We start from the raw sequence: 41310 nt of genomic DNA, 5'->3' as shown, positions 1-41310 counted from the left end.
GATGCTGTTGCATCGCGCCACTCGCACCTCAGGATGACGGGGTGATGCCCCGGAATGACGGGAAAAGCTTGCCCCCCGCCCGGTTCCACGCTTCCATATCCCCATGTTCAGGACCTTTCGGGGTGGCCAGAGCGGGGGCTGGCGCGTGACCTCGATATCGCCTGTGACGGGCGAGCCCCTGCCCTTCATGCCGGCGCTGTCGGTGACCGACGGCGACGCCGTCGCGCTGCCGCTGGTGCCCTCGCGCAATGCCTGGCGCCTGGTCGGCGTTCCCAGCAATTTGCGCTACACCGAGCGCCCCGAGAAGCAGCAGCTCGAGAGCGTGCAGGCGGGTCTCGGCCGGCTGGAGGCAACCAGCGCGGCGCTGATCCCTATCCGCAAATCGCAGGCCTGGTGGGACCTGACACAGGAAGAGCGGCGCAAGATCTTTGAAGACAAGTCGCATCACATCGCGAGCAGCATGCGTTTCCTGCCCGCCATCGCGCGCCAGCTCTATCACAGCCGCGACCTCGGCGAGCCCTTCGATTTCCTGACCTGGTTCGAGTTCGCCCCCGCGCACACCTCGCTGTTCGACGAGCTGGTCGGGATGCTCAGGCGCACGGAAGAATGGACCTATGTCGAGCGCGAGGTCGATGTGCGCGTGGTGAAGGAAGTGCTGTCGGCTTAGTGGTCGAGAAAGCGGCCGGAGGCGATGTGCGGCAGGCCCGTCACCGGCCAGTTGTAGATATAAGTCCAGGCCGGCGCCGGCACGCCATCCGCGCCTGATACGTCGACGAGCTGTCGCAGATATTCCGTCGGCTCCGGAAAGCCCTCGCCGCAGGCCTCGTACATGTCGAGCTCGCGCAGCAGCTCGTCGCCGGCGCGCAAGGAGAAGAGTTCGCCGTGCACGACGTCCGATGAGGCCTCGGACAGCAGCAATCCCGGATAATGCTTCACCAGCACGAGCCGGCCGCGGCAGCTCGCCTCACCCAGGAAATCCGCATGCTGCGCGAGCAGCCGCGCCATCGGATGGTCGAAGCCGCGCATCAGGGTGCCGTAGACGAAGAGACGATCGGAGGTCATGGGGCTCTATAGCTGGCAATTGGTTCGCGCAACAGAGCCGCACATACGCTGTCGTCCCGGCGAAGGCCGGGATCCATAACCACAGGGAGCGGTTGTCGGACGAGCTGGTAACTCCGAGTCTTCGCAAAACTATTGCTGCGGCGTATGGGTCCCGGCTTTCGCCGGGACGACGGCGAGAGACTTTACAAAACCTCCGCTTCCAGCTCCCCGCTGCGCTGCTCGGCCGCAACCACCCTGACGCTCACATTCATCACGTCGAACGCGTCCTGGGCGCCGATATAGATGCCGTGCAGCGGGATCGCCTGGCGCGGGTCGCGCGCGACCGCGACGCGAATGAGATCGCGGGTGCCGACGATGCCGTTGGTCGGATCGAACTCGATCCAGCCCGCGCTCGGCAAGTACACCTGCACCCATGCATGGGTCGAGCCGCCGCCGACATGGTGCCGCGCGATGTCATCGGGCACGAAGATGTAGCCCGAGACGAAGCGCGCGGCGATGCCGAGCCGGCGCAGCGCCTCGATCATGAACAGCGCATAGTCGCGGCAGGTGCCGGTGCCCCACCGCAACGTATCCCCAGGGCTCTGCGTGCCCGGCTCGTGACGCCTGCGGTATCTGAACTGCTTGCGGATCGCGTGCGTGATGCGGCTCAGGATTGCGAACGTCGGCAGCGGCGCGTCTTCGTCGACAAATTCGCGGACCCATGCCGCGACCTTGCCCTCGGGATCAGGATATTGCGGCGTGATGTACTGCACGAGGTCGGGCAATTCCGCGTCGTCATAGACGAAGGGATAGAAGTAGGCGGCATCGTCAGGCGTCAGCGCGAAGTCGTCGACCGGATTGTGCTCGACGGTGACGCGCCAGTCGAACACGAGCCTGTCGGCACGCGCGTCGAAATCGGCGATCGCGACCGAATTGCCTGATACGTCGTGGATCCAGCGCAGCGACATCGGCTCGGGCGAGATCTTCAGCTCGCTCGCGAGGACACGCAGATCATGGCCGTCGCTGGGACGCAGCATGAATCTGTGTTCGCCAAAGGCCACGGGCCTGATGTAGCAATATTCGGTCTTGTGGTGAATCGTCAGCAGCGGCATCGTACGATCGTCATAGTGATGTTGGGCAGACCCATTGTTTTCGATTCTTTGCCCAATTTCCGGGAGCGACTGCTTTTTCCATAGGCAAACACGATGGCTTTCAACACAGCCGAGGCGACGGATCAACTCCTTGGCGATCACGATATTCCGCCAGTGCATGAGGTGAATGTCGAGGGAGCATCACCCTTTCTGCTCACATCGGACCATTACGGCCGGATTCTGCCGCGTGCGCTCGGCGATCTCGGTGTATCGGAAGACGAGCTTGTCAGGCACATCGCCTGGGACATCGGCATTGCCGGCGTCGCGGAGCGGCTCGCAAACATGCTTAACGCGCATCTGATCGCGCAGCGCTATTCGCGGCTCGTGATCGACTGCAACCGCTCGCCCGGCGTGGCGAGCTCGATCCCCGTGATATCAGAGGCGACCGCGATTCCGCGCAACGAAGGTATCTCGGACAGCGAGCGCGCCGCCCGGCGGCGCGAGATCTTCGAGCCCTATCATCAGCGCATCGATGCGGTGATCGATCGCCGTGCCCACGACAAGCGGCCGACGGTGCTGGTGTCGCTGCACAGCTTCACGCCCGTCTATGCCGGCGTCGCACGCCCCTGGCACATCGGTGCGCTCTACAATCGCGACAAGGTATTGCCGCAGCTGCTGCTGAAACATCTGCGCGCCGAGGGCGATCTCGTCGTGGGCGACAACGAGCCCTATGCCGTGAGCGATCTCAGCGACTACACCATTCCTGTGCATGGCGAGGCGCGAGGTCTCGTCAACACCGGCATCGAGATCCGCCAGGACCTGATCGCCGATCAATCCGGCCAGCAGCAATGGGCGGAGCGGCTGGCGCGGATTTTTCGAGAGATCGAGACGGAGTTGAGACCGGCGCTCCTGCCCGGCTAGCCGCCGCGCATCGCCACGAACAGCGCGAGTGCGGCGAAGATCGCGGCGATGCCCCACAGCACAAAGGCGATACGGCCCCCGCCGCGGGCATCGAGCGTGGCCTCGGCAGGATTGTCAGGGTTGACGTGGACCTCGACGGACGCGCCGTCCTGATAGCGCGACATCAGCTTCTCCAGCATCTTGTTGGAGGCTGATGGCGTGCCGGCCGCAACCCGCGCGCATTCATTGGTGTAGCGGACGTTCTGGTAGCTGTAGGTATAGGTCACGCGCTTGCCGAACATCTCGGCGCCGCGCGCCTCGCCCGGCTCGCTCGCCTCGTGATATTCCTCCATTTCAGACAGTTTGATGGTGCCTGAGACGACCGGCCAGCGCGTCGCCATCGAGGCCTGCCGCCGCGCCGCCCACCCCATCAGCGCAATGACCAGGCCGAACGCGCCGAAGGCGACGACGAGCCCCGCCAGATCAGGCCGGCCGATGTGATGCGCGAGCCAGAAATAGCTCTGGTTGAGACCGAATGCCGAGCCGAAGATGATCGCGACCACGATCGCCGAGCCGATGCCGAGGCAACCCCACAAGCCCTTCGGCAGGTCGCGTTCCAGCACGGCCTGATCGGGATGGCGCGGATTGTAATAGACGGTGACGATGCTGCCGGCCGGGTATTTCGCGAGCTTCTCGGCCACCTGGAAATTGCCGAGGTCCTCGCCGATCGAGATGCGGTTGCAGCGCAGCTTGCGGCCGCCGACAGAATACTCGTAGGTGACGTTCGCAAAATTGCGGCTTTCCGTACGAAAACCGTCCTCGCGCTCATCGTCGGGGACCCTGGTCTCGCGCAGCTCGGCAACCGAGGTGACGACCTTGCCTGATACAAGTGGCCAGCTCCGCGCCTCGCGGGCCTGCCAGGTCTTCACGATGGCCGCGATCAGGACCAGCGCCAGCGGCGCAAGCAGCATCGCGTAAACCAGCGGGGGCAAATTCGGCACGGCAAAAATCCTTCGTCAGCGGCAATGCTCCCTTGGACGCATTGCCGCCGGCAAAGGTTCAACCGGTGTGAACGCTCGCTTTGGTGCTCACTTGGCCCGGATCAGTGCCAGCCAGATGCCGCCGCCGATCATGAAGCCGCCCGACACGCGCGACACCAGGCGGGTGCGGCGCGCCGAGAAAAAGCCGCGGACCCGACCGGCAAGCAGCGCGTAGATTCCATCGGTCAAGCCGGCCAGCACCATGAAGGTCACTCCGAGCACCAGGACCTGCGACAAATGATCCTTGCTCATGTCCATGAACTGCGGAATGAACGCGCCGAAGAACACCAGCAGTTTCGGGTTCGACAACGCCACGACAAAGCCCTGCAAGAGAAAGCCACCGCGCGGGGGCGGCGGCGGCGCATCGGCGGAGACGCCTTCAACCGGCGAGCGGATCAGCTTGATGCCGAGCCAGACCAGATAGGCCGCGCCCGCAAAGCGCACCCAGTTGAACCAATAGCCCATCGTCGCCATCAGCGTGGTGAGGCCGACCGCAAGGATGCCAATCACGATCAGCAGACCCATCTGCACGCCGAGAATGTTGGTCAGTGCCGAGCGTGTGCCGTAGCGCAGGCCATTGGCGATGACGAGAGTGACGATCGGCCCCGGCAGCAGCGCGAGCGCAATGCAGGCAGCGACGAAGGCGAGATAGGCTTGCATGGACATCATGGGGAGGACTCGGAGCTGAGGGTGTTTGCAGGTATTAATGCACGGCACTCAGTTTCCGTCCAGCGCCGCCGTCACCCAGGTTTTCATCTCCCGCGTCTCCAGGAACACGAGCGCCGCATGCTGCATCGCGCCAGCGTCGCCGCGCCCCTGCACCGCCGCGACGAAGAGATCGCAGCGCCGTGAGAGCGCAACGCCGACCGCAGCGCGGCTCGCACCATCATGGGCGAGATCATAGCGCCGCGCACGGCCGTGCATCTCACCGACACGCACCACCTCGCCCGGCGCGGTCGCGCTAAAGCGCGGGGTGATCAGATCGATATCGGCGACGCGATCGACCTCGTCGTCATCGGCAACGCCGCGCTCGCAATTGCAGAAGCCACGCTTGGCGCGGACGTAGAGCTCGGCGCCGTCGCAGCCCCCGCCCTCGCAACGGAATGCACGGCCCGCGGGCCAGCCGTCGCGCGGGAATGGCCAGGCCGTCTCGCGCCAATGCGCGGATAGCGGCACGGACGACGGGGCGAGCTGATAGGCCCCGACGCCGGACGCGCCGAGCGCGATCACCGCCACCACTAATGTCGCCGCGCGCCGCATCGTCAGGGCTTTGGCAGGCCGGCGACGGCGCGCGCCGCTCCGGTCAATTCGAGGATGTGCAGGCCGGTGTTGGCGCGATCGACGATGTAGATGTAGCCGCGATCGTCGGTCTCGACATTGTTGGTCTGGATCGCGACCTTGCAGCGCTCGCCACCCTCCACGGGAATGCAGCGCTTGTCGGTCGCCTGCGTGATCGCCGGGATGAAATAGCCGACCTCTTTGGGATGATAGGGGTCGCGGATGTCGAGCGCGCGCACACCGGCATTGAAGAAGGCGATGAAGGCCATCTTCTTGTAATAGACCGGCGCCATGCTCTCATTCGAGGAGTGCGAGCCGAAGCGGCCGCCGCGCTGGCAGAAATGTCCGCTCGCCTCCGGCACGGTGTAGCTCGAGATCATCATCGGCCGCGTCTCGGTGGTCACGTCGGCGAACCACACCATCTGCCTGGCCTCGCCGCATTCGTTGAGGATCGCTTCATCCACGATCATGACGATATCGCGGGTCTTGCCGTCCTTGTCCTCGGCGAATTCAGCGACGGGCATGTCGAGCATGGGGAACGTCGTGTGCGCGCCGTTGAAGGCGGACATCGGCAGCCGCGATATCTCGGGAAAACGCAGATTGTCCGCCGTCGGCTCCTTCGGCCCCGTCAGGAGCTTTTCGCGATCGACGATCTGCAGGATGCCGCCCTTGTTGGTGCCATAGCCGAAATAGACGCGGTTGCCATTGGGCCCTGTCGAGATCGGTCCGTGCAACTCGGTCGGCACCGCGCCGGTCGACCCGGGCTCCTGGCCGGGCAGGCCGAAATCGCGGATCTTTTGCGGATGCGCGGGATCGGAGAGATCGTAAATCTGCGTCATGCGCCGCGTGCGCCAGTCCGGCGCGCCGGAGACGAGATAGGCGATGCCGGTGTCGCATTCCCACCAGCTCTTGTGCGTGTCCTTCAAGCCACCAAGGCGCGTGATCAACACGGGGTTGACGGGATCGGCGACGTTCCAGATCTCATGTGCCTCGCTGCCGAAGGTGCGCAACATGTAGACCGCATTGGGATCGGCCTTCGGCAAGGTCTTGCCATCGCACACGCGCACCATCTGCGCGCCGCCGGATTCGTACTTGCCCTCCTGTCCAGGCAGGTGCCGCAAATATTTCGGATGCGCGGGATCGGTCACGTCGATGATGGACGTTCCGTTCGGCTCCGCCTTGCCGGTCATCGGATTGACGGGATCAGGCACGTCATCGGTGCCGCCATGATGACCGATGTAGGCGATCCAGCGGTCGCCCTGATGATGGATGGTCGGCTGATAGGCGCTACGCCCCTGGAGGTCATTAGTGCCGACCAGCTTCATGTTCGACGCCTCGGGCGGCGCGCCGATGGTCTGCTTCTGGGCGTGAACAGAAGTGCCGCCGGCAAAAAGGACGAAGGCGGCAGCAGTCAAAACGCAACGGAACATCGAAGTCCTCCCCGGAACCAATCTGCGTTGGCTGAGCGTCAACGCTAGCACAAGCGCCGGCGTCCGACCAAAACACGATTTTGCAGCCCGTCATTCCGGAAACCGCGCAGCGGTTATCCGGAATCTCGAGATTCTCAGGCGCGCAATTGCGCGCCGTAGTTCGCGCTTCGCGCGCCCCGGAATGACGTCACGCTTGACATGCAACCATTTAGTTGCCTATTATCGCCGCCATGGATGAAGTCTTCAAAGCGCTCGCCGATAACTCGCGACGGTCGCTGCTGGACCGGCTTCACGCCAGGAACGGCCAGACATTGAACGAGCTTTGCGAGGGCCTCGCGATGACGCGCCAGGCCGTGACAAAACACCTGGTCATCCTGGAAGAGGCCAACCTGGTCACGACCATCAAGCGTGGCCGGGAGAAGCTGCACTATCTCAACCCGGTGCCGATCCATCAGATCGGCGAGCGCTGGATCAAAAAATTCGAGCGCGGCAAGCTCGCCGCGCTCGGCGAGTTGAAACGCCAGCTGGAGAAGCGTGATGAGTAAACCGCAATTCGTCTATGTCACCTACATCGAGACCACGCCCGAGAAGCTGTGGCAGGCGCTGACGTCGAGCGAGTTCACCAGGCAATACTGGTTCGGCGCCGAGGTCCGCTCCGACTGGAAGGTCGGCTCGCCGTTCGCGTTGACGCTCGATGGCGAGGTCACCGATGCAGGCGAAATCCTCGAAGCGGATCCGCCGCGGCGGCTGTCCTACAGCTTCAAGCATCTGAAATACGAGGAACTGCGCGGCGAACCGATCTCGCGCGTCGTCTTCACCATCGAGCCGTTCGGCGCCCTCGTACGTTTGACCGTGCTGCATGACGGCTTCATCGAGGGCGGCAAATATCTCGGCGCCGTCTCGAACGGCTGGCCGGCGATCCTGTCGCAGCTCAAGAGCCTGCTGGAGACCGGCAAGCTGCTCGGCATCCCGCGCGCGGCCCTCAACAAGGGATTCGATGCGAAATGAACCTCGATCAGTTCAAGCCACTGACGGTCTACAGCATCTACATCGCCTCCACACCGCAGAAAGTCTGGGAGGCGCTGACCTCGGCCGAATTCAGCAAGCAATATTTCTTCGGCAACGCGGTCGAGGTCGAGCCACGGCTCGGCGGCGCTTTCATCGTGCGGACACCCGACGGCGCCCTGCATATCAGCGGCGAGGTGCTTGCCTACGATCCGCCGCGCAAGCTTGCGGTGACGTTCAACGTCGACTGGCCCGAGCTGATCGAAAAGCTGGGGCCGACCCTCGTGACCTACGACATCGAGCAGGTCGGCGATGCGGTCAGACTCACCATGAGCGAAGGCCATGACCGCGACCTCAGCGACGACATCCTCTCCGGCGGCCGATCAGGCTGGCCCGCGATCCTCTCCAGCCTGAAGAGCCTGCTCGAGACAGGCAAGCCACTCGTCGTCAAGCTCGGCCCGCCACAACGGATGCTGGATGCGCTGAAGGCGATGGGGATCAAGACGCCGTAGGTTGACGCGAGCTCGGTATCGTAGGGTGGGCAAAGGCGCGTTTGCGCCGTGCCCACCACCTCTTTCGGTCGCGAAAAGTGCGTGGGCACGCTTCGCTTTGCCCACCCTACGGCACTATCGTCGTCCCGGCGAAGGCCGGGACCCATACGCCGCGGCAGCAATTTGGCGCGAGTTGATCATAACCTGCCTTCGTCACTCTTCATTCGGTGGCTATGGGTCCCGGCCTTCGCCGGGACGACGCTGGGGCTACGGCACCGGCACCACCAGCCGTCGATAGAGATGCCAGGTCGCATGCCCGAGCACCGGCAGCGTCACCACGAGGCCAAGGAAATACGGCAGCGCCGACACGATCAGCAGCATCACGATGACAGCGGCCCAGCCGATCATCGGCAGCGGGCTCGTCACCACCGCGCGCACGCTCGTCACCATCGCCGTGACGAAATCGACCTCGCGATCGAGCAGCAGCGGAAACGACACCACGGTCAGTGAAAACAGAATCAACGACAATGCCGCGCCAACCGCATTGCCGATCGCAAGGAACAGCAAGCCCTCATTGGTCGTCAGCACCACCGTCATGAATTCCTGCAGGCTCGAGAACGAGGCGTTCAGGCCGAGCAACAATGCGATCAACAGCCGCACCTGGTACATCCAGATCACGAACACGAACAGCGTGACGAAGGCCATCCAGCCGATTTCGCTGCGCGAGCGGATCGCCGACCAGATCGCGCCGAACGAAACGGTCTCGCCGCGTTCGCGGCGGCGGCTCACCTCGTAGAGACCGATCGCGACGAAAGGCCCGATCAACGCAAAACCTGCCGCCAGCGGATAAATGAGATAGACCATGCCGAAGGCGGTGAGGCAGAGCATGATGGTGATGCCGCCGGCGGCGTAGAGCGCGCCGAAGCAGAGCCCGTAAATCGGCAGCGCCTGGAAATCGCGCAGGCCTTCGACCAGCGACTCGGCGATGCCGGTCGCCGCGACAGGGCGCACCACCGGATCGACCTTGCCCGAGATGGACATCAACTCCCTCCGCGCATCGGCGCGATCTTTTGTCGCGCGCAGATCGCGATATTAGCGCCGCTGCGCGCGGGCGCAATGTCATGGTGGACGATGGGAGCTTGCCGGCGGCACCGCAGTGCACCTGTGGCAAAATCGTTGGTCTTCGGTACGATATTTCGTACCGATGCCTATGGACTGACCAGACGAACTTACCGCAAAATTGTACCTCCAAACGCATATGCGCCTACAGCGGATCGGCGGATCGATGAGCCTGCGTACCCGGTTACTGATCCTCGTCATCGCGGCCATGCTGGTGCCGGCGAGTCTCGTCGGCTTGCGCTTCGTGCAGAACCGCACCAGCGAGATCAACGCGGCCCTCGCCAATCTCGTTGCTTCGGCCGACGACATTGCGAGTGATCTCGACGAGAAGATCCAGGGCACCGCCCAGCTCGACTATGGCCTTGCCCGCGCCCGCGATCTCGATACAAGTGACAAGGCGGCGTGTTCCGCGTTTCTGTCCGATGTGCGCGAGGAGTATCCGCAGTTCACGGGAATCTTGACGATAGATCCCAACGGCAGCCTGTTCTGCGACTCGCTCCGAACCAACCGCTCGCTCGATCTGAATGATCGTGCCTATTTCAAGCAGGCAAAGGTCTCGCAAGGGGCCGTCGCGGTGGAGCCGGTGTTCGGCCGACTGACCGGACAATCGGTCCTCCAGATTGCCTATCCGGCGCGCTCCGACGCCGGCGCGTTGAAATTCGTCCTGCTCGCCTCGTTCAACCTGAACAAGTTCGCGGAGTTTCACGACAGGCGCTTGCTCGCTGAAAAGGACATCCTGTTCGTCGACAGCAAGGGTACGGTGCTGGTCGCTCCCAGGGGCGGCGGCTGGAGCGATTCCGTCGGCGCGTCGATCGCGGGCTCTGATCTGTTCCGCTTTGCGGCATCGCCCGATCGCGAACCATCTCGCGAGATCACCAATCGTGACGGCCGCGCGCAGGTCTGGGCCGTCGCCCATTCGCCGACGATCCGCAAGGCCGGCCTTTATATCATGGTCGGACGCTCCAAAGACGGACTGGTCGCGGCCGCCAACCGCCGGCTCTACGAGGATCTGGCGATCCTTGCCGTGGCCTCGCTGCTGCTGCTGGCCGGTGTCTGGATCCTCGCGACCGTCAGCGTCGGGCGCCAGGTCGGCCGGCTCGCCGCGATGGCGAAGCGACTGGGGCTCGGCGAGCTCAGCGCACGCATTCCGCTGCCGCATCCGCGCGGAGAGCTCGGCGGACTGATGATGCTGCTCAACGGCACCGCCGAGTCGCTCGAGCAGCAGCGCGACGCCATCGCCGACCTCAGCCACAAGCTCAGCCAGTCCCAGAAGATGGAGGCGATGGGCCAGCTCACTGGCGGCGTGGCGCATGATTTCAACAATCTCTTGACCGTCATCCTCGGCAACTCCGAGCATCTCGCCGACAGGCTGGCGGACAATAAGGAATTGCACCGTATCGCGAGCGATATCGCGACCGCGGCCGAGCGCGGTTCCGACCTGACGCGGAGCCTGCTCGCCTTCGCGCGCAAGCAACCCTTGAGGCCACGCGAGATCGACATCGCCGAGAAGGTCGTCGGCATGGAGCAGTTGCTGCGCCGGTCGCTCGGCGAACACATCGAATGCAGCTTCGCTTTCGGAGCCGATTTGTGGTCGGCCAGCGTCGATCCGGGCCAGCTCGCAACCGCCCTGCTCAACCTCGTGCTCAACGCGCGCGACGCGATGCCTGACGGCGGCAGACTGACGGTCGAGGTGCGCAATATTTCGCTCGGTCACTCCGATCTCGACGTCAACGGCGACCCGCGGCCTGGCGACTACGTCATGGTGGCCGTGACCGACACCGGCTGCGGCATGGCAGATGACGTCGCGAGCCGCGCGTTCGAGCCGTTCTTCACCACCAAGGAGGTCGGCAAGGGCACAGGTCTCGGCCTGAGCATGGTCTACGGGTTTGCGCAACAGTCCGGCGGACTCGTGCAGCTGCAGTCCGAGCCGGGGCAAGGCAGCGTCGTCAGGCTGTTCTTCCCGCGCATCGCTACGGCGCCGAATCAGGAGCCGGTTCCGGCAGAACCGATCGTCCCAGCCAGGGCAAGCGAGACCATTCTCCTGGTCGAGGACGACGACATGGTGCGGGCCTATGTCGAGAGCGAGCTCAGGACGCTCGGCTACCGCGTGATCGCGAGGTCGAGCGGACCCGCGGCGCTGGAGGTTTTGCACCAGCCCGGGGACATCCATTTGCTGTTCACCGACGTCGTCATGCCCGGCGGGCTGTTCGGGCCGGAGCTTGCGCGGCAAGCGACCGCCTTGCGCCCTGGCCTCAAAGTGCTGTTCACGTCCGGCTACAGCCAGAATCCGGTCAAGGCGCCGGACGGGGTCGACGCCCGCATTCTGACAAAACCGTTCAAGCGGCAGGATCTCGCCGCAATGCTGCGGTCCGCGCTGGCGGCGCCACCGCGCTAGCGAGATACGAGCAGCAGCGCCATGCCGAGATTGGCTGCGAACAATGCCGCGTCGATCACGAAGATCCGGAGCATCGGGCCTTTCAGCACCGGCCAGTAGGCCACGCCAACGCGCCCACCGCGCATCAGCACGGGGATGTTGTAGACGAACTGGCTGAAGTGGCAGGCAGAAAAAAACAGGAACAGAGCAAGCTGCGCGTCGATCGGTTGGAAGAACGCCGGCCGTGCCACCAGAAGATAGAACGACAACAGCCCGATCGGCAGATTCATCCCGCCCAGGAACGCCACGCTGGCGGCCAGCGTCGGCGCGATCGGGTTGTTCCGCTCCTCGCGCGGCAGGAGGATCTTCAACGTGTTGGTTTGTGCGATGCTGAACTGGATGAAGGCGCCGCCGAACCAGAGCGCGTTGAGCAGCAGGACGAAATCCGAAAAGTGCATGATCATTTTCCGCAAAAAGGCTTCGCTGCGCACCCTGAGGCCCGCATCGTCGAAATGCCGCCGGGAAAGTGGCAAAGCCCGCCCTTCATGTCAATCATATTGACTTGAGAGCAGATCAGTTGTTGTCGGCGATCGCCTCCATGACGGCCATCCAGGCCGCCGCGCCTCGCGCGCCGACCCGATCGAACGCTTCGCGCATGACCTTGCGCTCGTGCTCCGATGCCGTTTGCTCGATCCGCTGCCCCGCAGCCGTCAGGCGCAACAACTTGGAGCGATGCTGCTCGGGCGAGCGCCGCGACGTGAGCAGCTTGCGCTCCAGCAGGAGGTTGAGCGGCCGATTGAGGGCCTGCTTGGAAATGCCGAGGACCTCGATCAACGCGCCGATGGCGATATCGGGCTGACGCGCCACCACGTAGAGGATGCGGTGATGCGAGCGCGACAGACCTTGGCTTGTGAGATAGTCGTCGGCTTCCAGCGTCATGCCACGCCAGCCGTAATACATCAGCTCCAGCGCGGCATCGAGGTCGTGCAGCTTGGCCAATGAGGCGCGGTGAAGCCCCGCGGCTTGAGACGTCTTTGCCATTGTCGGAAACTAACCTCTCGCCCGCAGCTCGCGCCGCAGCACCTTTCCCGTGGCCGTCATGGGCAGCGTTTCGGCGAACTCCACGTAACGCGGATATTCGTGGGCCGCGAGCTGCACCTTTACAAACTCCTGGATCTCGCGCGCGAGCGCATCGCCTGCCGCAAAGCCCGGGCGCAGCACGATCCAGGCCTTGATCGATTCGGTGCGGATCGGATCGGGAATGCCGACCACGGCGGCCATCGCCACCGATGGATGCTTCATCAACGTATGCTCGATCTCGGACGGTCCGACGCGGTAGCCTGCCGTGGTGATGACGTCGTCCTCGCGGCTGACGTACCAGAAATAGCCGTCCTCATCCTGCACGCCGAGATCGCCGGTCAGCAGGAACGCGCCGGCATATTTCTTCGCCGTCGCCTCGGGGTTGCGCCAGTATTCGAGCATGGTCACGGGGCACGGCTGGCGCACACCGATGATGCCGCGCTGGCCGCGCGGCAGCTCCTCGCCCTCGTCGTTGACGATGCGGACGTCGAACCCAGGCGTCGCCTTGCCCATCGATCCCGGCCGGATCGGAAACAAGTTCGAATTGCTGCCGATCACGAGATTGCATTCGGTCTGGCCGAACACCTCGTGTGCGTCGATGCCGAAGGTCTCGCGCACCCAGCCGAGCAATTCGCCCCCTAGCGATTCACCACCGGTAAAGATGCTGCGCAGCTTCACGCCGGAATGTTTGACGCCCGCCTGCCGCATCAGCTTCAGCGCGGTCGGCGGCAGGAAGACGTTGCGGACGTGGAGATCCGCCATCATCTGCATCGCCGCCTGCGGCTCGAATTTTCGCGCGCGATGTCCGACCAGCGGAATGCCGTGATACCAGAACGCGAACAGGCCGTTGACGAGCCCGCCGATCCAGGCCCAGTCCGCCGGCGTCCACATCAGATCACCGGGACGCGGCAGAAAATTGTGGCACATCTCGACATTGGGGAGATGGCCGAGCACGACGCGATGGGCGTGCAGCGCACCCTTGGGGTTGCCCGTGGTGCCTGAGGTGTAGATGATCAGCGCGGGATCGTCGGCCGAGGTGTCGACCCGTGTGAAATCAGGCGATGCGCTCTTCACCGCATCCCAGATCGATTTCGTGCCATCAGGCGCTCGCTCGCCGACGACATACACGTTCTTCAGGTCCGGCAGCCGATCGCGGATCTTGGCAAGCTTCTCCCAGCCGGTCTCGTCGGTGACAACAGCCTTGGCCTGCGAATTCGACAGTCGGAATTCCAGCGCGTCCTCGCCGAACAGGGCGAACAGGGGAATCGAAATCATGCCGGAACGGAACGCCGCCATGTGCGCGATCGGCAATTCCAGCGATTGCGACAGGAACACCGCGACGCGGTCGCCGCGCACAAGACCATCCGCCTTCAGCACATTGGCGAAGCGGCGCGACGCGTCCGCAACTTCGTCGAAGGAGGTGCGTGTGGTCGCGCCGTTCTCGTCGACGTAAACAAGCGCCAGCCGGCCGGTGCCGTCGGCATGGCGATCGCAGCACGCTTCCGCGATGTTGAAGCGCTCAGGGATGTCCCAGCGGAAGTTCCGATAGAGCTCGTCGTAGGTTTTGGCTTCAGTAAGCATGGCTCAGCGCACCGTCGCGAAGAACTTGCGGACATCGCGCACGAACAGCTCCGGCTGCTCGAAAGCCGCAAAGTGCCCGCCCTTCTCCATCTCGCTCCAATGCGTGATGTCCGGAAAGTTCGGCTCCATCCAGCGCCGTACCGGCGTGATGATCTCCTTGGGAAACACCGCCACGCCGGTCGGCACCGTCACGACAGGCGTCGTGCGGCGCTTGCCAAAGCTCTCCCAATAAAGCCGAGCCGATGACGTCGCCGTCTCGGTCGCCCAGTAGAGCATGACGTTGTCGAGCAGCTCGTCCTTGTCAAAGATATTCTCGGGATGACCGTTGCAATCGGTCCAGGCCCAGAATTTTTCCAGGATCCAGGCCGCTTGCCCGCTTGGCGAATCCGTCAGCCCATAGCCGAGCGTCTGAGGCCGCGTCGATTGCTGTTTTGAGTAGCCGGAGTCGAGATCGACATAATGCTTGAGGCCTGCGAGCGCGCGCTTCTCTTCCGGCGTCGGCTCGCCCTCGACCTTCGGCGCTGAATTGAAGGCGAGCGTGATGTGGATGCCGGCGCAATGTGTGGGGTCCTGCGCGCCGAGCGAGGTCGTCACCGCCGAGCCCCAGTCGCCGCCTTGCGCGCCGTAACTGATATAGCCGAGCCGGTCCATCAACTTGGCCCAGGTCGCGGCGATGCGGTCGACGCCCCAACCGGTGGTCTTGGGTTTTGCGGAGAAGCCAAAGCCCGGCAGCGAGGGGCAGATCACGTGAAACGCATCCGCGGGATTGCCGCCATGCGCGGCGGGATCGGTGAGCGGCGCAATCACCTTCTGGAATTCCACGATCGAGCCGGGCCAGCCGTGGGTGACGATCAGCGGCAGCGCGTTGGCTTCTTTCGAACGCGCGTGAATGAAGTGAATATCCAGCCCGTCGATCTCGGTGGTGAACTGCTCGAAGCGATTGAGCTTGGCCTCACGCGCACGCCAGTCATAGCCGCTGGCCCAGTAAGCGCATATCTCCTGGATCCATTTCAGCGGCGCGCCCTGGCTCCAGTCGTCGACAAGCTCCGCCTCCGGCCAACGCGTGCGGGCGAGGCGCGATTTGAGGTCGGCGAGGATCTCGTCGCTGATGGCGATGCGGAACGGCTTGATGGCTGTCATCGGCGGCCTCCCCTTGTTCTTTTTGTCATTCCGGGGCGCGCGCAGCGCGAGCCCGGAATCCATTTCGCAACGGAGTCGGCGGCCTGATGGATTCCGGGCCCGACGCTGACGGGTCGTCCCGGAATGACGAGCTAGCCCGACAGCGCGGCCTTCACGAGACCCGAGGCCTTACCGAAATCCATCTGGCCCGCGTATTTCGCCCGCAGCACCGCGATGACCTTGCCCATGTCCTTCATGCCGGCAGCGCCGGTCTCGGCGATGGCGCCCGCGATCGCCTTCTTCACTTCATCGTCGGACATCTGCTTCGGAAGATACGCGGAGATCACCGCGATCTCTTCCCGCTCCTGCGCGGCGAGCTCGGCGCGTCCACCCTTGTCGTAAAGCTCCACCGACTCCTGCCGCTGCTTGATCATCTTTTGGAAGACGCCGAGCAGGTCGGCGTCCGAGAGCGGCGGCTTGCCCTGGCCGCGGGCATCGATATCGGCGTTCTTGATGGTGGAATTGACCATGCGCAGCGTGGAGAGCTTGCGCTCGTCCTTGGCCTTCATGGCCTCCTTGACCGCATTGTTGATGTCGTCGCGCAGCATGATCGTCATCCTCTCAATCTGTAGCCCTGATCTAAGCCGTTCGCTGGAAAGAGGCCATAGCGGACCTGTCACCGGGGGTTCATTGTTTCCCGCCTGACGGCCAAAACGGCGCAAAATTTCAGGACGCACCCTAAGTCCCTGAAGAGACCTGTCAAATATGCAAAAACGCATGTGAATCCGGCGTTTCCTGCTTTGACGGGCGCCCGTGGGGGGCTTAAGAAGCGGGCTCATGACACAACATGAAAACGATCCCGCCTGGCCGGACCATAAACCGACCGCGCTCCTCGTGCTCGCCGATGGCACGGTGCTCGAAGGCTTTGGTCTCGGCGCCGAAGGCCACGCCGTTGGCGAAGTCTGCTTCAACACCGCGATGACCGGCTATGAGGAGATCCTCACCGATCCCTCCTATGCCGGCCAGCTCATCACCTTCACCTTCCCGCATATCGGCAATGTCGGTACCAACGAGGAAGACATCGAGACGGTGAACATGGCCGCGACGCCGGGCGCGCGCGGCGTCATCCTGCGCACCGCCATCACCGATCCCTCGAACTACCGCGCCACCAAGCATCTCGATGCCTGGCTGAAAGCCCGCGGCATCATCGGCCTCTCCGGCATCGACACCCGCGCGCTGACCGCGCTGATCCGTTCGAAGGGCATGCCCAACGCCGTGATCGCGCACGCCAGGAACGGCGAGTTCGACCTGCATGGGTTGAAGGAAGAAGCGCGCGAATGGCCGGGCCTCGAAGGCATGGACCTCGTGCCGATGGTCACATCAGGCCAGCGCTTCACCTGGGACGAGACGCCCTGGCTGTGGGACAAGGGCTTTGGCAAGCAGGACAAGCCTGAATTCAACGTCGTCGCGATCGACTACGGCATCAAGCGCAACATCCTGCGCCTGCTCGCCGGCGTCGGCTGCAAGGTGACGGTGGTGCCGGCAACGACGTCATCTGAAGACATTCTGGCGATGAAGCCGGACGGCGTGTTCCTGTCGAACGGCCCGGGCGATCCGGCCGCAACAGGCAAATACGCCGTGCCCGTGATCCGGGACGTCATCAAGTCGGGCACACCGACCTTCGGCATTTGCCTCGGTCACCAGATGCTCGGCCTCGCCGTCGGCGCCAAGACGAAGAAGATGCATCAGGGCCATCACGGCGCCAATCATCCGGTCAAGGACGAGACCACCGGCAAGGTCGAGATCACCTCGATGAACCACGGTTTTGCCGTGGACGAAAAGACGCTGCCTGATGGCGCCACGCAGACTCACATCTCGCTGTTCGACGGCTCCAATTGCGGCATCCAGCTCGACGGCAAGCCGGTGTTCTCGGTGCAGTATCACCCCGAGGCCTCACCGGGTCCGCGCGACTCGCACTATCTGTTCCAGCGCTTTGCCGATCTGATGCGGCAGAAGAAGAGCGCGTAAGCCGCTATCGCGTGCATTCAGAAAAACCCGGGCTCGCCCCGGGCTTTTTCGCAAGGGAACGTCGTCTTACGGCGTCAGTTGAACCCTGCTACGTCCGCGCAGGAGCCCTGCCATGTCCATCGTCCGCGATTATGCCGAGCCGCTCGCCATCGTGTTCGAGGATGACGGGCTCGTGCCGAACAACGTTCTGCCCTTTCTGGTTTACCAGGGCGCGGTGACGCTCGATCCAAAGCAGCCCGAACGGACCATCGAAAATTTGTTCGAGACCAACGGATGGGGCGGCACGTGGCGTAACGGCGTCTACGATTACCTGCATTACCACGCGACCGTGCACGAGGTGTTAGGTGTGGCCCGCGGCCATGCCCGCGTTCGCTTCGGCGGCGATCACGGCCAGGAGCTGGAGATCAAGGCCGGCGACGTCGCGATTTTGCCGGCCGGCACTGGACATCAGTGCATCAAGGCGAACGATGATTTCTGCGTGATCGGTGCTTATCCGCCGGGATCGAAGATGCAGGTTACACGGCCGACGCCGGAGAGCCATGCCAAGGCGTTGAAGACGATTCCGAACGTCGCACGGCCCCCGGCGGATCCAGTGACCGGCAAGCATGGTGCGTTGATGCGGTTGTGGCGGAGTTAGGCATCGGTCGCGCGACTATCTCCGCCGTCGTCCCGGCGCAGGCCGGGACCCAAACTCCGCAGACGAGGTTATGGCGCGAGATGGCCATGACCTGTCTTCGCCAAATCGCGCTCGGTGGCTATGGGTCCCGGCCTGCGCCGGGACGACGTTGTGGATAGATTTCGCGGATCAGCTAAGCTTCGTTGCCGCCTTCTTGCCGCGTCGCCTCGAACAGGAACCAGGTCCGGCGCTCGGTCTCGTCGATGAAGTTCTCCAAAATGCTGGCGCTGGCGACGTCGCCGGCATCGTCGCAGACCTCATGCGCCTTGCGCATGGCGGCGGCGACATGCTTGTTGTCCTGCATCAGCTCGCGCAGCATCTCGCGCGGCGGTACATAATCCTCGTTGTTGTCCTTGATGGTCTGCAGCTTTGCGACCTGGCCGATCGACTTCAGCGTGGTGCCGCCGATCTTGCGGACACGCTCGGCGAGCTGGTCGGTGGTGGCGAAGATCTGGTCGGACTGCTCGTCGAGCAGCAGATGGTAATCGCGGAAGTGCCGGCCGCTGATGTGCCAGTGGAAGTTCTTGGTCTTCAGGTACAGCGCGAATGCGTCGGCCAGAAGCACGTTGAGCGCCTCGGAAACCTTTTTGGTCGCCTGGGGCGACAGATCCGTGGGTGTGTCGAGATCGGGCGAGACCTTGCTGGGGGCTTTGCTCACGATAAACCTTCCTGTTAGGACGCGGACATTGACGGCGCGCCGTCGCACCCCTAACGCAAGGCGGGCAGCGCGGTTCCAGGGCAGGAACCGCCGAACGGAAATACCATGGACGATTGGATCGATTATTACGACTCGACGCACACGATCTATGTCAGCAAGTTGCACCGCGATTTGCACTTCCAGATCATCGCGCGGGACATCATCGGCTACATCACCTCGCCCGATGCGACGGTGCTTGACTATGCCTGCGGCGAGGCGCTCTCGGCGAGCCAGGTGGCGTCAGCCTGCGGACAGCTGATTCTGGCCGAGCCCGCCCCCGGCGTGCGCGGTCGGCTGATCGCACGGTTTGCGCCCGACACCAGGATCCGCGTCCGCTCGCTCGACGATGTCCGCAAGATGCAGGACCAGTCCGTCGATCTCGTCGTGATGAACTCGGTCGCGCAATACATGACATCCGAGGAGCTCGATGCCGCGCTCCTCAACGTCAGGCGCATCCTGAAGCCATCAGGCAAGCTGGTGCTCGGCGATATCCTTCAGCCGCATGTCGGCATGGCAAGGGACGTGACGGCGCTGCTGTCCTTCGGACTGCGTCACGGCTTCCTGAAAGATGCGCTGATCGGGCTTGTCAGCACCGCGCTGTCGGATTACCGCCATTTGCGCTCGCGCATCGGATTGCAGCGCTACAGCGAGGACGAGATCACGGCCAAGCTGAAGGCGGCCGGGTTCGCCAGCCAGCGCGCCAGCACCAATATCGGCCACAACCGCTGGCGCATGACCTTCATCGCCCGGCCGCCGCTGGCGCGTTAAGCATAACCACCACCTGAGGTGGCTTGTCGCACCTCGATGGGCAATGATCGCGGTGGCCCGGTGGCGGAAGCGTCTACGCGAGAGCGGTGCATCGCTCTTCATCCTGGTTCAAATCCAGGCCGGGTCTCCAGCCTTCGCTGGCATCGCCAGCTTCGGCCCGGCAAGCCCTGTCGTAGCGAAGGCTGCCTCGGCGAAGCCCGAAGGGCGAAGACGGGCACGCTTCGACGGACTGTCCGCTCAGACCTCACTCCGCCTTCACCACCTCACACCCCGTTATCAGCTGAAGCCTGTCGGCGTCCTTCGCCGCAGACTTGAGCACGGCATCGAGAAGCCCCGGAAACCGCGCCTCCAGATCCTCGCGGCGCAGCCGCATGAAGCGGTTGGTGCCGGCCACGCGGGTCTGCATCAGCCCGCAATCGCGCAGCTTCGCGAAGTGATAGGTGAGGTTCGACTTGCCGGAGAGGCCGTTGAAATCGCCGCAGCACAGTTCGCTGCTGACACGTTCCTGCTGGGCGAGCTGATAAACGATCGCCAATCGGATCGGATCGCTCAGACAATCCAGAACCAGCGGCAACTCGATCTGCTCGCGGGTGGGGTGGGGAGGCGTGCGGCTCATGATAGGTGGAATCATAGCAACGCGATCACAATGTTCAATAGTTCTTGAACTAATTGACTTCCGAATCCTCTGATTCGATAGTTCAATAAACATTGAACATAGGAATTGAACGATGAGCGTGTTCTGGCTGGCCCTCGGGGCCTTTGCGATCGGCACAGAAGGTTTTGTTATTGCAGGGCTTCTGCCAGCGATCGCAGGCGACCTCTCGATTTCGGTCTCGGCCGCCGGCCAGTTGGTCACCGCCTACGCCGTGACCTACGCCGTGGGGTCACCGATCCTGGCCGTAACCTTGAACAACATCGACCGCCGCACCGTGCTGGCGCTGGCGCTGTTGACCTTCATCGCCGGAAACCTCGCGGCGATGGTGGCCTCCAGCTACGCCCTGCTGCTCGCCTCGCGGATGCTGATGGCACTGGGTTCCGGACTGTGCATGCCGACAGCGCTGGCGGTGTCCGTGGCCGTCGCCTCGCCGGAACGACGCGGCCGCGCGGTCGCGCTGGTCACCTCGGGCCTCACGGTTGCGACCGTCATCGGCGTTCCCCTGGGCAACCTCGTCGGCAGCCTGCTCGGCTGGCGCGCCACGTTTGCCATGGTCGCCATTATCAGCGCTGTCGCGCTTGCCGGCCTGTTGCTCGGCCTGCCCCGCGGCCTCCCGCGGAACACCGCTTCGCTCAGCGAACGGCTGGCTGTGGCGCGTCACAGCAATGTCGTGATTGCGCTTGCCATCACGATTTTGTGGGCGCTCGGCGGTTTCACCGTCTTCACCTATTTCGCGGTCCCGCTGCGCGGCCTCGGCTTCGATGCCTCGCAAATCAGCCTTGCCCTGCTGGTGTTCGGAGGCGCTGCTGCGGTCGGGAACATGCTCGGCGGCATCCTGGCTGACCGGCTTGGAACGATGGCAACCGCCGCACTTGGGCTCGCCGGCATGGCGAGCGCGCTGATGCTGCATTCGCTGGTGCTGAAGCTCCTGCCCGGTCAGGCGCATTATGCGGTGCTGGGCGCGATCTTCCTCTGGGGCCTGTCGGGCTGGGCATTCTACCCGGCCCAGGTCGCCAGCATCATCAAGGTCGAGCCGCAGTCCTCGATGATCGCGCTCTCGCTGAACGCATCGGCGATGTATCTCGGCTTTGCCATCGGCGGGGCGCTGGGCGGCGCCGTGCTGGCCGCCCTCTCCCCTGATGACCTCGGCTGGATCGGCGGATCGAGCGTTGCAGCCTCGCTTGTGGTGCATCTCGCCCGCGGCTGGCAGGCGCGGCCAAAACCCGTCAAAATTGCCGGTTGATGGGCGTTTTTCGGGGTTTCGCCGCCCCGAAAACTGGTTTAAGACCCACCCGCGCGCGAGGGAGACCACCGCGCTCTCGGCCAAAGGGACGCGCAGCAGCGCGCCCTTTTTTTGTGCCCAAATCCGACTTCGGCGAGAGTTGATGCCCAAACGTACAGACATCACCACCATCCTGATCATCGGCGCCGGTCCCATCGTGATCGGCCAGGCCTGCGAGTTCGACTATTCGGGCACGCAAGCGGTGAAGACGCTGAAGGAAGAGGGCTATCGCATCGTCCTCGTCAATTCCAATCCGGCCACGATCATGACGGACCCGGAATTGGCCGACGCGACCTATATCGAGCCGATCACGCCCGAGATCGTCGCCAAGATCATCGAGAAGGAACGACACGTCATTCCCGGCGGCTTCGCGCTGCTGCCGACCATGGGCGGCCAGACCGCGCTGAACTGCGCGCTGTCGCTGCGCCGGCAGGGCACGCTCGAAAAGTTCGACGTCGAGATGATCGGCGCCACCGCCGATGCGATCGACAAGGCCGAGGATCGCCAGCTCTTCCGCGAGGCCATGACCAAGATCGGGCTTGAGACGCCGCGGTCGCGCCTCGCCAACGCCTCCGAGCTGAAGAAGTCGTTCCGCGACAAGCACCAGGCCGAACGCGCGAAGCTGTCGGGCGCTGCGCTCGAAGAGCTCGACCGGCAGTGGACGCTCGGTGAGAGCGATCGCCGCAAGCGCTACCAGGAATACGCTTTCGGCCAGGCCATGATGGCGCTGTCCGAGATCGGCCTGCCCGCGATCATCCGCCCCTCCTTCACCATGGGCGGCACCGGCGGCGGCATCGCCTACAACAAGGAAGAGTTCCTCGACATCATCGAGCGCGGTCTTGATGCGTCTCCCACCAACGAAGTCCTGATCGAGGAATCCGTCCTCGGCTGGAAGGAATTCGAGATGGAGGTGGTGCGCGACAAGAACGACAATTGCATCATCGTCTGCTCGATCGAGAATTTCGATCCGATGGGCGTGCACACCGGCGATTCCATCACGGTGGCGCCGGCGCTGACGCTGACGGACAAGGAATACCAGATCATGCGCGACGCCTCGCTGGCGGTGCTGCGCGAGATCGGCGTCGAGACCGGCGGCTCCAACGTGCAGTTCGGCGTCAATCCGGAAGACGGTCGCATGGTCGTGATCGAGATGAACCCGCGCGTGTCGCGCTCGTCCGCACTGGCCTCGAAGGCGACGGGCTTCCCGATCGCCAAGGTCGCAGCCAAGCTCGCCGTCGGCTACACGCTCGATGAGATCGCCAACGACATCACCGGCGGTGCGACGCCGGCCTCGTTCGAGCCGACCATCGACTACGTGGTGACCAAGATCCCGCGTTTCGCCTTCGAAAAATTCCCCGGTGCCTCCTCCACGCTGACGACCTCGATGAAGTCGGTCGGCGAGGTCATGGCGATCGGCCGCACCTTCCAGGAGAGCCTGCAAAAGGCGCTGCGCGGGCTCGAGACCGGGCTGACCGGGCTCGACGAGATCGAGATCGAGGGCCTCGGCCAGGACGACGACAAGAACGCGATCCGCGCCGCGCTCGGCACGCCGACGCCAAACCGTCTGCTGCAGGTGGCGCAGGCCATGCGGCTCGGCTGGTCGAACGAGGACATCTTCAACTCCTGCAAGATCGACCCGTGGTTCCTCGGCGAGATGCGCGGCATCGTCGACATGGAGGAGAAGGTCAGGAAGCACGGCCTGCCCGGCAACGCCTTCGGCATGCGCACGCTCAAGGCCATGGGCTTCTCGGACGCGCGCCTTGCGGTGCTCGCCCAGACCACCGAGGCCGAAATCACCGCCAAGCGTCATGCGCTGGGGGTTCGTCCGGTCTACAAGCGCATCGACACCTGTGCGGCCGAATTCGCGTCCCCCACGGCCTATATGTACTCGACCTACGAGTCGCCTTTCGCGGGCAGTACAGCCGACGAGAGCACGCCGTCGGACAAGAAGAAGGTCATCATCCTCGGCGGCGGCCCGAACCGTATCGGTCAGGGCATCGAGTTCGATTATTGCTGCTGCCACGCCTGCTTCGCGCTACATGATGCCGGCTACGAATCCATCATGGTCAACTGCAATCCGGAAACGGTGTCGACCGACTATGACACCGCCGACCGGCTCTATTTCGAGCCGCTCACCGCCGAGGACGTGCTGGAGATCATCGCCAAGGAGCGCAGCAACGGCACGCTGCACGGCGTGATCGTGCAGTTCGGCGGCCAGACCCCGCTGAAGCTCGCGCGTGCGCTGGAAGCCGCCGACGTGCCGATCCTCGGCACCTCGCCCGACGCCATCGACCTTGCCGAGGACCGCGACCGCTTCAAGCGCGTGCTCGACAAGCTCCGCCTGAAGCAGCCGAAGAACGGCATCGCCTATTCGGTCGAGCAGGCTCGCCTCGTCGCCACCGATCTCGGCCTGCCGCTGGTGGTGCGCCCGTCCTACGTGCTCGGCGGCCGCGCGATGCAGATCATCCGCGAGGAGAACCAGCTCAGCGACTATCTGCTCGGCACGCTGCCGGAGCTGGTGCCGGCCGACGTCAAGGCGCGTTATCCGAACGACAAGACCGGGCAGATCAACACCGTCCTCGGCAAGAACCCGCTGCTGTTCGATCGGTACCTGTCGGACGCCACCGAGATCGACGTCGACTGCCTCAGCGACGGCAAGGACACTTTCATCGTCGGCATCATGGAGCACATCGAGGAAGCCGGCATCCATTCCGGCGACAGCGCCTGCTCGCTGCCGCCGCACTCGCTCGAGCCCGAGATGATCGCGGAGCTGGAGCGGCAGACCCGCGAGCTCGCGCTCGGCCTCGATGTGGTCGGCCTGATGAACGTGCAATACGCGATCAAGGACGGCGAGATCTACGTGCTCGAAGTCAATCCGCGCGCCTCGCGCACGGTGCCGTTCGTCGCCAAGGTGATCGGCACGCCGGTCGCCAAGATTGCCGCGCGCATCATGGCCGGTGAGAAGCTCGCCGACTTCAAGCTGAAGAAGGCGGAGTTCAAGCATGTGGGCGTGAAGGAATCGGTGTTTCCGTTCGCCCGTTTCCCCGGCGTCGACACGGTGCTGGGTCCGGAGATGCGCTCGACCGGCGAGGTCATGGGCATCGACAGCTCCTTCGCGGTGGCGTTCGCCAAGAGCCAGCTCGGCGGCGGCACGCGGGTGCCGCGCAAAGGCACGGTGTTCGTTTCGGTGCGCGAAAGTGACAAGGTTCGTATCGCCGAAGCCGTGCGCCAGCTGCATTCGCTTGGCTTCAAGGTACTCGCGACGTCAGGTACGGCGCGCTTCCTGACCGATCAGGGCATCCCGGCGGAGAAGGTGAACAAGGTGCTGGAGGGACGGCCGCATATCGTCGACGCCATCACCAATGGCGACGTCCAGCTCGTTCTCAACACCACTGAAGGCCCGCAGGCGCTTGCCGACAGCCGATCGCTGCGGCGCGCGGCCCTCTTGCATAAAGTGCCGTATTACACCACTCTTTCCGGGGCCGTGGCGGCCGCGCAGGGCATCCGCGCCTATCTGGGCGGGGACCTTGAGGTTCGGACCCTGCAGAGCTACTTTTCGGAAACCTGATCGCGCGCGGAAGGCACGGCCCTGAGGGTTAAGCCTTGCGCTAAGTGATTGGCAATCAAGCCACAATGGCCGGAGGAACTGTCCGGCCATGTGGTTGTTTTGTTCCGGCGCCAGCCCACTTAACGTTCCGGTGGCCGTGTGTTCGGGTCCGGAAAGCACTGACGAATCAAGGTTGCCGCGCCCTCCGTTTTTGGCGGGCGCGCGACCGGAAGACGAGAGAAGAGATGGAAAAGGTTCCGATGACTGCGAGCGGCTTTGCCGCGCTCGGGGAAGAATTGAAGAAGCGCCAGTCCGAGGACCGTCCGCGCATCATCGAGCATATTGCGGAAGCGCGCTCCCACGGCGACCTGTCCGAAAACGCGGAATACCATGCCGCGAAGGAAGAGCAGTCCCATAATGAAGGCCGCATCGCCGAGCTCGAGGACAAGCTCGCGCGCGCCGACATCATCGACATTTCCAAGCTCTCCGGCGACACCATCAAGTTCGGCGCCACCGTGACGCTGGTCGACGAGGACACCGAGAAGAAGACGGTGTGGCAGATCGTCGGCGAGGTCGAGGCCGACGCCAAGAAGGGCCGCATCTCCATCACCTCGCCGCTGGCGCGCGCGCTGATCGGCAAGAAAAAGGGCTCGACCGTCGAGGTCAACGCCCCCGGCGGCGCCAAGGCCTATGAGATCACCAAGGTGGAGTGGCGGTAACCCACGCCGCCGAAACTGCCTGAAACAAGACTGCCTGAAAACAAGACTGCCTGAGAAGCCGCGCCCCCTGCGCGGCTTTTCTGTTTCGGAATGTGTCCAGGGCGCGATTGTGAACCGCACCGTCCTCCGCCATGCTCGGCGCCGCCGTTCGAGCACGGGAGGACATGATGGACATCGATCGCATCGCTGCGCGAAGCCAACCTTATCTGCTCAGCCTCTTCCGCTTCATCACCGGGCTGCTGTTCTTTCACTATGGCGTAGCCAAGCTGTTCAAATTTCCGCCGGTGGAGATGTTTGCCGACGTCACGCCGTTGTCGCTCTGGGGCATTGCCGGCATGTTCGAATTCGTGCTCGGCGGCCTCCTGATGATCGGCCTTTTCACGCGCCTGGCGGCCTTCATCCTGTCCGGTGAGATGGCATTTGCCTATTTCATCGAGCACATGCCGCACAGCTTCTTTCCCGTCGTCAACGACGGCGCGCTGGCGATCGTGCTGTGCTTCGCCTGCCTCTTCCTCGCGGTCGCCGGAGGCGGCCCGATCAGCGCGGATGGGTTGCGGCGGTAAGCCTTCGCTTCTACCGCCGTCCCTTCACATCGAGCGGCACCGCCGCCTCGTATTTCGAATTGTGCAGCACAAGCGACGTGCGCACGTTGCGCACGTGCGGCGCCGCAGTCAGATGCGTCACAAAGTCCTGGAACGTCGCCATGTCCGGGGCGACGCATTTGAGAATGAAGTCCACCTCGCCGGACAGCATCCAGCATTCCCGCACCAGCGGCTCGGCGCGGACGAACTCCTCGAAGGCGCGCAAATCCGCTTCCGCCTGGCTGGAGAGATGCACGGCCGCGAACACCGTGACGTCGAAACCGAGCTTTCGCGCGTCCAGCAGCCCACGGTAGCCGTGGATATAGCCTTCCTCTTCCAGCGCCCGAACCCGGCGCAGGCAGGGCGGAGGTGAAATACCGACACGTTTGGCGAGTTCGACATTGGTGATTCGACCGTCGGTCTGGATTTCGGATAGAATCTTCAGGTCGATCTCGTCTAGGTTCCGCGACACGTGATTGGAACTCCTGCCTTATCGGCGGTATCGGGTGGGTCTTTCGCAATCCTCATAGCCCAGTCCGTGTCAAATGAGCAATTTTATTGCGCGTGCAGCGCAATCGACTTTTGTTCCCTGTTGGAAAAATCCGCCGACAGGGAATGCAATTCTTGCATAGCTCATCAGAACGCTTAGATTAGCTCTGATATTTCAGCGCCTGCGCGAGGCCTCCCGGCACGTTCCGCGCCCGCGCTGCAAATCCCCCGTGAAAGGCGTCCATCGAAATGTCCGCTCCTGTTCATGCAAAGGTCGTCATTATTGGCTCAGGCCCTGCCGGCTACACCGCCGCGATCTACGCCGCGCGCGCGATGCTCGAGCCGATCCTGATCCAGGGCATGCAGGCCGGCGGCCAGCTCACCATCACCACGGACGTCGAGAACTATCCGGGCTTTGCCGACGTGATCCAGGGCCCCTGGCTGATGGAACAGATGGAAAAGCAGGCGGTCCATGTCGGCACCAGGATCGTCACCGACCTCGTGATCAAGCTCGACACCTCGCAGCGGCCGTTCCGCCTCACCTGCGACTCCAGTGACGTCTATCTCGCCGACACCGTGATCCTCGCCACCGGCGCGCAGGCGCGCTGGCTCGGCCTGCCCTCCGAGACGAAATTCCAGGGCGGCGGCGTCTCGGCCTGCGCCACCTGCGACGGCTTCTTCTACCGCAACAAGGAGGTCGTGGTGGTCGGCGGCGGCAATACCGCGGTCGAGGAAGCGCTGTACCTGACCAACCATGCCTCGCAGGTCACCATCGTGCATCGCCGCGATCACTTCCGCGCCGAGCGCATCCTGCAGGAGCGCCTGTTCAGGCACCCGAAGATCAAGGTGATCTGGGACTCCGCCGTCGACGAGATCTGCGGCACCGAGAACCCCAACAAGGTGACCCATGTGCGCCTCAAGAACGTCAAGACCGGCGCACTGACTGACGTGAAGACCGACGGCGTCTTCATCGCCATCGGCCACGCACCGGCGACCGAGCTGGTGAAAGACGCGGTCAAGCTGAAACCGTCGGGCTATGTCGAGGTCGCCCCGAACTCGACGGCGACCTCCATACCCGGCCTGTTCGCCGCCGGTGACGTCGCCGATGAAACCTATCGCCAGGCCGTGACGGCCGCAGGCCTCGGCTGCATGGCAGCGCTCGAGGCCGAACGTTTCTTGGCCCTGCGCGCCAGCGAGCGCGCGGCAGCGGAATAACGATCATGCCCCGAACACGCGACGGATTTACGGATATGGACTGGGACAAGCTGAAGGTGTTTCACGCGGCGGCGGAAGCGGGCAGCTTCACGCATGCGGGAGAGCAGCTCGGCCTGTCGCAATCGGCGGTGTCACGCCAGGTCTCGGCGCTGGAGCAGGAGCTCTCGGTCTCGCTTTTCCACCGCCATGCCCGCGGCCTGATCCTCACCGAGCAGGGCGACCTGTTGTTCCGCACCGCGCATGACGTCTTCATGCAGCTGCAGGCGGCGCGCGCGAAACTGACCGACAGCCGCGAGCGGCCGAGCGGCGATCTCAAGATCACCACCACGCCCGGCGTCGGCATCAACTGGCTGATCCCCCGCCTCGGCGAATTCACCGCGCTCTATCCGGAAATCCGGATCTCGCTGATCGTCACCGACGAGGAGCTGGATCTTTCCATGCGCGAGGCGGACGTTGCGATCCGCACCCGCAAGCCGACCCAGCCGGATCTCATCCAGCGCAAGCTCTTCGCGATGGGGTTCCACGCCTATTGCTCGCCGGAATACATCAAGCGCTTCGGTACGCCGCGCACGCTCGAAGAGCTCGATGCCCACCGCATCATCTCGCTCTCCGACGGCAATTTCGCGCCTCACCTGCAGAACCGCAACTGGCTGGTCGAAGCCGGTCGCAACGGCTCGGGCCCGCGCGAGGCGTATTTCAGGGTGAACAACATTCTCGGTCTCGTGCGCGCCTGTCAGCAGGGCCTCGGCATCGCCGCGCTGCCCGACTACCTCGTCGAAGAACAGAGTCGCCTCGTACAACTGTTCGGCGAATCGGACTCGATCCAGCTCGACACCTATTTCGTCTATCCGGAAGAGCTGAAGACGGTCGCACGCGTGCAGGTGTTCCGCGATTTCGTGGTGAGCAAGGCGCAGCGCTGGCCGTCCTGATTTCCGCATGACTGACATGCGGCCTCGGCTGTTGCTGCAGGGCGCTCGTCAAGCTCATACTACTTACACGCTGAGCCTTCGCGTTGCGCATTTGTCCCCCTCCTCCAGTGGCGCGGGAGTTCAGTAATCCCTCTTGGAAGGTGATTGTGTCGGCCTCACGTGGCCATACCTAAGCCGGGCCCTCGGGTCCGGCTTTTTTTCTGATCAATCAGGCTTTCGCCCTCCGCGTGTATTGACAGTTTGGGGCCTGGCCCGCATCATTTTCAAATGATCACGAAGTCGTGCGCAATCATCTCGAAAAAAGGCCCCCATCCGGGGACCTCGGATTTTTGCGCGCGCTAGGCTGACTTCGTCATCGCTGCCAAATCCCGAAAACCCCGCCACCTGGACGGGGTTTTTTCATGTGCCCTCCGTCTCAGGTTCAACTTGAGAAGGAGATAGGAAACATGACTGACTTGCGAACTCACATGCATGGGCTGTGGCTGCCGCTGGTGACGCCGTTCCGCGACGGCCGCCTCGATGAAGTGTCGCTGCGGCGGCTGACGCGGCACTACTGCACGCAAGGCATCGACGGCTTCATCCTGGGCGCGACATCAGGCGAAGGCATGACGCTGCGCGAGGCTGAGCTCGAACGTCTCGTCGCCATCGTGCGTGACGAGATGGCGGCCGGACGCCGCTCCATTCCGATCGGGCTTGGACTATCAGGCGCGGACACGTCACGGCTGAAGGACCGGCTGGACGAGACCGCGGACTGGCCGATCGACTTCTATCTGATCGCGAGCCCCTATTACGTGCGGCCGTCGCAGCGCGGGATCCTTGCGCATTTCGAGGCACTGGCCGATCACGCAGCCTGGCCGCTCGCGCTCTACAACATCCCCTATCGCTGCGCCGTCGGCATCACCAACCAGACCATGCTGCGGCTCGCCGAGCATCCCAACATCGTGGGCCTGAAGGATTGCGGCGCGAGCCGCGAGCAATCCATCGCGCTGCTGCGCGACCGGCCGAAGGGCTTTGCCGTGCTCACCGGCGAGGATGCGAATTATTTCGAGGCGCTCGACGACGGCGCCGATGGCGGCATCCTGCTCTCCGCCCATCTCGAGACCGCGACTTTCGCGGCGGTCTATAGCGAGTTGAAGCGCGGCAACCACGCTGCGGCAGAGGCGCGCTGGCAGGAAGTTGCCGAGCTGACGCGGCTGCTGTTCACCGAACCGAGCCCGGCGCCGGCGAAGTACTGGCTGTGGCGGACGGGCCTGATCGACAGCCCCGAGGTGCGCCTGCCGATGGTGGAAGTCAGCAGCGAGCTTGCTGCCGCGCTCGATCTCGAGATCGAGCGGCGGATGATGGTCGCGGCTTAGTCTTTCTGCTCTTCCTTCTCCCCTTGCGGGAGAAGGTGGCACGATGTCCAGACCGGATAGATAGGTAACACAGTAGACCGGATGGATGGGTGACAGTTCTCTGTCGGCTGGGAGGAACAGCCGATGCCTTGGCGAGAGAGCTGCACAATGGACCAACGGATTAGCTTCATCTCGGATCAGCGAAGCGGCTTGTGGACGATGACGGAGCTGTGCGAGCGCTACGAGATCAGTCGCAAGACCGGTTACAAATGGTTGGAGCGCTACCAGTTGGAAGGGCCTGGAGGGCTTGCCGATCGCTCCCACGCGCCGCGGGTGCATGGGCGGGCGACTGCGCAGCACATCGTGGATGCGATTGTGGGGCTGCGGCTTGAACGGCCGAGCTGGGGACCGCGCAAGATCGTGAGCAAGCTTGAGGCTCGCCAAGGGGATGTCGACTGGCCATCGGCCTCGACGGCGGGCGAGATTCTCAAGCGGGCGGGACTGGTGAGCAGCCGTCGGGTTCGGCGACGTGCGTCGCCACGTATGGGGCAACTCACGGTGCCTCAGCATGCCAACCATGTATGGGCCCTCGATCACAAGGGCTGGATCCGATTGGGCGACGGCTCTCGGGTTGAACCCTTCACCGCGACCGATGGCTTTAGCCGCTATTTGATTAGCTTGGCGGCGACGGGCAGCACGCAATATGCCGAGTGCCAACCGCCGCTGGAGCGGGCATTTCGCGAGTACGGCTTGCCGCAGATCATCCGGTCCGACAACGGCTCGCCGGTCGCCTCAACCGGGACGACCGGTCTGACGGCACTGTCAGTATGGTGGATCAAGCTTGGCATCCGCCATGAACGGATTGATCCCGGCCATCCGCAGCAGAATGGCCGACACGAGCGTTTTCACTTCACGCTTCTGGAAGCCATGCAGCCACCGCCGCCAACCCGGGCTGCGCAGGCTCGTCGCTTCGCAGCATTTGTGCGCGACTACAACGAAGAACGGCCGCATGAGTCGCTTGGTCAGCACCCGCCTGCCAGTGTTTATCAGCCCTCGCCTCGTGAGATGCCAAGGCAGCTTCCAGAGCCCGATTATCCAGCCGACGCCGCAGTGCGCCAGGTCCGCTCCAATGGCGAGATCAAATGGCAGGGCGATCTCATCCACATCTGCAGCGCTCTCGACGGTGAAGCGGTCGCTGTCGAGGAAATCGAGGACGGACACTGGCAAGTGCGCTTCTTCGACGTGCCGATCGGTATCATCGATCAGAAAACGCGAAGGCTGCGGGGCTGCGCTAGCGCAGCCCCGCAGCCGACCAAATCATGAATGAGTGTCACCCATCCATCCGGTCTATTTTGTTACCAATCCATCCGCTGGACAACGAAGCGCCGGATGAGGGGTATCTCTCCGCGAGTTCAGGCTGCGAGATGTGCGCGCGGAGAGAACCCCTCACCCGTCTCGCCGCTTCGCGGCGAGCCACCCTCTCCCACAAGGGGAGAGGGAAAGGCGCGCGTGCCGTTGGTTAACCGCTCGCGAACGACCTTCGCAGCTGCCGCAGAGCGCATCCACGTCTCGTTTACGCAATGGCGCCTATCGTTCCCCCGCAACGTCTTTCAAAAGGGGGAATGACCATGGGGCAACGCGTTCGCCCGACCGCGGCGGAAATGTTCGCGCCTGCCGATCTCATGCAGGGAATTCTGGTGGTGTCGTCGTTCGGCTTCTGGGCCGTGATGCTCGGCCTGATGCCGGTGCTGCTGTTTCGGGTCTGGCTCGCCTGACGAGGCAAGATCGCGGCGATGGTTAATCCGTGGTGGCAAATGCGCTCAAAATGCGAGCGTGGCGCTGAGCCGGAATTTTAAAACATCCCGCGTATCGTTCTGCCCATAAGCGAAGAAATCGCGGGGGCGAACTTGAACAATCAGAATGATATGGCGCCGGACTACGGCGTCACGATGAATTTCGACAGGGCCGAGCAGCAGGGCTTTTCCACCGGTGACATTCTCTGGGCCGTCGGCGTCTGGTCGGTGATCCTGACGCTATCGCCGGTCATCGTGTTCTACATGCTGATGGTGGCGTAACTCACTTTCACCGGATCCTACAAACGCAAAACGCGCGGACCTCCGCGCGTTTGTCGTCCGGGGAATGATTGAATGAAATTATGCCGCCTGCTTGTGCATTGCGCCTGATGCCGACGCCGTGCCGCGAATAGCTTTCACTGAACGCTCGATCGCCGCCCACAGTCTTGCAATTTCCTGGGCCGCACGGCTTTCGGCCTGATACTCACGCGCGCCTTCGCCGTGGCTGAGTGCCATCAACAAATCCGAACGATTGGTGATCTGACCGCCCCATACCGGAGCGCGGAACTTGGCCAGCGCCTCGCGGGCGATGGTGACGATCGGGCTTTCGGACTCGTCCCGGCGCGCCGGAGCGCCGTTGAGCACGACCGCGTAGGGCTTGCGCGCCGCGCGGCACATCTGGATGGTTTCCTGCACCGCGTTGACGTCGAACACGCCGGGACGTGCGGGAATGACCACCATGGTGGCATTCTTGATCGCGTCGTCGACCACGGCCGACAGGTTCGGCGGCGTGTCGATCAGCACCCACTCGTAGCCGTCGCGCTTGGCAGCGGAGACGATGCCGCTGACCGAGTTCACGGCCGCCTTGATCGGCGGCTCGTTGGTGCCGCGCAGCTTGTGCCACAGCGTGAGCGACCCCTGTGGATCCGCATCCACCAGCATCACCTGCTTGCTCGCCTTGATCTGCGCAGCGAGATGTGCAGCCAGGGTACTCTTGCCCGAGCCGCCTTTACGCGATGCAAAAACAATAACGTTCATACCTCTGGCCTCCCAGATTGACCCCAGGCCGCGAAAATGAATCACCGCGCTGATTCGTGAAAGAAAAATTTATCGGCAGTCGTGCACACGCCACGAAATAACAAGACGTGTTGGCTTTTGAGTCACACTGCCTTGCGCGACTGGCGACAACAGGATCATGAATCGCTGTTCACGCCGGCAATCCCGCATCTTTTCAAGCACTCACCCGGAAAAGGTCGCGCCACAACCTCGCCGGGCATCCCCATGCGGCGCTTTTTTCGGCAGAGGCGTTCGCAATTGCTGCAGGCCGGCGCGCTGGCTTGCGCGAACAAAACGAGTCCGGTGGCTGTCGCGTGGCTTGCGCTCCCCTGAGTCATTTTGACGCGAGGGGCACATGCTGGTTTCAGGGAGGGAACGAACTGGGGCGGGCGCCTAGCCGTCGTCGGTCTTTTTCTTCTTCGGCTTCGGCTTGGTCTTCTTGGCGACGACGGGCTTGATGTTGGTGGGCGCGCCGGCGCGGACCTCGCCCGGCTCCGGGCCGCGGCGGAAGAACACCGCGCATTGCGGCGACAGCTGCGCCTTCTTCTGGACCATGCAGGCGGTGATGGCATCGACATTCGGCACGAACTCGCCGCACAGCCGCATCGCATCCGGGGAGCAGGCCTGCTGCTGCTCGGGCGTGTAGGCAAAGCCGGTCCCCGGCAGGACCAGGCCGGCGAGGGCAACCCCGAAGGCCGCAGCGGCCATGGCCTTAGCAGCATTGGACGTCGTGACGCGAGATACCGGCATCGATCCCCCCAAATGTCGAGACAGGGTCGGAGTGTGGGTGAACCGGCGTTGGTTGGCAACGAGGGGCAAGGCGAAAGGTCGGAGCTGTGCGGTCTAGGCAACAGGGAGGGGGCCTGCCGCATCCCCCGGCCCAAACCCCGAAAACAACCCCATGCACAGTAGCCGGCTCCCTGCCCCGCCTCGCGAATTCCGTCGTTTGCGGATTTTACGAATTTTCCTTTGACTTGTCGGGCAAAACACCGGCATGATGGCAGGATCGAGAGGCGCGTGGGGTGGTCGGCCGAAATCCCCGTGAGGGGGAGGACCGCATGGCCACCGTGTTGATCGTCGCGCCGGTGTTTGCGCTGATCGCGGCCGGCTATGCGTCGGTGCTGTTTCGCTTCGTCTCCGAGGGCGCGCACAAGGGCATCTCGGAGTTCGCCTTCAGCATCGCGATCCCCGCGCTGTTGTTTCGCACCATCGTCGTGTCTGATTTCCCCGACGTCAGCCCTTACCGGATGTGGGGCGCCTATTACGGCGCGCTGGCGCTGACCTGGATCGCGGCACTGGCGATCTCTGCCCTGATGCGCGCGCGGCGCGAGGACCGCGAGGACGGCGTCGTGTTCGCGATCGGCTCGGTCTACGGCAACATCGTGATGCTCGGCATTCCCCTGGTGATCTCCGCGCTCGGCAATGAGGCCGCGGGGCCGATGTCGCTGATCCTGTCGGTGAACACGCCGCTGCTCTGGCTCTGCGGCATTTTGCAGATGGAGCTGGTCAGCCGGAAACGATCAGGCTCGGCGCTCGCCGTGCTCCGCCCCGTGCTCGCCGATCTTGCGAAGAACCCGCTGATGCTCGGAATCATCTTTGGCGTGATCTGGCGCTTCACCGGCCTTGGCCTCAACGCGGTCGTCGACAAGACCATCGAGCTGCTCGCGCAAGCGGGCTCGCCGGCCGCGCTGATCGCGCTCGGCATCAATCTGTTTCGCTTCGAGGTGAAGGGCGAGATAACAAGCATCCTCGTGATGTGCGCGCTGAAACTTATGGCGATGCCTGCGGCCGCGTTCGTGCTGGCAAAACTGCTCGGCCTGCCCTCGGTCGCATCAGGCGTGGTCGTGCTGTTCGCGGCGATGCCGACCGGCGCGAACGCATACATCTTCGCGATCCAGTATCAGCGGCTCGTGAACCCGGTGTCGGGCGCGGTCGCGCTGGGGACGCTGCTGGCGGCGCTGACGCTGCCGGTGGTGGTGATGCTGGTGGCGGGGGTGAGGTAATTCGGGACGCCGCGAGATGAAGTGGAGGCGCGGCGCACCGCTACTTTCAGGTTGCAATTCCGGTTTAAAACAACCTATTGTAGATCCGCATTTTGCATGCCAAACCGTCCAGTATTTCGCATCACACGCCGAATAATTGCTGACCTGATAATTTGAGAGGTCAAAGATGATCGAGGATGGTCGATCCGCTGGCGAGCCGCGCCGCCGCAGGAAAGGCGGGATGCCGTACGTCATCATTCGCGCGATGTACTATCCCTATTCCAGTGGGCCCCCAGGGGAAACTCCCAAACAGGAGTTCTGGAACAACTACATGAGAGAGATCAGTCGCGACTCGTCGATCTCTCGCGATAGAACGCCTGACCAGTTGGAGCGGCAGGTCAAAGACATATTTCCCCTCCGTCTGGCTGAACGCTTCAAAGACAGTCTTCGCCAAGCCTACCCCGCCAGCCGAGCCAAGGATGAATCCACGATCCGCCGGCGCGAGCGCGCCCTCGAGGGGATCAAATTTTCTGTTGGCGAAATCTGGTACAGCTCGATCAACATCGAAACACTCATTGATCACGCTGACGAGCTTATCGACGCCTTTGGCATGACCGTCGATGCATTCACGGCGGTACTGAGTTCGTGCGCGCCGGGGGCGTTGTATGACGTGCTCGGTGATAATCACCGCCTAAGCTGGCAAGTCGAAATTCCGGACAGGAATTTGCCGGACGATGCGCCCGACGACGAGGCGAAAGGGCCTCTCGGCCGATGGTTCGGGCGTTTTTCCAGTCCGACCTTCGTGTGGAGGCTGCTGAATGCGCTCTGGATCCTTCCCATCCTAGTCTCGCTGACGGTGTTGATCCTCGCCTATCGAGAGATGAACCGCATCACCGAGCTGCACGACGCCGACCGCGCGAAACTATTGAGCGACGAAATTGCCCGTGTCGCCGCCCGGTCGGACCGCTTTGACGAGCGGCAAGACCGCCTGTTGCAACGTCATGAGAATGCCCTGAAGGACACCACCGAGGCGATCAGGACGATCCTGTCCGATGAAATCAAACGGGTTGCAGCGCGGTCCGACTATTTCGATCAGCAACAGGCCGTCCTGCTGCAGCGGTATGAAAACCAGTCCAGGGAAACCACGGAAATCCTGAAAACGCTGATTCAAAAGTCCGACGCCTGCTGCAAGTCATGTGACGGCGATAGCAGAAAGCCAAAGGACCGTTGTCGAAAATCGCTGGATGCGAAGTAGACAATCGGAACGGCGGGAATAACCCGGCGAGATCCCGCGCCGCGCATGTGCTGATGGCCTGAGGCTGTTGGCAGCGTAGCGCTGGCACGCGCCACGCGATAGCCATTTTGATCCCGCTCAACTCAGCCTGGGCAAGGGCCGGCATGTGAGCTTGCGTGATCACCCCGGGTAAATATTCCGTTTGGTTCAAAACGCCAATCGGCGAAGGCGCCGGCGTGGTCGAGTTCGCCGCGGACGGGACACTCGGCGGCGGCGATTCCACATTCGCCTATGCGGGAAGCTGGACGCAGCAGGGCGAGCATTTCAAAGCCAGCTTGTCCGCCCGACGCGTGGAGCCGGGGCCGCCCGGTGTCTTTGGACTGGATGCGATCGACATCATCGTCTCGGGCCGCTCGGCCGATGACTCCTCCACATCCTGCACGGGCTTCGCAAAACAAGCGCCCGGCCTGAAGCTCGACTTGGAGCTGGTTCGGATCACGAACGATGAGTGACGATCTAGCCGCATGATCGGCCAGGCCGCACTTGCTCGCACGCGCTCGACAGATCGTGCGTCTGGCCTCCAGCCATCGTAATTTTCGCGCAGGTGTGGCAGACCACCTCCGCGGACGGAGCGCGTCATGGCACAGAACATCTACGACAATCCCGATTTCTTCAGCGGTTACAGCCAGCTTCCACGCCAGGTGCACGGCCTTGCCGGCGCACCGGAATGGCCGGCGTTGCGCGCCATGTTCCCTGACATGGCCGGCCGACGCGCCATCGATCTCGGCTGCGGCCTCGGCTGGGTGTCACGCTGGTTGCGCGACAATGGCGCCAAAACGGTTCTCGGCATCGACCTCTCCGAGACCATGATCACGAGGGCACGGCAAACCACTACGGATCCTGCGATCGAATATCGCATCGCTGATCTCGAGACGATCGAGCTTGCCGAAGCGGCCTTCGATTTCGCCTTCAGCTCTCTCACGCTCCATTACGTCAGCGACTTCGCGCGGCTCGCCCGAACGATCTATCGCACCCTCACCGCCGGTAGCCATTTCGTCTTCTCGATCGAGCATCCGATTTTCATGGCTGCCGGCCATCCGCACTGGACCGTGGATGACCACGGGCGAAAGACATGGCCGGTCAATCGCTACGCGATCGAAGGGGAACGCCGCACCGATTGGTTCGCGAAAGACGTCCTGAAGTATCACCGCAGAATCGCAACGACGCTGACCACGCTGATCCAGGCCGGCTTCACCATCGAAGCCGTTGACGAGTTCGCGCCATCGGCGGAGCAGATCAGGGAGAAGCCGGCGCTGGAGGAAGAGCTGGAACGGCCGATGATGCTGCTGGTGTCGGCGCGACAATAGGGTAACGGTGACGATGCGCGACACGCGTTGACAAGGCATTCTGGCGGAGCGGACATAAGATCAAGGGCGCAGTCCAAAACTGTCACCGTAATTCCCGGGATGAAGTAGCGGTGGCCGATTGCCGAAACCGTTATTCAACACGCTTGCCGGCGCGCCAAGCCATCTCCCAGAAGTCCGCCTCGAGGCGGGTGGCCTCCTTGAAGATCGCAATCAACTCGGCCTCGCGGGCCGGCGTGGCGTAGAGATCGGCGAGATGGTCCAGGTGCACCCGCGCTTTGGCCGCGACCTCCTGGTACGGCGCGCCGGCGTACTCGGCGATCCAAACGCGGTAAGCATTGGTTGCAGCGCCCGCGAGGGCGCGCGAGGCGAGCCGCGTTGCGATCTCCGCGTAGCCGATCACGCAAGGCGCAAGCGCCACCTTGAGGGCGAGCAGATCGCCGCGCATTCCCGCGTCGAGCACGTAGCGCGTATAGGCCAGCATCTCGGCCGCCGGAGGGGCTTGTTCGAGGTCGGTCGGCGATAGACCCCAATCGGCACAGAGCTTCACATGCAGGTTCATCTCGACATCGAGGATGGCCGACAGGCCGGCCGCTGCTTCCCGCATGTCGGCAAGCCTGGGCGACTTGTAGACCCCGAGCGCGTACGCGCGAGCAAACTCGATCAAGAACAAATAGTCCTGGACGAGGTAGTGACGAAACGCCGCTTCGGGGAGCGAGCCGTCTGCCAATCCGTTCGTGAAGGGATGCTCGCTGTAAGCCCGCCACTCAGCGGATGCTTCTGTCTTGAGGCGCTCGAAGAAACTCACGATCGTTTTCGCCTGGCTTGCTTGTCGATGAACGTCTTTGGCTTGCTACGGATAACGCATTGCGAACCAGGGAGCTACGGGGATCGCGTGCAAATTGGCGTTGAGCAGCGTCGCGGACAGGGTCGCGTCGGGAGTTTTGTGCACTGCCATCGCAAGGTGAGCTAGTTGATAGGCTGCTCTTCCAGAGTCCCCTCAGAACGATTGACAACTAATTTGTAGAACCGAGGACGAGCCCCCGTTGCCAATATCGACGCCATATCTGCAACCAGTTCGGCCTCATTGTACTTATAACCAAAATGAACGCTGCTGATCATAGTCGGTTCGATATTCCAAAGATGAACCTCTGGCGTCACGGCAGGTATCACCTCATCGCTGTCTTTGAACTTTTTGAACATCCGCCATTCTTTCTCGTAAGCCCAGCCAGAAGATTTGACCAAGAAAAGATAGTACGGGTTTCTCCAGAAATTCTGCGTGTGTTCGTCAGTGTAGATTACCTTCTTGAGAAGATGCCGCTGGGTCGCTCCGTCACGGTGACTGAAAAAAGGGTGCTGTGCATCAAACCCAATAGCGAAGCCTCTGCCTTGATCAGCGTAGTGAGCCCACATTTGTTGATTTAGAGGATCCTCCGTAACGCAGAAGACTCCCATCGGCGAGATGACGTCATTCACCATCGTGTCGAAATTCGCTTCGAGCCGGGTAAAGAAAAGGTCCACGATCGGCGATAATACCTGCTGGGTAGCGACGAGCTGATTTTGCATGAAGAGTTTCCCCCGTTCGCTAGCCAGGATTGCTTCAGCCTGTTGCTTTTGCGCCGGTGTCAACACTTGACCGTTTTCTTGCAGGCTTTCAGCCAGTATCGACACCATAAGGTCGTTGCTAGCGAAAGCGGCGGGCAATGAAACGCTCAAGTTATCTTTAATGTAATCCCGTATGCCATCAGCACTGATTTCCCGCCATCGGCGGCTCATTTCAAATTCGTCATTCAGTGCTTCGCGCGGGCTAAAGCGGACCTGTGGTTTCGCGAAAAAAGACCGGCGCGAGAATGGGAAATATTTATACGTCGACGATGCGCTATAGATCGTATTCTCGATCGCCTCAACATCCGGATCGAGAAGCTTTGCGACGTCAAAAGTTTCAGGGAGTGTTTCGAAGAACTTATCAAGCGCGCCCATTTGGTGCATCCGATCTTTCTGGCAGGAGATTGCAAGATCCTCATCGAACGGCGGCCCTCGCGATCATTGTCGCGGGGCCTTTTCATGGATTCGGTTCAGCTAGCGAATGCTTGGATTAGCCCGTAGGATGGGTTGAGCCCTTGCGAAACCCATCATTTTCGCGGCTGGCCGTTGATGGGTTTCGCTCCCGCTCAACCCATCCTACGCGCTGGTAGGATCAAGAGCTTTCCGAACTTTGCGCGGCTGCCCATGGCAGCGACTGAACTTTTGTAAGTCGTTGGTAAGTGGGCTTGTCGGTGTCAGGATCGACAATAGCATAGAGCTCTGTCGCATCCTCGTTAAAGAACATGTACGCAGTTGATGTATTGAGTCCCAAATCTGTGGAGGCCCCATCACGACCCGTGGTGATCGTGCCGAATATGGCCTGACCACGGATACTGCCGGAATAGACAACTCTGTGTCTCGCTTTGACTTCTCCGCTTGGAGTTCCTATGGCCGCTAGAAGCCCACCAGAGAACGGATTGGCTCGATCAAAATATCCCTCGAATTTGACGATATTCTCATCGCGCGACGACGCCAATATGCACTCTGGACCATGCCAATTATCCCCAGCCAGGAAATTTTCGGGACGACCAACAGCACCGCCCAGCTTTTGCAAGAAAACAACTCGCTTTTTAGCCTCGTCAAGAAACCCTTGCTGCTGCTCATTTTCTTCTTCGAACACAGACTGAAGCGCGGAGAATAGCTGACCTACATTTTTGTGCGGGTCTTCGACGGCAATCGCTCTTTTGTATTGCTCTAGCGCCTCCTCAACGAAACCTGCCTGCATGAGCTTATAGCCCAGATTGCTCATTGCGAGCGTCTCATTCATCTCAGCTGCCTGCTTATAGGCATCGACGGCTTTAGCCGGGAGCGAGAGTTCATTAGAGATTGCGCCCAGATTATTCCATGCTCCGGCCGAGCGCTGCGAGCGGGGAATTAACAGGTAGTGATAGAGGGAAAGATCATTTCGTCCCAGTTCGCCATATTGGTAGGCTAGCTGAAACCGTAGTTTCGCATCATCCGGACGAATCTCAATCATTCGCTCCGTGACTGCCAACTCGGTGGCCTTGTCTTTCTCACGTTCGACTTGATCGGCCAGACACTGGAGAAGTTCCCACTCAGTGGATGCATGCTCTTGCGCAAGAGAGCGCAAGGACTCGACCCGTACACGCGACTTCTTCGGTTGCCCGCCCAATGCATATTGTTCAGCGGCTTGCCGCAAACATTTTGCTTGGCGTTTTGGATCGTCCTTTGCCGACGCATAAGCACGCGAAAAGTACTCTGCACTTAGGGAGTGTTGGTCGAAGTGAGCATAGCCTCTGGCCAAGTAGTACATGATCGTGCCCCGTCGCGTGGTGTAGCTGGCTGCGGGTCACCGCGTTCACCGGCA

43 protein-coding genes are annotated in these 41310 nt (G+C 62.7%); 23 read left to right on the top strand and 20 right to left on the bottom strand.

What is annotated here, in order from left to right; genetic code table 11:
* The first annotated feature begins 103 nt into the window (after positions 1 to 103).
* Positions 104 to 667: a chlorite dismutase family protein gene (locus Q0687_RS04660; protein ID WP_298872881.1), complete on the top strand. Its 564-nt coding sequence runs from the start codon at positions 104 to 106 to the stop codon at positions 665 to 667.
* Here Q0687_RS04660 and Q0687_RS04655 read toward each other — a convergent pair.
* Together Q0687_RS04655 and Q0687_RS04650 are read right to left on the bottom strand one after the other, a co-directional pair.
* A complete protein-coding gene (locus Q0687_RS04655) occupies positions 664 to 1062 on the bottom strand; it encodes a gamma-glutamylcyclotransferase family protein (protein ID WP_298872877.1) in 399 nt (132 codons plus the stop codon). The genes Q0687_RS04660 and Q0687_RS04655 overlap by 4 nt on opposite strands.
* Before the next feature lie 182 nt (positions 1063 to 1244).
* A complete protein-coding gene (locus Q0687_RS04650; RefSeq protein WP_298872875.1) occupies positions 1245 to 2153 on the bottom strand; it encodes a transglutaminase family protein in 909 nt (302 codons plus the stop codon).
* A 93-nt stretch (positions 2154 to 2246) separates the two neighbouring features.
* On the opposite strand from Q0687_RS04650, the gene Q0687_RS04645 reads away from it, so the two are divergent.
* Entirely contained in the window at positions 2247 to 3053 is an 807-nt protein-coding gene (locus Q0687_RS04645; RefSeq protein ID WP_298872872.1) for an N-formylglutamate amidohydrolase, read from the top strand.
* On the opposite strand, the gene Q0687_RS04640 is transcribed toward Q0687_RS04645, so the two are convergent.
* From Q0687_RS04640 to Q0687_RS04625, 4 genes are all read right to left on the bottom strand, one after another.
* Entirely contained in the window at positions 3050 to 4033 is a 984-nt protein-coding gene (locus tag Q0687_RS04640) for a DUF3592 domain-containing protein (RefSeq protein WP_298872869.1), read from the bottom strand. The genes Q0687_RS04645 and Q0687_RS04640 overlap by 4 nt on opposite strands.
* A gap of 87 nt (positions 4034 to 4120) precedes the next feature.
* Positions 4121 to 4738: a LysE family translocator gene (locus tag Q0687_RS04635; RefSeq protein WP_298872890.1), complete on the bottom strand. Its 618-nt coding sequence runs from the start codon at positions 4736 to 4738 to the stop codon at positions 4121 to 4123.
* Between the two features lie 51 nt (positions 4739 to 4789).
* The gene (locus Q0687_RS04630; RefSeq protein ID WP_363323928.1) at positions 4790 to 5311 is read right to left on the bottom strand and encodes a hypothetical protein; all 522 of its coding nucleotides are present in this window, start codon (positions 5309 to 5311) and stop codon (positions 4790 to 4792) included.
* Positions 5312 to 5334: 23 nt separating this feature from the next.
* The gene (locus Q0687_RS04625) at positions 5335 to 6780 is read right to left on the bottom strand and encodes a hypothetical protein (RefSeq protein WP_298872863.1); all 1446 of its coding nucleotides are present in this window, start codon (positions 6778 to 6780) and stop codon (positions 5335 to 5337) included.
* A 230-nt stretch (positions 6781 to 7010) separates the two neighbouring features.
* Between Q0687_RS04625 and Q0687_RS04620 the strand changes: the two genes are divergently transcribed.
* Genes Q0687_RS04620 through Q0687_RS04610 form a run of 3 tightly spaced genes read left to right on the top strand, consistent with a single transcriptional unit; the run spans position 7011 to position 8297 of the window.
* A complete protein-coding gene (locus Q0687_RS04620) occupies positions 7011 to 7325 on the top strand; it encodes a metalloregulator ArsR/SmtB family transcription factor (protein WP_298872860.1) in 315 nt (104 codons plus the stop codon).
* Positions 7318 to 7788, top strand: a complete 471-nt coding sequence (locus Q0687_RS04615) for an SRPBCC family protein (RefSeq protein ID WP_298872857.1) — start codon at positions 7318 to 7320, stop codon at positions 7786 to 7788. The genes Q0687_RS04620 and Q0687_RS04615 overlap by 8 nt, the downstream gene beginning before the upstream one ends.
* Positions 7785 to 8297 carry an SRPBCC family protein gene (locus tag Q0687_RS04610; RefSeq protein WP_298872854.1) on the top strand — a complete coding sequence of 171 codons (513 nt, stop codon included), beginning with the start codon at positions 7785 to 7787 and terminating at the stop codon, positions 8295 to 8297. The genes Q0687_RS04615 and Q0687_RS04610 overlap by 4 nt, the downstream gene beginning before the upstream one ends.
* A gap of 246 nt (positions 8298 to 8543) precedes the next feature.
* Here Q0687_RS04610 and Q0687_RS04605 read toward each other — a convergent pair whose 3' ends face one another.
* Positions 8544 to 9317 carry a DUF2189 domain-containing protein gene (locus Q0687_RS04605; RefSeq protein WP_298872850.1) on the bottom strand — a complete coding sequence of 258 codons (774 nt, stop codon included), beginning with the start codon at positions 9315 to 9317 and terminating at the stop codon, positions 8544 to 8546.
* A gap of 244 nt (positions 9318 to 9561) precedes the next feature.
* On the opposite strand from Q0687_RS04605, the gene Q0687_RS04600 reads away from it, so the two are divergent.
* Positions 9562 to 11790 (top strand): ATP-binding protein, encoded by a 2229-nt coding sequence (locus Q0687_RS04600; RefSeq protein ID WP_298872847.1) that lies wholly within the window; start codon positions 9562 to 9564, stop codon positions 11788 to 11790.
* Here Q0687_RS04600 and Q0687_RS04595 read toward each other — a convergent pair.
* The 5 genes from Q0687_RS04595 to Q0687_RS04575 all read right to left on the bottom strand — a co-directional run bounded on the left by Q0687_RS04595 (position 11787) and on the right by Q0687_RS04575 (position 16157).
* Positions 11787 to 12227, bottom strand: coding sequence for a hypothetical protein (locus Q0687_RS04595; protein WP_298872844.1), 441 nt, complete (start codon positions 12225 to 12227; stop codon positions 11787 to 11789). The two genes, Q0687_RS04600 and Q0687_RS04595, sit on opposite strands and share 4 nt — an antisense overlap.
* Before the next feature lie 115 nt (positions 12228 to 12342).
* Positions 12343 to 12810 (bottom strand): MarR family transcriptional regulator, encoded by a 468-nt coding sequence (locus Q0687_RS04590; RefSeq protein ID WP_298872841.1) that lies wholly within the window; start codon positions 12808 to 12810, stop codon positions 12343 to 12345.
* A 9-nt stretch (positions 12811 to 12819) separates the two neighbouring features.
* Positions 12820 to 14430 carry an acyl-CoA synthetase gene (locus Q0687_RS04585; RefSeq protein ID WP_298872838.1) on the bottom strand — a complete coding sequence of 537 codons (1611 nt, stop codon included), beginning with the start codon at positions 14428 to 14430 and terminating at the stop codon, positions 12820 to 12822.
* Between the two features lie 3 nt (positions 14431 to 14433).
* On the bottom strand, positions 14434 to 15570 hold the full coding sequence (locus Q0687_RS04580) for an epoxide hydrolase family protein (RefSeq protein WP_298872836.1): 1137 nt from the start codon (positions 15568 to 15570) through the stop codon (positions 14434 to 14436).
* Between the two features lie 131 nt (positions 15571 to 15701).
* A complete protein-coding gene (locus tag Q0687_RS04575) occupies positions 15702 to 16157 on the bottom strand; it encodes a GatB/YqeY domain-containing protein (RefSeq protein ID WP_280708972.1) in 456 nt (151 codons plus the stop codon).
* Between the two features lie 229 nt (positions 16158 to 16386).
* Between Q0687_RS04575 and carA the strand changes: the two genes are divergently transcribed.
* Together carA and Q0687_RS04565 are read left to right on the top strand one after the other, a co-directional pair.
* Positions 16387 to 17577, top strand: coding sequence for a glutamine-hydrolyzing carbamoyl-phosphate synthase small subunit (gene carA, locus Q0687_RS04570; RefSeq protein WP_298872823.1), 1191 nt, complete (start codon positions 16387 to 16389; stop codon positions 17575 to 17577).
* 112 nt (positions 17578 to 17689) lie between these two features.
* Positions 17690 to 18214, top strand: coding sequence for a hypothetical protein (locus Q0687_RS04565; RefSeq protein WP_298872821.1), 525 nt, complete (start codon positions 17690 to 17692; stop codon positions 18212 to 18214).
* A gap of 172 nt (positions 18215 to 18386) precedes the next feature.
* On the opposite strand, the gene Q0687_RS04560 is transcribed toward Q0687_RS04565, so the two are convergent.
* Entirely contained in the window at positions 18387 to 18911 is a 525-nt protein-coding gene (locus tag Q0687_RS04560) for a DNA starvation/stationary phase protection protein (protein ID WP_092029610.1), read from the bottom strand.
* A 105-nt stretch (positions 18912 to 19016) separates the two neighbouring features.
* On the opposite strand from Q0687_RS04560, the gene Q0687_RS04555 reads away from it, so the two are divergent.
* Positions 19017 to 19718 carry a class I SAM-dependent methyltransferase gene (locus Q0687_RS04555; protein ID WP_298872812.1) on the top strand — a complete coding sequence of 234 codons (702 nt, stop codon included), beginning with the start codon at positions 19017 to 19019 and terminating at the stop codon, positions 19716 to 19718.
* 244 nt (positions 19719 to 19962) lie between these two features.
* Here the strand turns inward: Q0687_RS04555 and Q0687_RS04550 are convergent, their stop codons facing one another.
* Positions 19963 to 20334, bottom strand: coding sequence for a helix-turn-helix transcriptional regulator (locus tag Q0687_RS04550; protein ID WP_298872809.1), 372 nt, complete (start codon positions 20332 to 20334; stop codon positions 19963 to 19965).
* 112 nt (positions 20335 to 20446) lie between these two features.
* Here Q0687_RS04550 and Q0687_RS04545 point away from each other — a divergent pair, with 112 nt between their 5' ends.
* From Q0687_RS04545 to Q0687_RS04530, 4 genes are all read left to right on the top strand, one after another.
* Entirely contained in the window at positions 20447 to 21616 is a 1170-nt protein-coding gene (locus Q0687_RS04545) for an MFS transporter (protein ID WP_298872806.1), read from the top strand.
* Positions 21617 to 21758: 142 nt separating this feature from the next.
* A complete protein-coding gene (gene carB / locus Q0687_RS04540; protein WP_298872803.1) occupies positions 21759 to 25223 on the top strand; it encodes a carbamoyl-phosphate synthase large subunit in 3465 nt (1154 codons plus the stop codon).
* A 224-nt stretch (positions 25224 to 25447) separates the two neighbouring features.
* Entirely contained in the window at positions 25448 to 25921 is a 474-nt protein-coding gene (gene greA / locus Q0687_RS04535; protein WP_018318257.1) for a transcription elongation factor GreA, read from the top strand.
* Positions 25922 to 26094: 173 nt separating this feature from the next.
* A complete protein-coding gene (locus Q0687_RS04530) occupies positions 26095 to 26484 on the top strand; it encodes a DoxX family protein (protein ID WP_298872888.1) in 390 nt (129 codons plus the stop codon).
* Between the two features lie 10 nt (positions 26485 to 26494).
* On the opposite strand, the gene Q0687_RS04525 is transcribed toward Q0687_RS04530, so the two are convergent.
* A complete protein-coding gene (locus Q0687_RS04525) occupies positions 26495 to 26974 on the bottom strand; it encodes an Lrp/AsnC family transcriptional regulator (RefSeq protein WP_298872785.1) in 480 nt (159 codons plus the stop codon).
* Positions 26975 to 27240: 266 nt separating this feature from the next.
* Between Q0687_RS04525 and trxB the strand changes: the two genes are divergently transcribed.
* From trxB to Q0687_RS04495, 6 genes are all read left to right on the top strand, one after another.
* Entirely contained in the window at positions 27241 to 28206 is a 966-nt protein-coding gene (gene trxB, locus Q0687_RS04520; RefSeq protein WP_298872783.1) for a thioredoxin-disulfide reductase, read from the top strand.
* Between the two features lie 5 nt (positions 28207 to 28211).
* Positions 28212 to 29135, top strand: coding sequence for a LysR family transcriptional regulator (locus tag Q0687_RS04515; RefSeq protein WP_298872780.1), 924 nt, complete (start codon positions 28212 to 28214; stop codon positions 29133 to 29135).
* A 446-nt stretch (positions 29136 to 29581) separates the two neighbouring features.
* The gene (locus Q0687_RS04510; protein ID WP_298872777.1) at positions 29582 to 30490 is read left to right on the top strand and encodes a 4-hydroxy-tetrahydrodipicolinate synthase; all 909 of its coding nucleotides are present in this window, start codon (positions 29582 to 29584) and stop codon (positions 30488 to 30490) included.
* A 147-nt stretch (positions 30491 to 30637) separates the two neighbouring features.
* Positions 30638 to 31792: a DDE-type integrase/transposase/recombinase gene (locus Q0687_RS04505; RefSeq protein WP_298872775.1), complete on the top strand. Its 1155-nt coding sequence runs from the start codon at positions 30638 to 30640 to the stop codon at positions 31790 to 31792.
* Positions 31793 to 32097: 305 nt separating this feature from the next.
* Positions 32098 to 32244: a hypothetical protein gene (locus Q0687_RS04500; RefSeq protein ID WP_298872774.1), complete on the top strand. Its 147-nt coding sequence runs from the start codon at positions 32098 to 32100 to the stop codon at positions 32242 to 32244.
* Between the two features lie 132 nt (positions 32245 to 32376).
* The gene (locus Q0687_RS04495) at positions 32377 to 32544 is read left to right on the top strand and encodes a hypothetical protein (RefSeq protein WP_298872770.1); all 168 of its coding nucleotides are present in this window, start codon (positions 32377 to 32379) and stop codon (positions 32542 to 32544) included.
* A gap of 78 nt (positions 32545 to 32622) precedes the next feature.
* Here the strand turns inward: Q0687_RS04495 and Q0687_RS04490 are convergent, their stop codons facing one another.
* Positions 32623 to 33300: a ParA family protein gene (locus Q0687_RS04490; protein ID WP_028150667.1), complete on the bottom strand. Its 678-nt coding sequence runs from the start codon at positions 33298 to 33300 to the stop codon at positions 32623 to 32625.
* Between the two features lie 411 nt (positions 33301 to 33711).
* Positions 33712 to 34068, bottom strand: coding sequence for a hypothetical protein (locus Q0687_RS04485; RefSeq protein ID WP_298872767.1), 357 nt, complete (start codon positions 34066 to 34068; stop codon positions 33712 to 33714).
* A gap of 308 nt (positions 34069 to 34376) precedes the next feature.
* Between Q0687_RS04485 and Q0687_RS04480 the strand changes: the two genes are divergently transcribed.
* From Q0687_RS04480 to Q0687_RS04465, 4 genes are all read left to right on the top strand, one after another.
* Positions 34377 to 35321, top strand: coding sequence for an AEC family transporter (locus tag Q0687_RS04480; protein WP_298872764.1), 945 nt, complete (start codon positions 34377 to 34379; stop codon positions 35319 to 35321).
* A 166-nt stretch (positions 35322 to 35487) separates the two neighbouring features.
* Positions 35488 to 36555: a hypothetical protein gene (locus tag Q0687_RS04475; protein WP_298872761.1), complete on the top strand. Its 1068-nt coding sequence runs from the start codon at positions 35488 to 35490 to the stop codon at positions 36553 to 36555.
* 155 nt (positions 36556 to 36710) lie between these two features.
* A complete protein-coding gene (locus Q0687_RS04470) occupies positions 36711 to 37046 on the top strand; it encodes a hypothetical protein (RefSeq protein WP_298872758.1) in 336 nt (111 codons plus the stop codon).
* A gap of 126 nt (positions 37047 to 37172) precedes the next feature.
* A complete protein-coding gene (locus tag Q0687_RS04465) occupies positions 37173 to 37901 on the top strand; it encodes a class I SAM-dependent methyltransferase (RefSeq protein ID WP_298872755.1) in 729 nt (242 codons plus the stop codon).
* Between the two features lie 130 nt (positions 37902 to 38031).
* Here the strand turns inward: Q0687_RS04465 and tenA are convergent, their stop codons facing one another.
* From tenA to Q0687_RS04450, 3 genes are all read right to left on the bottom strand, one after another.
* The gene (tenA, locus tag Q0687_RS04460) at positions 38032 to 38706 is read right to left on the bottom strand and encodes a thiaminase II (protein WP_298872752.1); all 675 of its coding nucleotides are present in this window, start codon (positions 38704 to 38706) and stop codon (positions 38032 to 38034) included.
* 161 nt (positions 38707 to 38867) lie between these two features.
* Positions 38868 to 39878: a DUF2971 domain-containing protein gene (locus Q0687_RS04455; RefSeq protein ID WP_298872750.1), complete on the bottom strand. Its 1011-nt coding sequence runs from the start codon at positions 39876 to 39878 to the stop codon at positions 38868 to 38870.
* 217 nt (positions 39879 to 40095) lie between these two features.
* On the bottom strand, positions 40096 to 41256 hold the full coding sequence (locus Q0687_RS04450) for a tetratricopeptide repeat protein (protein ID WP_298872746.1): 1161 nt from the start codon (positions 41254 to 41256) through the stop codon (positions 40096 to 40098).
* Positions 41257 to 41310 lie beyond the last annotated feature (54 nt).

Source organism: uncultured Bradyrhizobium sp., assembly GCF_936928535.1.
Classification (GTDB): domain Bacteria; phylum Pseudomonadota; class Alphaproteobacteria; order Rhizobiales; family Xanthobacteraceae; genus Bradyrhizobium.
The sequence above is the reverse complement of the archived record's forward strand: the minus strand, read 5'-3'. Positions and strand labels throughout refer to the sequence as shown.

Bases quoted from the DNA above. Each gene is read 5' to 3' on its own strand.
- Q0687_RS04660 (WP_298872881.1), top strand. From the start codon at position 104: ATGTTCAGGACCTTTCGGGGTGGCCAGAGCGGGGGCTGGCGCGTGACC.
- Q0687_RS04655 (WP_298872877.1), bottom strand. From the start codon at position 1,062: ATGACCTCCGATCGTCTCTTCGTCTACGGCACCCTGATGCGCGGCTTC.
- Q0687_RS04650 (WP_298872875.1), bottom strand. From the start codon at position 2,153: ATGCCGCTGCTGACGATTCACCACAAGACCGAATATTGCTACATCAGG.
- Q0687_RS04645 (WP_298872872.1), top strand. From the start codon at position 2,247: ATGGCTTTCAACACAGCCGAGGCGACGGATCAACTCCTTGGCGATCAC.
- Q0687_RS04635 (WP_298872890.1), bottom strand. From the start codon at position 4,738: ATGTCCATGCAAGCCTATCTCGCCTTCGTCGCTGCCTGCATTGCGCTC.
- Q0687_RS04625 (WP_298872863.1), bottom strand. From the start codon at position 6,780: ATGTTCCGTTGCGTTTTGACTGCTGCCGCCTTCGTCCTTTTTGCCGGC.
- Q0687_RS04620 (WP_298872860.1), top strand. From the start codon at position 7,011: ATGGATGAAGTCTTCAAAGCGCTCGCCGATAACTCGCGACGGTCGCTG.
- Q0687_RS04615 (WP_298872857.1), top strand. From the start codon at position 7,318: ATGAGTAAACCGCAATTCGTCTATGTCACCTACATCGAGACCACGCCC.
- Q0687_RS04610 (WP_298872854.1), top strand. From the start codon at position 7,785: ATGAACCTCGATCAGTTCAAGCCACTGACGGTCTACAGCATCTACATC.
- Q0687_RS04605 (WP_298872850.1), bottom strand. From the start codon at position 9,317: ATGTCCATCTCGGGCAAGGTCGATCCGGTGGTGCGCCCTGTCGCGGCG.
- Q0687_RS04600 (WP_298872847.1), top strand. From the start codon at position 9,562: ATGAGCCTGCGTACCCGGTTACTGATCCTCGTCATCGCGGCCATGCTG.
- Q0687_RS04595 (WP_298872844.1), bottom strand. From the start codon at position 12,227: ATGCACTTTTCGGATTTCGTCCTGCTGCTCAACGCGCTCTGGTTCGGC.
- Q0687_RS04590 (WP_298872841.1), bottom strand. From the start codon at position 12,810: ATGGCAAAGACGTCTCAAGCCGCGGGGCTTCACCGCGCCTCATTGGCC.
- Q0687_RS04585 (WP_298872838.1), bottom strand. From the start codon at position 14,430: ATGCTTACTGAAGCCAAAACCTACGACGAGCTCTATCGGAACTTCCGC.
- Q0687_RS04580 (WP_298872836.1), bottom strand. From the start codon at position 15,570: ATGACAGCCATCAAGCCGTTCCGCATCGCCATCAGCGACGAGATCCTC.
- Q0687_RS04575 (WP_280708972.1), bottom strand. From the start codon at position 16,157: ATGCTGCGCGACGACATCAACAATGCGGTCAAGGAGGCCATGAAGGCC.
- carA (WP_298872823.1), top strand. From the start codon at position 16,387: ATGACACAACATGAAAACGATCCCGCCTGGCCGGACCATAAACCGACC.
- Q0687_RS04565 (WP_298872821.1), top strand. From the start codon at position 17,690: ATGTCCATCGTCCGCGATTATGCCGAGCCGCTCGCCATCGTGTTCGAG.
- Q0687_RS04555 (WP_298872812.1), top strand. From the start codon at position 19,017: ATGGACGATTGGATCGATTATTACGACTCGACGCACACGATCTATGTC.
- Q0687_RS04550 (WP_298872809.1), bottom strand. From the start codon at position 20,334: ATGAGCCGCACGCCTCCCCACCCCACCCGCGAGCAGATCGAGTTGCCG.
- Q0687_RS04545 (WP_298872806.1), top strand. From the start codon at position 20,447: ATGAGCGTGTTCTGGCTGGCCCTCGGGGCCTTTGCGATCGGCACAGAA.
- carB (WP_298872803.1), top strand. From the start codon at position 21,759: ATGCCCAAACGTACAGACATCACCACCATCCTGATCATCGGCGCCGGT.
- greA (WP_018318257.1), top strand. From the start codon at position 25,448: ATGGAAAAGGTTCCGATGACTGCGAGCGGCTTTGCCGCGCTCGGGGAA.
- trxB (WP_298872783.1), top strand. From the start codon at position 27,241: ATGTCCGCTCCTGTTCATGCAAAGGTCGTCATTATTGGCTCAGGCCCT.
- Q0687_RS04515 (WP_298872780.1), top strand. From the start codon at position 28,212: ATGCCCCGAACACGCGACGGATTTACGGATATGGACTGGGACAAGCTG.
- Q0687_RS04510 (WP_298872777.1), top strand. From the start codon at position 29,582: ATGACTGACTTGCGAACTCACATGCATGGGCTGTGGCTGCCGCTGGTG.
- Q0687_RS04505 (WP_298872775.1), top strand. From the start codon at position 30,638: ATGGACCAACGGATTAGCTTCATCTCGGATCAGCGAAGCGGCTTGTGG.
- Q0687_RS04500 (WP_298872774.1), top strand. From the start codon at position 32,098: ATGGGGCAACGCGTTCGCCCGACCGCGGCGGAAATGTTCGCGCCTGCC.
- Q0687_RS04490 (WP_028150667.1), bottom strand. From the start codon at position 33,300: ATGAACGTTATTGTTTTTGCATCGCGTAAAGGCGGCTCGGGCAAGAGT.
- Q0687_RS04485 (WP_298872767.1), bottom strand. From the start codon at position 34,068: ATGCCGGTATCTCGCGTCACGACGTCCAATGCTGCTAAGGCCATGGCC.
- Q0687_RS04480 (WP_298872764.1), top strand. From the start codon at position 34,377: ATGGCCACCGTGTTGATCGTCGCGCCGGTGTTTGCGCTGATCGCGGCC.
- Q0687_RS04475 (WP_298872761.1), top strand. From the start codon at position 35,488: ATGATCGAGGATGGTCGATCCGCTGGCGAGCCGCGCCGCCGCAGGAAA.
- Q0687_RS04465 (WP_298872755.1), top strand. From the start codon at position 37,173: ATGGCACAGAACATCTACGACAATCCCGATTTCTTCAGCGGTTACAGC.
- Q0687_RS04455 (WP_298872750.1), bottom strand. From the start codon at position 39,878: ATGGGCGCGCTTGATAAGTTCTTCGAAACACTCCCTGAAACTTTTGAC.
- Q0687_RS04450 (WP_298872746.1), bottom strand. From the start codon at position 41,256: ATGTACTACTTGGCCAGAGGCTATGCTCACTTCGACCAACACTCCCTA.